This is a genomic window from Streptomyces sp. NPDC045678 (assembly GCF_056432085.1).
Map to the genome: position 1 here is coordinate 464,800 of NZ_JBWKJS010000004.1, position 57,671 is coordinate 522,470.

A 57,671-nucleotide genomic window follows, 5' to 3' on the forward strand; every position below is an offset into this window, starting at 1 on the left:
GCCGTCGTCCACCTCGCCGATGACCTCGATGGCGGGGTCCGAGCGCAGGATCAGGGACAGACCACGGCGTACGAGGGGCTGGTCGTCCGCGATGAGCACGGTGATCCGGCCGGCCTCGCCGCCCTGCTCGGGAGCGGGCTCGGGCGTGCTGGCAGAGGTCATCGGGTCGTCCCGTCCTTCTCGTTCTTCTGGTTCTTCGCGCTCTTCGCGTCGGCCATCTCGTCCGTCTCGTCCGTCTCATCCGTCTCGTGCTTTACGTGCTTCACGTGCTCGTCGTACGTGTCCGCGGGCAGCGGAACTTCCGCGGTCACCGCGAAGCCGCCCTCCGCACGGGTGCCGACGTGCAGGGAGCCGTCGTGCAGGGCGACGCGTTCCCGCATGCCGAGGAGACCGTATCCGCCGCCGGTTCGGTTCGTGCCCCGGTTCCCGCCGACGGCGCCGTCGTCGGTGACCTCGACGGTGACCCGGTCCGGGAGGTAGCCGATCCGCACCGTCGCGCGGGCGGGCCCCGCGTGCTTGCGGGTGTTGGTCAGCGCCTCCTGGACAATGCGGTAGAGCGTGAGGCCGACGGTCATCGGCAGCGGCCGGGGCCGCCCGGTGACGTGCAGTTCGACCGGCAGACCCGCCGCGACCGAGTCGGCGACGAGCCGCTCGATGTCGTTCACCCCGGGCTGCGGCTCCGACGGCGTCTCCTCCGGGCCCTCGGCGCTGCGCAGGACACCGAGGAGCTGCCGCATCTCGTGCAGGGCCGTGCGGCCCGACTCCTCCAGCGTCACCAGCGCCTCGCGGGCCGTCTCCGGATCGCGGTCCATGGTCGACCTGGCCCCGCCGGACATCAGGTACATGGTGGTGACGTGGTGGGCGACGATGTCGTGGAGCTCCCGCGCGATGCGGCGCCGCTCCTCGGTCACCGCCCGGTCGGCGAGCAGCTTCCGGTTGATGTCCAGCTGCCGCTTCCACTGCCGCACGGCCAGGGCTATGGCGACGAGGAGGCAGGGCGTGACCAGTACGTCGACGATGCCCATCGCCAAGGGCAGTTCGTTGTTCACGTACCGCACGATCTGCACGGGCGCGGTGGCGACGACGGAGAGGGCCACGGCCCGACGGTCGCTGTACCGCGCGACGGTGTAGAGGGCCACCGCGACCGCGCCGCCATAGCTGTTCGACGTCGGCTCGCCCGGGTCCACGACGAGGCTCAGGTTGACGGCCATCTGTACGGCGAGGACCGCGCCGAGCACGGGCAGCGGGCGATGGCGCCGGAAGAGCAGCGGGACCACGGCGACGCAGATCAGCAGGACGCCCACAACCGTGACGCGTGCGCTCGGGCCCTCCTCGCCGGGGGCGATATGGGCCAGTACGTCGAGCGTCACCGCGACGACGGCGACCACCACGTCGCCCGGCGTCGGCCGTGCGCTCTCCACGGGCGGTACCGGAGGGAAGAAGTCGCGTCCCATCCGGGCGCCTCCGCACATGAACTCATCGATCCGGCCGGTCCGGGTCGTCTCTTTTCCGCACCATTACATCCCGGTCCGGCGGGCGGCGGATCGGCGCGGGGGCGGTTCTTGTGCCCAGTACTCCGGTACTGGGTGCGGCGGAACGCCGGACCCGGGTCCCGGGTGCGTCCCCTTCCGACGGCCGACGTGCTCAAGAGGCCCCGCGTGATGACCTTTTGGCATGATCCGCAAGCTGACCTCCTTCTCCACCCGGCATCGATGGATGACGGTCGTCCTATGGACCGTTCTCGGGACGGCGCTCTCGTTCGTGGGCGGCGCCATGATGTACGACGTCACCGACTCCCAGGCCGGCGACTTCCTGCCCAAGAAGTACGACTCGGCCGTGGCGCTGCGCATCGCGGAGGAGGACTTCGGCAGCAAGCCCGACCCCAACGCGCTGACCGTGCTGGTCGCCAGGGACGACGGCGGGAAACTCACCTCCGCCGACCAGCGGCACATCGCCGGCGCGACGGCCGACCTGGGCCGGGAACGGGTCGTCGGACCGAAGCCCGAGCCTCTGATGAAGGACCACTCCCAGACGCCGCGGGTGTCGCCGGGTGCCGTCGCACCGGACAGGAGTTTCCGGCTCCTCACGGTGTCACTCGACGGAAATCCGAACGACCCCGGGTTGCAGGACGTCTACAAGGAATTCCGCGACCACGCGGAGGACGCATTCGCGAAGGCGGACCTGCGCGTCGGATTCACCGGCGGAATCGCCTCGGTCGTGGACAACGCGGACGCCGAGGAAACCACCGGGAAAGTCGTCTCCGGCCTGACGATGGGCCTCATCGTCCTCCTGAACGTGCTGGTGTTCCGCAGCGTGGCGGCCGCGATCGTGCCGCTGATCGCGGTGGCCCTGATCGGCGGTGTCGCCTCGGGGGCCGTGGTCGGCGCGGCGAAGCTCTTCGGCATCGACCTCGACGCGTCCACGCCCTCCCTGATCGGTGTCGTACTCCTGGGAATCGGCATCGACTATTTCCTTTTCCTGATGTTCCGGTTCCGGGAGCAGCTGCGGAACCGGCCCGAGCAGAACGCCCGGGACGCCGCGGCCGAGACGACCGGTCGGGTGGGCGGCGCGATCACGTCCGCGGCCCTCACCATCGTGGCGGCCTTCGCGACGCTGGGCCTCGCGAGCTTCGGCCAGTTCCGGGTCCTCGGGCCCGCGATCGCGATCTCCGTACTCGTGATGCTCCTCGCGAGCCTCACCCTCATGCCCGCTCTCCTCGCCCTGTTCGGACGCCGCATGTTCTGGCCCGCCCGCGCCTGGAAGAAGGAGCGCACCGACGGGATCGCCGCCCGACTGGGCCACGCGGTGAGCAGCCGCCCGCTGCGGTACGCCCTCGGCAGCCTGGTGCTGCTCGGCGCGCTCGGCGCCGGAGCGGTCGGCATCAAGATGAGCTACGACCAGCAGGGCCTGCACGAGACCGCCGCCGTGAGGACCGCCGAACAGATCTCCCGCAGCCTCCCCGCCGGAGTCTCCGACCCGCACAGCGTCTACGTACGGAGCACCAACGGCACCGCCATCGAGGCGAGTTCACTCAGCGGCATGACCCGGTCCCTCGCCAAGGCCGAGGGCGTCGGCGAAGTCGGCAGGCCGGTCCTGAGCAAGGACCGCACGGCCGCGCGGGTCGACCTCTTCCTGAGCGTCGAGTCCGACACGCAGAAGGCCCGCGACCTGGTCTCGGGGCCGGTCAGGGAGACGGCGGCGCGCACGGCCCCCGAGGGCACCAAGGCGTACGTCACGGGGACGGCGGCCGTCTTCGCCGACATCGCGACGGCCGTGGAGAAGGACCTGCGCCTGGTGTTCCCGGTCGCCGCCCTGCTGATCGCCGTCATCCTCTTCCTGCTGCTGCGCTCCCTGCTCGCGCCGATCGTCCTGATGATCGCCGTGGGGCTCGGGTTCGTGGCCACGCTCGGCGCGAGCACCCTGCTCTTCCAGCACGGGCTCGACCGGCCCGGCGTGTCGTTCACCCTGCCCCTCGTGCTGTTCCTCTTCGTCGTCGCCCTCGGCACCGATTACAACATCCTGATCACCGACCGGATCAGGGAGGAGATGGAGAAGCCGGTAACGGCCCGGCACGCGGTGGCCGAGGCGGTGCGGCACACCGCGCCCGCCATCGCCACGGCCGGAATCGTGCTCGCCGGGTCCTTCGCCAGCCTCGCCGCGAGCCCCGCCACGCAGGAGATCGGCTTCGCCACGGGCCTCGGCATCATCCTCTCCTCGCTCGTGCTCTCCCTCGTCCTGGTGCCCGCGCTGGCCGCGATCCTCGGCCGCGGACTGTGGTGGCCCCGCAGGTCACGCCGGACGCCCGAGCAGCAGCACCACCACTCCGTGCACCAGCAGCAGTACGCGACCACCTCGGCCCCTTTCGCACGGCAAGAACAGCAAGGACGCATATGAACACCGCACCCCGCACCACCCTGTCCGCCGTCGCCGCCACCCTCGCCCTGGCCGCCGCGGGCACGGCCTGCGCGTCGAGCGTGGCCGACTCCCCGACGACGAAGGCGACGACGAAGGCGACGACGACGGCGACGGTGACGACGACGCACGCGAAGGTGAAAACGAACGCGTCGTCCGACACCGCCGCGTACACCACCGCCCTGAAGGGACTCGACCGCTTCTATCAGCAGCGCCTCCACTGGGGCCCTTGCAAGGACCCCGAGCTGAACAGGACCGGCACGCGGTGCGCGAAGGTCACCGTTCCGCTCGACTACGCCGCGCCGAAGGGCCCCACCCTCTCCCTCACGGTCTCGCGCATGAAGGCCACCGGGTCGGACCGCGAGCGACGCGGCATCCTCCAGACCAACCCGGGCGGACCCGGCGGCCACGGGCTCGGGATGCCCGCACAGCTGCGGGCCAAGATGACTGCGCGCGTGGCGGCCGCGTACGACGTCATCGGGATGGACACCCGCGGCCTCGGCGAGAGTTCGGCGCTCGACTGCGGCCTCGACAGCCTCTCCTGGTTCCGCGGCGCGGGCTTCGACCGGGCGTCGTTCGACCGGGTGGCGGAGAAGTCGGCCGACGACGCGCGCAAGTGCGACAGGAAGTACGGCGACCGGCTGGCCCACTACTCGACCCGCAACATCGCGCGGGACGTGGACGTCGTACGCGGCGCGCTCGGCGAGCGCAGGACGTCCTGGTTCGGCCAGTCCTACGGCACCTACCTCGGCGCGGTCTACGCGCAGATGTTCCCCGACAAGGTGGACAGGCTCGTCCTCGACAGCGCCATGAACCCCCGCGACTACGGCCTCAAGATGTTCCAGGCCATGGGCCCGGCCAACGAGAAGGCCCTCGACGACCTGGCGCGCTGGGCCGCGGCGCGCGACGGCGAGTACCACCTGGGGAAGACGCCCGCCGCCGTGCGGGCCACCGTCGAGGGGCTGGTCCGCGGGGCGGCGCAGCGGCCGATCGAGGTCGGCGGCGACCGGCTCGACCACGAGACGCTGCCGTTCGTCCTCTACTTCCTCGGTACGGACGACGTCGACAACGCCGAGTACGCGCGCACGCTGCGGCTGCTCGTCGACGCCGCGGCGGGACGTCCCGCCGAGCCGTCGGAGCGGCTCTCGGGACTCCTCGCCGCCATGTTCCGCACGGGCCCGGACGAGACGGGGACGGGAAGGGACTACGCCTCCACCCTCGCCGTCCTGTGTGCGGACACCACCGCGCCGGGTCACGCCGAGTGGTACCGGAAGGCCATCGAGGAGGCCCGGCCGAAGCAGCCGGTGTTCGGGCCCTTCCACAACGCGCCGATGCCGTGCGGCTGGTGGAAGGCGAAGCCGAACGAGCCGAGCACCAGGATCTCCAGCGATCTGCCGGCCCTCCAGATCCAGGCCACGGGGGACACCCGCACCACGTACGAGCAGGGTCTCGGCATGCACAAGGCGATGCGCGGTTCCAGGCTGGTGACCGTCCCGGTGCGTACCCACGCCGTGTTCGTCGGCTACGCCAACGCCTGCGCCGACAAGGCGGTCAACGACTATCTGCTGACCGGCGAGCTGCCGTCCGAGGACTACACCTGCCCGCGCGGTCAGCAGCCGGCCCGCCGCTGAGTCAGACCGCGACCGACTCCTCCATCTCCTCCTCCTGCGCCTCGGCGGCGGCGGGGGTCGCCGCCGGCCGTCGGCTTCGCTCGCAGAGGGCTGCGACGCCGACGGTCAGCAGGCCGAGCACCAGCCAGCCGGCCAGCGTCCACACGTGCTGTCCAAGCCCGTGGCCGCCGAAGTACAGGTGGCTGCGGATGCCCTCGACGAAGCCCGCGCCGTTCCAGAACGCGTGCAGGGAGCCGAAGAAGCCGTTCTGCAGCTCGGGCCTGAACAAACCGCCGGACGTCGTGAAGTTGAGCATCACGAAGAGCACCATCATCGCCAGCGTCGTCCAGCGCTTCAGGAACGTGTGCAGTCCGATGCCGATGAAGAGGATCCCTGCCGCGTACAGCCAGGCCATCGCCCACACGCCCCACAGGCCCTGGTGCACCAGGTGGAAGATCGGGCCGGCGAGCGCCGCGCCGATCAGGCTCACGGCGAAGGAGACGCCCACGACGAGGCCCGCCCTGGCCCGCATCCGCAGACCGGCGCCCGCCGCGCCGAGCACGGCGACCGAGGCGTACGAGCCGATGCTCACGGCGACGAGCAGGAAGAAGAGGCCCTGGCCCGTGGGGTCGTCCTCGACGGGCGGCGCCACGTCGGTGACCTTCAGCGGCAGGCCCTGCCGCGCGGCGACGGGCGTGAAGAGCTTCTGGGCCGCCGTGGCGCTCATGTCGGATCCGGCGGTGGCCACGATCAGCTCGGGCGACTTCGCGTCGGGAACGTAGGCGCCCGCGATGTCGAGGGACTTGAGCGCGTCGACCGCCTGCTCGCGGTCGGCGAGCGTGCGCACGTCCAGAGCGTCGCCCGCCTTGTCCTTGATGTGCTGCGCCAGGACCTGGGTCTGCTGACCCGACCCGACGACGGCGACCGGCATGTCGTTCGGCTCGGGCGTCACGAACGCGCCCATGTACGCCAGGCCCATGCCGAGGCACATCAACAGCGGCGTGACGAGGTGGAGGAGTACGTGGCGCAGGGCGTCGCGCAGGCGGGGGGAGGGTTCCGCGGTGGCGGACATGGGAGGGCTCCGGGGGTTGGTCGGCGGCGTCGGCCGAGCAGGTAGTTGGTATATACAACTCTTTACGATGTTGTACTCTACAACCATTCGTGGAGAGGGAGAAATCGTGACCGATCGAGACGGGGACGAGCCCGGAGTCCGGGACGCGTCCATCGAGGTCATCCAGCGGGAGATGACCGCGTTCGCCCGGCGGGCGCGCGCCACCGCCGCACGCATGCACCCCGAGCTCTCGCTCGTGTCCTTCACCCTGCTCAGTCACCTCGAGCACCAGGGCGGCTGCCGCGCCACGGATCTGGCCGCGCATTACACGCTCGACAAGTCGACGATCAGCAGGCAGGTGGGGGCGCTGGAGAAGGCCGGGCTCGTCGAGCGGCGGCCCGACCCGGCCGATCAGCGGGTACACGTGCTGCACCTCACCGAGCAGGGCAACGAGGTGCTCGCGCAGGTCGGCGAGGCGCGGCGGGTCGCCTTCCGGGGGCGGCTCGCGGGGTGGAGCGAGGCGGACCTGGCGCAGTTCGCCGACTATCTGCTCCGTTACAACGAGGCGGCGGGTGGAGCGGAAGGGATTGCGTAGGAAGTAGGGAGGCGCGCGAGGAGAGCGGCCACAGGGTTGCACGAGACGTCTCGTCTCGTTTAGTGTTCCGGCATGACCTCATCCCGGCCCGCCCACATCGCCATGTTCTCCATCGCCGCCCACGGGCACGTCAACCCGAGCCTCGAAGTGATCCGTGAGCTGGTCGCGCGCGGCCACCGCGTCACGTACGCCGTTCCGCACGCCTTCGTGGAGAAGGTCGCCGAGACCGGCGCCGAGCCGCGGCCCTACACCACGACGCTGCCGTCCCCGGACGCCGACCCGGAGGCGTGGGGCACCGAGCTGATCGACAACATCGAACCGTTCCTCACCGACGCGATCACCGTCCTGCCCGAACTGGCGCGCGCCTACGAAGGCGATGAGCCCGACCTCGTCCTGCACGACATCACCTCCTATCCGGCCCGCGTCCTCGCCCGCCGCTGGGGCGTGCCCGAGATCTCGCTCTCGCCGAACCTCGTCGCCTGGGACGGTTACGAAGAGGAGGTCGCCGAGCCGATGTACGCGGAGCTGAAGGAGACCGAGCGCGGCAAGGCGTACTACGCGCGCTTCCACGCCTGGCTGGCGGAGAACGGCATCACGCAGCACCCCGACCCCTTCGTCGGGTGCCCGCCGCGCTCACTCGTACTGATCCCGAAGGCGCTGCAGCCGCACGCCGACCGGGTCGACGAGAGCGTGCACACGTTCGTCGGCGCCTGTCAGGGCGACCGGGCGGCGCAGGGGGAGTGGGAGCGGCCCGCCGGGGCCGAGAAGGTGCTGCTCGTCTCGCTCGGCTCGGCCTTCACCAAGCAGCCCGGCTTCTACCGCGCGTGCGCCGAGGCCTTCGGGGGCCTGCCCGGGTGGCACGTGGTGCTCCAGGTCGGCCGGCACGTCGACCCGGCCGAGCTCGGCGAGCTGCCCGGGAACGTGGAGGTGCACCCGTGGGTGCCGCAGCTCGCCATCCTCAAGAAGGCCGACGCGTTCATCACGCACGCCGGCGCGGGCGGCAGCCAGGAAGGGCTCGCCACCGCGACGCCGATGGTGGCCGTGCCGCAGGCCGTGGACCAGTTCGGCAACGCCGACATGCTCCAGGGGCTCGGCGTCGCCCGGCACCTCCCGATGGAGGAGGCCACCGCCGAGACGCTGCGTGAGGCCGTCCTCGCGCTGGTGGACGACCCCGAGGTGGCCCGTAGGCTCGAGGAGATCCAAGGGATGATGGCCGCGGAGGGCGGCACGAAACAGGCGGCGGACCTCATCGAGGCCGAACTGCCGAAGCGCTGAGGGGTTCGTAGCCGAAAGTTGCCTCTTGGGGCAGTTGAGGGCCTGCCCCGGGGGCATGCATAACGCTCCGTGACGCGATTGGGTAACGGAGCGGTCATTCGGTAACGCTCAGGTAACGCGCCATCATGCTGGAAGGGCCATTGACTCGTCCCGAAAGGTTGACTGTTACCCCCGGCCAAAGGTTGCACGCCTCAGATCTTGTTCCTTGACCGAACTCCTTCCTAGCGTGGGATGAACTTTCGCCGAACGCCAGGAAGTTGATCCCCCATGCGTCGAGACATACCGCCCCTCGCCGAGGTGCGCCGCATCACCGAGAAGAAGCGCGACGCGTGGTGGACCGTGTTGCTGGTCGATCCGGTCGCCACGCCGCTCGTGCGGTTCACCGCGATGCGGACGCGCGTCACGCCCAACCAGATCACCTGGGGGGCGTTCATCCTCGGCCTCGGCTCGGCGGCGTGCTTCGCGTTCGGCGACTGGAAGTGGCTCGCCCTCGGCGCGGTCATCTACCACTTCAGCTTCATCTTCGACTGCATGGACGGCAAGCTGGCCCGGCTCACCGGGCAGGGCTCCGTCTTCGGTGCCTGGCTGGACTTCGTCTTCGACCGCATCCGCGTGATGGTGTGCGGTGTGGCCCTGATGTGGGGCCAGTACGACCGCACCGGCGACACCTTCTACATCTGGCTCGCCCTCGGCGTCGTCGCGCTCGACACCCTGCGCTACATCAACTCGCTCGAGATCTTCAAGATCCGGCACACCATGCGCAAGCAGATCAAGGCGCGCGTGCGGGCCGCGCGGCGCGCGCAGAACGAGGCGGAGCTCGCCTTCATGGAGGACCTGCTGCGGGACAACCCCTCGGCGGACATCGAGCAGGACCTGCAGCGGGCCGCGGGCGAGGCCGTGGGCTATGCCCCGCAGCCGTCCGACGAGATCACCGACGCCGAGGCGGAGGTCGCGCCGAAGCCCAAGGCCCAGGTGATCGACCTCCACCAGGAGTTCCGGCAGAAGTTCCCCGCCTATCTGCGGGTGCGCTCCTTCCTGCTGCGCCACCGTATTCGCGCGCACCTGGTGAGCGGAATCGAATTCCAGATGGGCGTCTTCATGATCGGCCCGCTCTTCGACGCGGTGATGCCGGTGACGATCGTCTCCGGGGCGCTCCTTCTGGTCTTCGAACTCGCCATCATCTACAAGCTGCTCCTCTCCACGCGTGACTTCACGCGGACCATCGACTCCTTCGAGGAACAGAAAGTCGCCACCGCGGCTTAAGTCCCGTACGCGACACCGACGCCGGGCGGGCTGGACTCTCCAGCCCGCCCGGCGTTACGCATGGGGCGCAAAGTGCCTAGTGTTACCGCGAGTTGGGGTCATTGTGGACCGGGATGTCCGTTCCGCCACTACAGGGCCGGTTTGTTATTACGGAACCTTGTTGAACAAGTCACAGCTGTATGAAGGTATTGATCTGCGCGCGTCAATCGGACAGTGTTTCGTCCCAACACCCGGAGATCTTCCGGGCCGCAAGGGCTGTCGCAGCGAACTTGTTGTCACGGCAGCGCCTTGGGCGACAGCTGAATAAAACCCCCCACATCCCCCCACACAGCACTGAGGAGACCCCTCTTCATGGCAACTCACAAGCGTGCCCGCACGATGAAGCTCACCGCCGCGATAGCCACCGCCGCCACCGCGGTCGGTGTCACCGTCTTCGCGACCTCCTTCGCCGGCGCGGCCACCCCCGCCGAGGGCAAGGTGTACGGCCTCGACGCCAAGGGCGCCGTCGCCGGCAGCTACATCGTGATGCTCGACGAGAAGGTCGACAACGGTGCCAAGTCCGACCTCGCCAAGGAGTACGGCGGCGAGCTGAAGCGCAACTACTCCTCCGCGATCAACGGCTTCTCCGCCAAGGGCCTGACCGAGACCGAGGCCAAGCGCCTCGCCGCCGACCCGACCGTCGGCAAGGTCGTCCAGTCGAAGAAGTTCACCATCGACGCCACGCAGGACAACCCGCCGTCGTGGGGCCTGGACCGCATCGACCAGGCGGACACCGCCGCGGACAAGAAGTACACGTACCCCGACGCCGCCGGTGAGGGCGCCACCGCGTACGTCATCGACACCGGCGTCCGCGTCAGCCACAAGGACTTCGGCGGCCGCGCCACCTCCGGCTTCGACGCCGTCGACAACGACGACAACGCCGACGACGGCAACGGCCACGGCACGCACGTCGCCGGCACCATCGCCGGTGACGCCCACGGCGTCGCCAAGAAGGCGAAGATCGTCGCCGTCCGCGTCCTGGACGACCAGGGCTCCGGCACCACCGAGCAGGTCGTCGCGGGCATCGACTGGGTCACCAAGAACCACAAGGGCCCCTCGGTCGCCAACATGAGCCTCGGCGGCGGTGTGGATGAAGCGCTCGACGCGGCCGTCCAGAAGGCGATCGACTCCGGCGTCACCTTCGCGGTGGCCGCGGGCAACGAGTCGACCGACGCCTCCCAGGGCTCCCCGGCCCGCGTGAAGGACGCCATCACGGTCGCCTCCTCCACCAAGGACGACGAGCAGTCGGACTTCTCCAACTACGGCTCCGTCGTGGACATCTACGCCCCGGGCTCGGACATCACGTCCGCCTGGAACACCGGTGACGACGCCACCAACACGATCTCCGGTACGTCGATGGCCACCCCGCACGTCGTCGGCGCCGCCGCCGTCTACGTCGCCGCCCACCCGGACGCCAAGCCCGCGGACGTCGCCAAGGCGCTGACCGACGGCGCGACCCCGGACAAGATCTCCAACCCGAGCGAGGGCACGCCCAACAAGCTCCTGAAGGTCGTCGAGTAGTCTCGCCGCCCCACTGAGCCGCGGCCGTCGTGCCCACCCCCACGGGGCACGGCGGCCGCTTCGCCGTGCGTGTCCGGCATATCGTGTGCGCATGGCGATCAAGACCTACGCGGCGCTGCTGCGCGGCATCAACGTGAGCGGCCACAAGAAAGTGCCGATGGCGGAGCTGCGCATCCTCCTCGAAGGGCTCGGGCACGGCGGCGTGCGCACGTATCTGCAGAGCGGCAACGCGGTCTTCACCGCCGACGACGGCGACGACGACGCGCTGGCCGCGGACGTGCGCGCGGCGATCGAGGAGCACTTCGGCTTCGGCGTCGACGTCCTCGTCCGCGACCACGCCTACCTGAAGGCGGTGGCGGACGCCTGCCCGTTCCCCGCCGCCGGCCTCGAGCCGAAGCAACTGCACGTCACGTACTTCTCCGGCCCCGTCGACCCGGACCGCTTCGCCTCCGTCGAACAACCGGCGTACCTGCCGGAGGAGTTCAGGCTGGGCGACCGTGCCCTCTACCTGTACGCCCCCGACGGCCTCGGCCGCTCCAAACTCGCAGAGGTGCTGGCGCGGCCCCGCCTCACCAAGGGCCTCATCGCCACCTCCCGCAACTGGAACACCGTCACTCGCCTGGAGGAGATGACCCGTGCCTGACCGTACCCCCGCCGTCGAAGCCGCCATCGAGAGCGAACTGCGGCTCCTCGACCCCGATGTGCGCGTATCGCCCGAGCTGTTCGGGGCGCTCCTGCATCCGGAGTTCACCGAGTTCGGCGCCTCGGGCGCGTGCTGGGACCGTGCGTCGATCGTGCGGGTCCTCACGGCGTCCAAGGACCCCGGCACCGCCCCCGTCACGACCTCCCGCCTGCGGGGCGTCCAGCTCGCCGACGACCTGGTGCACCTGACCTTCGACACGGACAGCGGCGGCCGCCGCGCCCACCGTAGCTCCCTGTGGCGGCGCACGGAGAGCGGCTGGCAGCTCTGGTTCCACCAGGCCACGCCGTTCAGCGACGAAGTGGCCCGGCCGAACGGCACATAAGTGGCCCACGGGCAGGGGCCACTGACTGGCTAGTGTCGAGCCATGACGAAGCCCCACGCCCCGACCCGCGTCGACTTCCACTTCGACCCCGTCTGCCCGTTCGCCTGGATCACCTCGCGCTGGATCCTGGAGGTCGAACGCCACCGCGAACTCGACGTCCGCTTCCACGTCATGAGCCTCTACTTCCACAACGAGGGCAACGAACTCCCCGACTGGTACCGCGACCTGGTCGACCGCTCCCTCACCCTCACCCGGATCGCCGCGGCCGCCGCCGAACGGCACGGCGAGGAGGTCCTCCGCGACCTCTACACCGCCTTCGGCACGCGGGTCCACCAGGAGAAGAACGAGGACTTCGACGAGGTCGCCGCGCAGGCCCTCGCCGAGCTCGGACTCCCGGCGGGCCTCGCGGACGCGGCGCGCGACGCCTCGTACGACGAGGTGCTCCGCCGCAGCCACGACGCGGGCAAGGACCCGGAGGCCGACGGCTACGTCGGCACGCCCACGATCCACGTCGACGGCACCGTCTGGTTCGGACCCGTACTGCGCGCCGTGCCGCGCGGCGAGGAGGCCGCCCGGCTCTTCGACGGCTTCCGCGTCCTCGCCGGCCACCCGGACTTCTTCGAGATGAAGCGCACCCGCACCGGCGGCCTCGACTTCTCCTGAGGAGCCGCCGCCGTGAGCCTCAGCCGATGACGGGCGGCTCGGGGCGTCGGGAGACGAGGTGGAGGGTGACCCTGCCGTCCTCCTCGGGGATCTCGCGGACCCGTACGAAGCCGAGGCGGGCGAGAACGGACAGGGAAGGGGCGTTGGCCGCGTCGACCGTCGCGTGGACTTCGGCCAGGTCCAGCGTCTCGTGCCCGTACGCGGTGAGGAGCCGCGCCAGTTCCGTGCCGAGCCCGTGGCCCCAGGCGTCCCTCGCCAGGCCGTAGACGATCTCGGTGCCGTCGAGCCAGGTCTCCGGCGACGGCTTGACCTCGGCGTGGCCGACGTAGCGCCCCTCGTGCCGGACCGCCCAGACGGGGAAGCGTTCCTCGGCGTAGATGAGGGTGAGGATCCGGCCGAACAGGGCGCGGTCCTCCGCCTCGCTCTGCATGCCGTCCCCGAACCAGTGGCCCACGGCCTCGTCCTGGAAGAGCGCGACGAAGTCCGCCTCGTCGGTGGCGACGTAGGGGGAGAGCGAGAGGCGCTCGGAGCGCAGTTCGGGGGTCATCCGCGTGACGCTAAGGGCGCCGGTGCGGCGGGGCAAGCGAATTCAGGCCGCTCAGCCGGCCACCCGCGGCAGCCCGATCGGGTTCGGGAACGGCAGGACGTCCGAGTCCAGGATGCGGCGGACCGCCGGCTCCAGCGCGGAGAGGAGCGCGTCCGCCTCGCCCCTGGCCAGCGGGCGGAGCAGACGGGCCGCCAGCCGGTCCGTGTCCGCCTCTATCAACTCCCGCTTCGTCAGGCCCTGTTCGGTGACCCGGCCGGCCGTGTCGAGCAGCCCCAGAACGCGCGTGCGGTCCACGGAGGCCGCCCACTCCTCCTCCGTCCAGCCCCGGTCCTGACGGATGCCCGCCGCCTCCACCCGGTCCGTCGCCGCCGCGAGAACGAGGCTCTCGCGGGCGTCCAGGCCGTGGTCGGCGAGGACCGCGATATGCGCGTCGCCCCGGAACTCACGTACACACGTGACCAGTTGCCAGAGCTGCTCCACCGGGTCCGAGCGGTACGCCAGATCGCGGTTGGCGGCGAACAGCGGACGTGCGAGCGACGGCGCGTCCTCCACCATCGCCAGCAGCGGCTCGTTCACCTTGGCCGCCAACGCCTCTATGGAGGGCACCAGTTGGCGCAGCGCGGCGGCCGTGACGCGGGCGCGCTCCTCGACGACCCGGTCCGGCGACGCGTACTCCCACGCCGACGGCAGGGACCGCGCCACCATGTCCGGCGCGAAGACACCGAGCGCCGCCGTGGCTACCCCGGGGCCGACCCGCCCCATCGGCGCGGTACGGGCCGCGAAGTACCCCATCCAGAAGCCCTTGAGGCCCACGGCCCTGCCGAGGCCGCGGCAGCGTTCCTCGAAATAGACCACCGCGTGCAGGGGTTCGGTGCGCAGCCACAGCGTGCGGGATCGGCTCGGGGTCATGAACCCACAAGCTAGGCCAGAGCGGGAATCCGCGCCAGGGGAGCAACAGGGCACGTGCCGGGCGCATACGCCTCCTCGTAGCGCCGGACCAGCAGACGCGCCACTTCCGGAGCCGGACCGAGCACGTCGGCCAGCACATCGGCGTCGGCGGCGCCCCGCGCGATCCGGTCCGGCAGGAAGCCGGGAGCCAGGACGTAGGGCGCGACGGCCACCCGCCGCACCCCGGCCACGTCCCGCAGCGCACGCACGGCGTCCTCCGTACGCGGCAGAGAAGCGGAGGCGAACGCAGGCCGCACGGCGCACCAACCGGTACGCCGCCACTCCCGCGCGATATCAGCGATCACTGCGATCGCCTCCGGGTCGGACGACCCCGCCGAGGCCAGTACGACCCCGGTCGAGGACTTGTCGGCGGGGTCGAGCCCCGCCTCGTACAGCCGCCGCTCCAGAGCGGAGACGAGCAGCGGCGAAGGGCCGAGCACCGCCGCCTGCCGGATGCGCAGCGCGGCGGGCGCCTCCCGCAGCACCGCGGGGATGTCCGTCTTCGCGTGGAACGCGCGGGTCAGGAGCAGCGGCTGGGCCACCACGTCCCGCACGCCCTCCGCCGCGAGCCGCTCCAGGACGCCGGAGACGGTCGGGGTGTCGAAGTCGAGGAACCCCGTCTCCACCCGCAGACCGGGGCGCAGCGACCGCACCCGGCGCACCAGCGCGCGCACGGTCGCGGCGTGCCGCGGGTCACGGCTGCCGTGGGCGACGACGAGAAGGACGGGACGGTGCACGGTGGTTCAGCTCCTCCCGGCGAGGCCGCGGCTGCGCAGGACGCGTCGCTCCAGCGGGCTGAAGATCAGCAGGTCGATGGCGATGCCGACGATGAGGATGAGGAAGATGGCGAGGAAGACCATGGACATGGAGCTGGCGTTGCGGCCGTTCTCCAGGAGGACGCCGAGGCCGACGCCGAGGTCGGGCGAGGACGCGATGATCTCGGCGGCCATCAGCGAGCGCCAGGAGAACGCCCAGCCCTGCTTGAGGCCCGCGAGATAGCCGGGCAGCGCCGCGGGGAGCACGATGTGCCAGGTGTGCCGCAGGCCCGTCGCACCGAGGGTGCGGCCCGCGCGCAGGAACAGCGGCGGCACCTGGTCGACGCCCGACACCAGGCCGTTGGCGATGGACGGCACGGCGCCGAGCAGGATCACCGCGTACATCATCGAGTTGTCCAGGCCGAGCCAGATCACGGCCGGCGGCACCCACGCCACCGAGGGCAGCGACTGCAGACCGGACAGGATCGGGCCGATCGCCGCCCGCACGAACCGCACCCGCGCCACGATCAGACCGAGCGGCGTGCCGATCACCAGGGCGAACAGGAAGCCGAGGAGACCGCGCGAGACGGACGTCCAGATGTAGTCGAGCAGGTTGCCCTGGAGCCACGCCTCGCGCACCTCGTCCCACACCGCGGACGGCGGGGGCAGCTTCGTCGGGTCGTCGACGATGCCGAAGGAGACGAGCGCCTGCCACACCAGCAGCACCAGCAGCACCGCGGTCAACGGCGGCACCACCTTCTGCACCAGGACCTGGCGCACGGGCGTGCGGGTGGGGCCCGCGTGCGAGTCCAGCGCGTCCAGGCCCGCCTCCAGACCGGCGAGGTCCTGGCTGTCGCCGGACTCCTTGACCGGGCCGGTCGAAGTGTCAGTGCTGGCCATGGCGGCGGATCTCCCCACGCAGTTGTTCGGTGATCTCGACGGACAGTTCCGCCACGGCGGTGTCCTCGATGCGGCGCGGGTGCGGGATGTCGACCCGCCACTCGTGCGCCACCCGGCCGGGGCGCGACGAGAGGAGCACGACACGCTGGGCGAGGCGCACGGCCTCGCGCACGTTGTGCGTGACGAAGAGGACGGAGACGTTCGTCTCGCGCCAGATGCGGGTGAGCTCGTCGTGCAGGACGTCACGGGTGATCGCGTCGAGCGCCGCGAACGGCTCGTCCATCAGCAGGAGCCGGCTGTCCTGGGCGAGCGCGCGGGCCAGCGCGACCCGCTGGCGCATGCCGCCGGACAGCTCGTGCACCCGCTTGCCGTACGCGCCCTGCAGCCGCACGAGTTCGAGGAGCTCCTCGGCCCTCGGGCGGCGGTCCGCCTTCGGCACGCCGCGCAGCTTCAGGGCGAGTTCGATGTTCTTGCCCGCGGTCAGCCACGGGAACAGCGCGTGCTCCTGGAACATCAGGGCCGGGCGGCCGTCCGTCGTGATGGCGCCCGCGGACGGCTCGTCGAGCCCGGCCACCAGGTTGAGCAGCGTCGACTTGCCGCAGCCCGAGGCTCCCAGGAGGGTGACGAACTCGCCCGGTGCGACATCGAGCGTGATGTCGTCCAGGACCAGCTGGGGTCCGGCGGGGCCGCCGAACGACTTCGAGACGTGCTCGATCCGTGCGGCGTGCTCGGCCGTGGTGCGGGTGTTCTCCGCGGCCTTGGCGAGGGTCGTGGCCATGGTCGTCACCTCCTGGGAACGTCGTCTGGCGGGTTACTTGACGCCGAGTCCGGCGTCGTCGACCGGGGACTTGCCCTCGGACTTCAGGACCTTGTTCAGCGGAGCGAGGTCGTAGATGCCCTTGAGGTCGGGCTTCTCCAGGAGACCGGCCTTGACCGCGTGGTCAGCCTCGGCCTCGAGCGTCGCGGCCAGCGGGTCGTCGGTCGTCCGGATCGACTTCCACGCCGGGTCGAGGACCTCGGCGGGCAGCGGCTTCCCGGCGTCCGCCTTCAGCCGTGCGTTCGCCGCGGCCTTGGCCTTCTCCGGGTTCTTCGCGATCCACGCGTTGGTCTTCACGGCGCCGCGCAGCACGGCCTCGACGACCTTCGGGTGCTCCTTCAGGAACTCCTGCCGCACGATGATGTTGGTGATCACGAACTTCTTGTCCGGCCACAGGTCGGACTCGTCGAGCAGCACCTTGCCACCCTCGGCGACCAGCTTGGACGCGGTCGGCTCCGGCACCCACGCGCCGTCCAGGGAACCCGACTTGTAGGCGTCCGGGGTGACCTTGTTGTCACTGCGGATCACTGACACGTCGCCCTTGCCGCTCTGCGCGTCGACCTTCCAGCCCCGCTCGGCGATCCAGTTGAGGAACGCCACGTCCTGGGTGTTGCCGAGCTGCGGCGTCGCGATCTTCTTGCCCTTGACGTCGTCCAGGGACTTGATCTTCTTCGGGTTCACGACGAGCTTCACGCCGCCGGACGCCGAACCGCCGATGATGCGCAGGTTCTTGCCCTGCGACTTGGTGTAGCCGTTGATGGCGGGCGATGGGCCGATCCAGCCGATGTCGATCGATCCCGCGTTCAGTGCCTCGATCTCCGAGGGACCCGCGTTGAACTGCGCGTACTTGGCCTCGGTGCCGCCGAGCTCCTTCTGGAACAGGCCTTCCTGGTTGCCGACCAGGGCGGTGGCGTGGGTGAGGTTCGGGAAGTACCCGATCTTCACGCTGTCCAGGTCTTCGATCTTCTTTGCGCCCTCGGCGACCTTCGACTTGCCGTCCTCGTCGGAGGCCTCGGAGCCGTAGCCGCAGGCGCCGAGCGCCAGGGCGAGGAGGGGCAGCGCCGCGAGTGCGGCGAGTCGGGTACGTGGAGCAGGCACGGGAGGTGGTCCCCTCGTCGGCCCGGGCGCACGCCGTCAGGTCGTGGCCGGGAGATCGGTAGGTCTTCGTCTGCGTGGTGGCCGCGCACGGAGCGCGGGTGCTGCGGGTGCTGCCGGTGCTGCGGATACGGGGAGAACGGGGGCGCACGCGTGGTGCGCGCGCCCCGGTCCCGCCGGAGGCGTTACTCCGCACATCGCGCGACTCCGCCCTGCCCGCTGCCGAGGGCGCCGCTGCCGATGCGGCCGCCCTCCTTCGCGAACGTCGCGTATACGTCGACGTAGGTCATGTCAGAAGTCCCAGCCCTCATCGTCCGCGGCGTCGGCCCGCGCGGCCTCGTCGGCGGGCGTGGCGAACGCGTCGCCCGCCATGCCGGCCGCGAGCGTCGTGCCGTCCGAGGGGTCGATCAGCAGGAAGGACCCGGTGCGGCGCGACTCCGCGTACGAGTCGAGGGCGAGCGGTTCGGCGGTGCGGATCCTCACCCGGCCTATGTCGTTGGCGACGAGCCGGCCGGGCTCCGGGTGCTGGGAGAGGTCGTCGAGGGTGAGCCGCGACGGGATCTCCTTGACGATCGCCTTGACGGTGCGGGTGGTGTGCTTCAGCAGGACCCGCTGGCCGACGGAGAGCGCGGTGTCCGCGACGTGGCAGACCGTCGCCTCGACGTCCTGCGTGGTCGCGGGGGCGTCGCCGCTCGGCACGATCAGGTCGCCGCGCGAGATGTCGATGTCGTCCTCGAGGAGCAGCGTGACGGACTGCGGTGTCCACGCCACGTCCACCGGCTGCCCCAGCAGGTCGATCCCGGCGACCTTCGAGGTGCGGCCCGAGGGCAGCACCGTCACGGACTCGCCGACCCGGAAGGCACCGGCCGCGATCTGGCCCGCGTAGCCGCGGTAGTCGGGGTGCTCGGCGGTCTGCGGCCGGATCACGTACTGCACGGGCAGCCGCGCGTGGCAGGAGGCGAGGTCGTGGCTGACCGGGACCGTCTCCAGGTGCTCCAGGACGGTGGGGCCGCCGTACCAGTCCATGTTCGAGGACGGCTCCACGACGTTGTCACCGGCGAGCGCCGAGATGGGGATCGCGGTGATCTCCGGTACGCCCAGTTCGCCGGCGTACGCGGTGAACTCCTCGGCGATCTTCGCGAAGACCGTCTCGTCGTACGCGACGAGGTCCATCTTGTTGACCGCCAGGACGACGTGCGGGACGCGCAGCAGCGCGGCCACCGCTGCGTGCCTGCGGGTCTGCTCGATGACGCCGTTGCGGGCGTCGACGAGGACGACGGCGAGGTCGGCCGTGGAGGCGCCGGTGACCATGTTGCGGGTGTACTGCACGTGGCCGGGGGTGTCGGCGAGGATGAAGCGGCGCCGGGGGGTGGCGAAGTAGCGGTAGGCGACGTCGATGGTGATGCCCTGCTCCCGCTCGGCGCGCAGGCCGTCGGTGAGGAGGGCGAGGTCGGGGGCTCCGGCGCCGCGGCTGGCGGAGGCGCGCTCGACGGCCTCCAGCTGGTCGGTGAGGACCGACTTGGAGTCGTGGAGGAGGCGGCCCACCAGGGTGGACTTGCCGTCGTCGACGGAACCGGCGGTGGCGAACCGCAGCAGGGTGGTGGCCGACAACTGCTCGGTGGAGAGCGGCTTCACCGGCTCGGTGGTGCTGTTGCTCATGGTTAGAAGTACCCCTCGCGCTTGCGGTCTTCCATCGCGGCCTCGGACATCTTGTCGTCGGCGCGGGTCGCGCCGCGCTCGGTCAGCCGGGACGCGGCGATCTCCGTGATGACGGCGTCCAGCGTGGTGGCGTCGGAGTCCACCGCGCCGGTGCAGGACATGTCGCCGACCGTGCGGTAGCGCACGAGCCGCCGCTCGACCGTCTCGCCCTCCCTCGGCCCGCCCCACTCACCCGCCGTCAGCCACATCCCCGAGCGGCGGAACACCTCACGCTCATGGGCGAAGTAGATGCCGGGAAGCTCGATGTCCTCACGGGCGATGTACTGCCACACATCCAGCTCGGTCCAGTTCGACAGCGGGAACACACGCACGTGCTCACCCGGCGCGTGCCGACCGTTGTAGAGCTGCCACAACTCGGGGCGCTGACGGCGCGGGTCCCACTGCGAGAACTCATCCCGCAGCGAGAACACCCGCTCCTTCGCACGGGCCTTCTCCTCGTCACGGCGCCCGCCGCCGAAGACCGCGTCGAACCGCTCACTCTGGATCTTCTCCGTCAGCGGCAGCGTCTGGAGCGGATTGCGGGTGCCGTCAGGACGCTCCTTCAGCACACCCCGGTCGATGTACTCCTGCACCGAGGCGACATGCAGACGCAACCCGTGCTCAGCCACCACACGGTCGCGGTACTCCAGCACCTCGGGAAAGTTGTGTCCCGTGTCCACGTGCAGCAGCGCGAACGGTACCGGCGCCGGAGTGAACGCCTTCAGCGCCAGGTGCAGCATCAGGATGGAGTCCTTGCCGCCGGAGAACAGGATCACCGGGTTCTCGAACTCGCCCGCCACCTCGCGGAAGATGTGCACGGCCTCGGACTCGAGGGCGTCCAGGTGGCTGAGCGCGTACGGGCTGTCGGTGCCCTCGTCGGTCACTTTCGCGACGGTCGTCATGCGAGACCCCTTTCGCTGAGCAGCGCGTGAACCGCCGCCGCTGACTCCTGCACGGTCTGGTCCTGCGACTCGATGCGCAGATCGGGCGACTCCGGAGCCTCGTAGGGGTCGTCGACCCCGGTCAGTCCGGTGATCTCGCCCGCGGCCTGCTTCGCGTACAGGCCCTTCACATCGCGTACGGAGCAGACCTCGACCGGCGTCGCGACGTGCACCTCCAGGTACGGGGTGCCCCCGGCCTGGTGGCGCTTGCGCACCGCCTCGCGGCTGTCGGCGAACGGCGCGATGACGGGCACCAGGGCCAGCACACCGTTGCGCGCGAGCAGTTCGGCGACGAAGCCGATGCGCTGCACGTTGGTGTGCCGGTCCTCGCGGCTGAAGCCGAGGCCCGCCGAGAGGAACTCGCGGATCTCGTCGCCGTCGAGGACCTCCACGCGGCGGCCGTCGGCGCGCAGCCTGCCCGCCAGTTCGTACGCGATGGTGGTCTTTCCGGCGCTGGGCAGGCCGGTGAGCCAGACGGTGGCTCCGGTCGTCACGTGGTTCTCCAGGGTCTGTTGCTGCGTCTGCGTCTGCGTCTGAGTCTGCTGCGTCTGCGGCGCGGGCATCAGTGGATCCCGCACTCGGTCTTGGCGTTGCCGGCCCAGCGTCCCGCGCGCGCGTCCTCGCCCTCCAGGAGGCGGCGGGTGCAGGGGGCGCAGCCCACCGAGCCGTAGCCGTCCATCAGGAGCGGGTTGGTGAGGACGCCGTGCTCGGTGACGTACGCGTCGACGTCGTCCTGGGTCCAGCGGGCGATCGGCGAGATCTTGACCTTGCCGCGCTTCTCGTCCCAGCCGACGACCGGGGTGTTCGCGCGGCTCGGCGAGTCGTCGCGGCGCAGCCCGGTGGCCCACGCGACGTACCCGGCGAGGCCCTCCTCCAGGGGCTGGACCTTCCGCAGCTTGCAGCACAGGTCCGGGTTGCGGTCGTGGAGCTTCGCGCCGTACACCGAGTCCTGTTCGGCCACGGACTGACGGGGCGTCAAGGTGATGACGTTGACGTCCATGACGGCCTCGACGGCGTCGCGGGTGCCGATGGTCTCCGGGAAGTGGTAGCCGGTGTCCAGGAACACGACGTCGACGCCGGGCCTGGCACGCGAGGCGAGGTGGGCGACGACCGCGTCCTCCATCGAGGAGGTCACGCAGAAGCGTCCCCCGAAGGTGTCGGCGGCCCATTGGAGGATCTCCAGGGCGGAGGCGTCCTCCAGGTCGCGCCCCGCCTGCTCGGCGAGTGCCCTCAACTCGTCGTCGGTGCGCGCCTTCTGATCCTGAGCAGTCGTCATATCTGGTTCTCTCCACTGCTGGTGTGCTGAACGCCCCGGGCGAGCAGCCCGAGGAACTTCAGCTGAAAGGCCCGGTTGCAGGCTCCGCATTCCCACGCGCCGTGACCGGCCTCGTGGGGGCGCAGGTCCTCGTCGCCGCAGTAGGGGCAGTGGAACGGGGCGGCACGCTCGCTCACTTGAGGGCCTCCTCGGGGGCGCGGGCGGTCCACGTGGCGAAGCGCTCGCCGTCCTCGCGCTGCTCCTGGAAGCGCTTGAGGACCCGCTCGACGTAGTCGGGGAGCTCGGTGGCGGTGACCTTCAGGCCGCGGACCTTGCGGCCGAAGCCGGCGTCGAGCCCGAGGGCGCCGCCCAGGTGCACCTGGTAGCCCTCGACCTGGTTGCCCTCGTCGTCGAGCATGAGCTGGCCCTTGAGGCCGATGTCGGCGACCTGGATGCGGGCGCAGGCGTTCGGGCAGCCGTTGATGTTGATGGTGATCGGCTCGTCGAACTCCGGGATGCGGCGCTCCAGTTCGTCGATGAGCGAGGCGCCGCGCGCCTTGGTCTCGACGATGGCGAGCTTGCAGAACTCGATGCCGGTGCAGGCCATGGTGCCGCGCCGGAAAGGCGAGGCGTTGACCCGCAGGTCGAGCGCCTCGAGTGCGGAGACGAGCGGGTCGACCTGGTCCTGCTCGACGTCGAGCACGATCATCTTCTGCTCGGCGGTGGTGCGCAGCCGGCCCGAGCCGTGCGCCTCGGCGACCTCGGCGATCTTCGTGAGGGTGGTGCCGTCGACGCGGCCGACGCGCGGGGCGAAGCCGACGTAGAAGCGTCCGTCCTGCTGGCGGTGGACGCCGAGGTGGTCGCGCCAGGTGCCCGCGGGCTGCTCGGGGGCGGGTCCGTCGGCCAGCTTCCGCCGCAGGTACTCGTCCTCGAGGACCTGCCGGAACTTCTCCGGGCCCCAGTCGGCGACGAGGAACTTCAGGCGGGCGCGGTTGCGCAGGCGGCGGTAGCCGTAGTCGCGGAAGATGCCGATGACGCCGCCGAATACGTCCGGCACGTCGTCGAGCGGGACCCAGGTGCCGAGGCGCACGCCCAGCTTGGGGTTGGTGGAGAGGCCGCCGCCGACCCAGAGGTCGAAGCCGGGTCCGTGCTCGGGGTGGTTGACGCCGACGAAGGCGACGTCGTTGATCTCGTGGGCGACATCGAGCTGCGGCGACCCGGAGATCGCGGTCTTGAACTTGCGCGGCAGGTTGGAGAACTCGGGGTTGCCGATGAAGCGGCGCTGGATCTCGTCGATGGCGGGGGAGCCGTCGATGATCTCGTTCTCGGCGACGCCCGCCACGGGGGAGCCGAGGATGACGCGGGGCGTGTCACCGCACGCCTCGGTGGTCGAGAGGCCGACGGCTTCGAGACGGCGCCAGATCTCGGGCACGTCCTCGATGCGGATCCAGTGGTACTGGATGTTCTGGCGGTCGGTGAGGTCGGCGGTGCCGCGGGCGAACTCCTGGGACACCTCGCCGATCACGCGCAGCTGCTCGGTGGTCAGCCGTCCGCCGTCGACGCGGACGCGGAGCATGAAGTACTCGTCGTCCAGCTCCTCCGGCGCGAGGACCGCGGTCTTGCCGCCGTCGATCCCGGGCTTGCGCTGGGTGTAAAGACCCCACCAGCGCATACGGCCACGGAGATCGTTCGGGTCGATGGAGTCGAATCCACGCTTCGAGTAGATCGTCTCAATACGTGTCCGCACATTGAGACCGTCGTCGTCCTTCTTGAACTGCTCGTTCCCGTTGAGCGGCGTGAAGTGACCGACGGCCCACTGACCCTCGCCGCGGTGACGACTCACCTTGCGGCGGGGCGTTGCTGGGGCAGGCTTCTCTGGCGTGGCGGCCATGGCGGTACGTCCTTCGGGGCGGCGATTCAGAAGGGGTCGGCGCGTAGCGCCGTCGTTGAGGGGTGGCGGTCGGGCGACGGGAGGGAGGCTCTGACCTGCGGGTATGGCACACGTCCGCAGATGTTGGGCACATGCGGGGACGTGCGCGCGGCGCTGCGCAGGGAGGGGGTTCAGTGGATGGGGAGCGGCTGTGCTGAGTCGATCAGCAAGCCGGACACATGGCGCTGGACATGCGGCCGAGGTCGACGTGACGTCGACTCACCAAGGCGTTTCCAGTGCGATCCATGCCGGAAGCGTGTCACGGGACTTTCGGCCCAGTCCAGCATTATCCAAAATGCGGACACCCTTGTCCCGTATCGTGGACAAGGGTGTCGTCGGTCACAGCGGGCCGTGCAGACTCGGCGGAGGGTTCAGTCGCGGTCGGCCCCAGGCCACGGCCCCGGCGTCGGCACGTCCGCCTCCTCCTCGACCTTCGTGTCGAAGAGCCGGAAGCCGCGCCGCCGGTAGTTGTCCATGGCGTGCTCGCCGTCCTTGGAGCACGTGTGCAGCCAGACCCGCTCGGTCGGCGCGAGCCCCGGCCACCGCTCGGCCAGGTCCCAGGCGCGCGCGACGGCGTACGACAGGAGGTGGCCGCCGATGCGGCGCCCCCGGAAGGCGGGGAGCAGCCCGAAGTAGACGATCTCGACGACGCCCTCCGCCGCGTCCCCGTTCTCGCCGCGCGCCGCCAGCTCCACGTACCCGGCCGGCGTCCCCTGCTCGTACGCGACCCACGTCTCCACCCCCGGCCGGTCGAGCAGCTTCTGCCACTCCGCGTACGTGAGGGAGAGCCGGTCGGACCAGCGGATGTCGCCGCCGACGGACGCGTACAGGAACCGGCTGAACTCGGGCGAGGGAACCCCGGCGCGCACGATCCGGACGTCCCCGTCGGGCGCGGCGGCCGGGCGCAGGTCGCCCGGCGACGTCTGTTCGAGGGACCAGGTGGTGACAGTGATGCTCATGGGGCTCAGAGAATCATGCGCCGCATCCGGGGGTCCATGTCGGCCTCAAGGCCTCAAGGCTCCGTGAGCCGCCGCGCGGCGCGCACCGCGGGCGCCATCGAGTGGGGCAGGAGGTCCGCGGGGCGCTCCGGCATGATCACGTCGACGTCCACGTCCTCGTGGAAGCGGTAGGGGCGGTGGGCGAGCAGCCCGCCCAGATAGCGCCGCACGCGGGAGAGCTCGGCGCGCACCGTCACCGTGCGCGCCGGATCGCCGAACATGTCCTCGGCGAGCCCCGAAGCGGTGCGTCCCGTGCGGTACGTACAGAGGAGATAGAGGAGCTCGGCGTGGCGCGGGCTCAGCTCGTGCGTCCAGTCGTGGGCGCCGCCGAGCACCGACAGCGTCCACCGGCGCGGACTGCTCACGTCCAGGACGAGACGGGTGGCGGCGACCGGCCGCGGCACGTCACCCGGGTCCTCCGGGCGCAGCAGCCACCCGCCGGGCAGCGGCTCCACCAGACACGGGCCGAGCGACGGCAGCCAGGTGCGGCCCGCGCCGAAGGACTTGGGGAGCGTGAGGCGGTCCGCCGGGGGCATGCCCGTCACCGCGGCCGTCCAGCCGTGCACGTCCACCGCCAGCGCCCGCCCGTCGAGCCGCGCGAGCACCGGCGCCGCCACCGCGCGCAGCCGGTCCAGCGCCGTCACGTGCCGGTCTCGCAGCCGCGCCTCCCCGAGCTTGGCGACCGAGTCGACCAGGGCGAGCGTCGCGGGATGGACGGTCCGCAGCGGACCGCTGACGTCGACCACCCCGAGGAGCCTGCCGTCGCGCGGATCGGTCAGCGGGGCGCCCGTGCACGTCCACGCGTGGTGGGTCCGCACGAAGTGCTCGGCGGAGAAGACCTGCACGGGGCGCCGCACCACCAGCGGCGTCCCGATGCCGTTCGTCCCCACGACGTTCTCGCCCCAGTCCGCGCCCGGCTCGAACCCGAGCGAGTCCGCCTTGCGCAGCACCGCGGCGCTGCCCTCGCGCCACAGCACCCGCCCGTCCGCGTCGCTGACGACCATGATGTGCTGCGCCGCGTCCGCCACGGAGACCAGCGCGTCGCGCAGGACGGGCAGGATGTCCCGGAGCGGCGAGGCGCGGCGGCGCTCCTCCAACTCCTCCTCGCTCAGCAGCCGCGACCGGAAGTCACGGTCCGGATCGACCCCGCCGAGCATCATCCGCCCCCACGAGTCGCCGATCACCGGCCGCGGCAGCACGCTCGGCCGCTGCCCTGACAGCGTGGCGTCCCGCACCCCCTTCAGGACGCGTGCGGCGTGCGCGAGGTCCATGCCGGACAGGCGCGCGAGGTCGATCGTCGACGGGGCGTTCATGACCACTGGGTCCTTTCCGGCCAGACCAGTGCGTGCGGGAGCGCCCCTTCATCGTGCCTCCTGCGCGGCCTTCCCGGGTACGGGTTGCAACCTCCTGCAACCCTGGCCAAGGGTCGGGCGGGGCCCGAATCTGGACAGCAACGCCGCCCGTGCGGTGTTCACGCTCCTCACGGGGCCTGAGTGACGGGGGTGGTGCCGTGTCGGCGCAGCACCACCCCCGTACCAGCCAGGGGACTTCCGCCCTGGGCCCTGATCGGCCGGGCCGGCCCTAGACGCCCGGAGCGGCCCGCTCCACCACCGCCGCCAGGTCGAGACTGTGCGGCAGCGTGCCGAACGCCGCGCCCCAGTCCCCGCCGAGCCGTGAGGCGCAGAACGCGTCGGAGACCTCGGGCGGCGCGTACCGCACCAGCAGCGAACCCTGGAGCACCAGCGCCATCCGCTCCACGAGCCGTCGCCCGCGCCCCTCGATGCCCTCCAGGTCGGCCAGTTCGGTCAGCAGGTCCTTGATCGCGGCGTCCAGGCGGTGGTCCGCGCCGCGCGCCGTCCCGACCTCCTGGAGGAACGCGTTCAGGGCCCGCGGCTCGCGCTGCAGCGCCCGCAGCACGTCCAGCGCCTGGACGTTCCCCGACCCCTCCCAGATGGAGTTGAGCGGCGCCTCGCGCAGCAGCCGCGGCATGCCCGAATCCTCCACGTAGCCGTTGCCGCCCAGGCATTCGAGGGCCTCGCCGGCCAGCGGCGTGCAGCGCTTGGTCACCCAGTACTTCGCCGCGGGCACCGCGAGCCGCAGGAACGCCTGCTCCTGCTCGCCCCCGTCGTCGTAGGCCGCGGCGAGCCGCAGCGCCAGGGTCGTGGCCGCCTCCGACTCCAGCGCCAGATCCGCCAGTACGTTGCGCATGAGCGGCTTGTCGACGAGCTTGCCGCCGAACGCCTCCCGGTACGTGGCGTGGTGCACCGCCTGCGCGACGGCCTGCCGCATCAGCGCCGCGGACCCGATCACGCAGTCGAGGCGCGTCGCCGCCACCATCTCGATGATGGTGCGCACCCCGCGCCCCTCGTCCCCGACCCGCCGCGCCCACGTCCCGTCGAACTCGACCTCGCTCGACGCGTTGGACCTGTTGCCCAGCTTGTCCTTGAGCCGCTGGATGGCGAAGACGTTCCGCGAGCCGTCCTCGAGCACACGCGGCACGAGGAAGCACGTCAGGCCCGGCTCGGCCTGCGCGAGGACCAGGAACCCGTCCGACATGGGCGCGGAGCAGAACCACTTGTGGCCCGTGAGCGCGTAGGTCCCGTCCTCGGCGAGGGGCTGCGCGCGCGTGGTGTTGGCCCGTACGTCGCTGCCGCCCTGCTTCTCCGTCATGCCCATCCCGAAGACCGCGCCGGCCTTCTGGGACGCCGGGCGCAGCCCGTGGTCGTACACGGTCGAGGTGAGGCGCGGCTCCCACTCGGCGGCGAGCGCCGGGTCGGCGCGGAGCGCGGGCACCGCGGCGTGCGTCATCGAGACCGGGCAGCCGTGACCCCCCTCGACCTGCGTCCACACCACGAACCCGGCGGCCCGGCGCAGATGCCCGCCGGGCCGCGACCAGGCGGCCGTCAGGCCCGCGGAGACCGCCTTGCCGAGCAGCCGGTGCCACGCCGGATGGAACTCGACCTCGTCGATCCGGTGGCCGTACCGGTCATGCGTGTGCAGAACCGGAGGATTCGCGTTCGCCTGGTCTCCCCACTTCTGCGCCTGGGCGGATCCCGCGGCCCGGCCGAGCAACGAGAGCTCGTCGCGGGCGGAATCGAGGAGCGCCGGATCGAGGTGCCGCTCGACCCCTTCCACGAGGGCCCGGTCGGACGCGAATACGTCATATCCCACCAGGGGCGGAGCCTGGTTGGTCACTGTGTGGGTGCTGGCTGCCATGCCGCTACGGTAAGGAGGTGCACCAGGCAAAAGAAACACCCGGGCGGCCGTCGGGCCGCTGGAACCGGGCCCGCGCTCTCTACCGGAACGTCTCCATGCGCAGGACCGCCTGGCTGCTGCTCAAGGACACCGTCAACTCGTGCATCGAGTACCGCATCCTGGGGCTCGCGGCCGAGGCGGCCTTCTTCACGCTGCTCTCCGTCCCGCCGCTGCTGCTGAGCCTCATCGGCCTGCTCGCGTACGTGGACCGGTGGACGGGCGCGGACACGATCGCCAGCGTGCAGAACAACATCCTGGAGGCGTCCCGCACGGTCCTGTCCGACCGGGGCGTCCACCAGATCGCGGAACCGATACTGGACGACGTGATGCGGGTCAGCCGCCCCGACGTCATCTCCATCGGCTTCCTGTTCGCCCTGTGGTCCGGCTCGCGCGCCGTGAACGTCTTCATCGACACCATCACGGTGATGTACGGCCTCGACGGCGCGCGCGGCATCGTCAAGACCCGGATGCTCGCCTTCGGCCTGTTCATCGTGGCGCTGCTCATCGGGTCGGTGGCGCTGCCGCTGATGGTGGCGGGACCGGACGCGGTGGTGAAGCTGCTGCCGGGCTCGACGACGGTCGTCCAGATCCTCTACTGGCCGGTCGTCGTCATCCTCTCCGTGGTCTTCCTGACGACGCTGTATCACGTGTCAGTGCCGGTGCGTTCGCCGTGGGCGGAGGACATGCCGGGCGCGCTGGTCGCGCTCGCCATGTGGGTGCTCGGCAGCTTCCTGCTCCGCATCTACCTCACCAGCACGGTGGAGGGCCCCACGATCTACGGCTCGCTGGCGGCGCCCGTCGCCGTGCTGCTGTGGATCGGCGTCTCGGCGTTCGCGGTCCTGGTCGGCGCCGCGGTCAACGCGGCCATCGACCGGGTCTGGCCGTCCGTCGCGACGGCCGCCGCGCGCGCCGCCAACGACCGCATAAGGGAGGCGCAGGCCGCGGAGGTGGTGGCCCGTGCGGCCGCGGCACGGGAGGCGATGTCGGACCCGGACGACCCCGACGACCCCGAGATGCCGTCCGAGTTCCCCGAGCGCTGGTCGCGTTTCCTGCCGCCGGACGACGTGACGTCGCGCCTGCGGGCCCCCGCGAAGCAGCCGAAGCACGCGAAACGGAACGGGAACGGGACGGGGTCCGGGGACAACAGCCCCTCCGGCGATTGAGGAGCGGGGTCCGGGGCAGCGCTCCGGGACTCCCGCCCCGGAGGACGTGAGGTCAGCACTTCCAGGTGCCCGCCTCCGCCCGCTCCCTGGCGAAGTCGGCGAAGTCCCTCGGGTCCCGGTCCAGCACCTCCCGTACCCCCTCGGAGAGCTTCGCGTTGCGCCCGTCGAGGTTCGTCTCGAACAGCTCGACCAGGAACTCCACTTCCTCGGCGGGCACCCCGAACCCGGCGAGCGCCGCCCCGTAGTCGCGGGCGGACACCGGCACGTACGTCATCTCGCGCCCGGCCGCCGCCGCGACCTCCGCCACCGCCTGCCGGAACGACAGGAGCCGGGGCCCGGTGAGGTCCAGGGTGCGGCCCGCGAACCGGTCGCCGCCGGTCAGCGCGGCCACGACCACGTCCGCGACGTCCCGGGCGTCGATGAACGGTTCGAGCACCTCTCCGGCCGGGAACACCAGCTCTCCGCCCCGCATCCCGTCCAGCAGCGGCCCCTCGCTGAGGTTCTGCGCGAACCAACTGGCCCGCACCACGGTCCACTCGGCCCCCGAGTCCCGTACCGCCCGCTCGGTCGCGTGCGCCTGCTCCTCGCCCCGCGCCGAAAGCAGCGTCAGCCGCCGCACGCCCGCCGCCACCGCCTCGCGGGCGAACGCGCCGACCGTCTCGGCCGCGCCGGGCGCGCCCACGTCCGGCAGGTACGCGAGGTGCGCGGCGTCCGCACCCCGCAGGGCGTCCGCCCACGTCGACCGGTCCGCCCAGTCGAACCGCACCGCGCCGGACCGCGAGGCGGCCCGCACCGTGAGCCCGGCCGCCTCCGCGGACTCCACGACCCGGCGCCCCACACGCCCGGTCGCCCCCGTCACCAGAACCGTCACATCCGTCTTCGTCGTGCTCGCCGCGTTCGCTCTGTTCGTCGTCATGCCCACCAGTCAACTGCCGGGCCCGCCGGGGAACCATCGCCGAGGAGCTCACGGCCATACGCCTACGTCTACGCTTCCGCCATGGACGTACTCGCCGGACTGCTCGAGGGCCCGCGCGCCCGCGGAGCCTTCATGATCCGCGCGCTCTTCGACCCGCCCTGGTCCGTCCGCATCGCCGACGAGGCGCCCCTGTCCGTCATGGTCATGGCGCGCGGCGACGCCTGGATCACCCCGGCGGACGGCGGGCCCGCCCAGCGCATCCGCCCCGGCGACCTCGCGATCGCCCGCGGCCCGGACCACTACACGTGCGCCGGGGAACCCGCCACCCCGGCCTTCGCCGAGATCCTGCCGGGCCAGCGCTGTGTACCGCTCGACGGAGCCCCCGTGGCCCGCTACCGCGACCTCGGGCCGCGCGCCTGGGGCGAACGCCGCGACGGCTCCGTGGAGATGCTCATCGGCACGTACCAGATGCGGGGCGAGATCACCGGACGGCTCCTCGACGCGCTGCCGCCGCTGCTCGTCCTGCCCGGCGAGGTGTGGGAATGCCCGCTCACCCCGCTCGTCGCCGACGAGATCGGCAAGGAAGAGCCGGGCCAGGCCGTCGTCCTCGACCGGCTCCTCGACCTGCTCCTGATCGCCGCCCTGCGCGCCTGGTTCTCCCGCCCGGAGGCGGAGGCGCCCGCCTGGTACCGGGCGATGGGCGACCCGGTCGTCGGCCGCGCCCTGCGCCTGCTCCAGGACGACCCGGCCCACCCCTGGACCATCGCGGACCTCGCGGCGAAGACGGGCGTCTCGCGGGCCGCGCTGGCCCGGCGGTTCGCCGAGCTCGTGGGGGAGCCCCCGATGACGTACCTGACGAACTGGCGCCTGGCGCTCGCCGCGGACCTGCTGCGCGACACCGACCTGACGATCGGCTCGATAGCCCGCCGCATCGGCTACGGCAGCGCGTTCGCCCTGTCCGGCGCGTTCAAGCGGGTCTACGGGATGAGTCCGCAGGAGCACCGGGGGAGTGCGGCGTGATCGGGGATCCGAGTTCCCCGAGCGCCGGTCTCAGGATGATGTGACGGACAGCTGCTCGGCGATGGCGCCGAGCACCAAAGCCTGGTGCTTCAGCAGGTAGAAGTGGCCGCCGGTGAGGATGTCGAGCTCGAACGGGCCTTCCGTGTGCTCGGACCAGGCCCGGGCCTCCTCGGGGGTGACCATGGGATCGCTGTCGCCGATGAAGGCGTGGACGGGGCACCGCAGCCTCGGCCCCGGACGGTAGCGGTAGGTTTCCACGGCCCGGTAGTCGCCGCGGACGGCGGGAAGGGCCGCCCGCATCAGCTCCTCGTCGTTGACGACCAGCTCCGAGGTGCCGTCGAGGGACCTCAGCTCGGCCAACAGCTCATCGTCCGGCAGCAGATGGACCGTACCCCCTTCCCGCTGGTGGGACGGCGCGGGCCTGGCCGAGACGAAGAGTGCCTCCAGGGATACCCCCGCACTCTCGAACCGCCGGGCCAGTTCGAAGGCGAGGGTGGCGCCCATGCTGTGCCCGAAGAGCGCGACCGGCTCGTGAACACGCGCCCGCAGTACGGGGAACAGCTGGTCCGCGAGCTCGTCGAGATCCTCCGGGGGCTTCTCTGCGCGGCGGTCCTGCCGCCCCGGATACTGCACCGCGAGCACGTCGCACCCGGGCGCCAGCGCGGCGGCCACGGGGTGGTAGAACGTCGCGGAGCCACCGGCGTGCGGCAGACACACCAACTGGGGTGCCGTGGGACGCGCGGCGCGGTACTGCCTGATCCACACGTCACTTCGGGTGTCCGTACCGGTCATGAGCGCCGCTCTCCTTCCGCTTCGGTGGTACGAGGGGCCGCCGCGCCGGCCGTGACGCCTCCGTCGACCCCCAGGGTCTGCCCGGTGACGTAGGCGGCGAGGGGGCTGAGCAGCCAGGCGACCGCGTTGGCCACCTCCTCGCACCTGCCGAGGCGGCCCAGCGGGGCCCGGCGCGCTCGCAGCGCCAGGGCGCCGGCGTCGGCGTACAGGCTGCGCAGCATGGGGGTGTCGGTCGAACCCGGGCTGACCACGTTGACGCGGATGCCGTCGCCCGCGTATTGCAGGGCCACCGACTTGCTCAGGCCGATGACGGCGTGTTTGGTGGCCGAGTAGAGGGGGCTCTGGGCGTGGCCGATGTGCCCGGCCACCGACGCGCAGTTCACGATCGCGCCGCCGCCAGCCGTCAGCATGGCCTCGATCTGTCCGCGCATGCACGACCAGACGCCGCGCAGATTGGTGGCGATCACACGGTCGAAGTTGTCGGCGGTGTCCTCGTGCAGCGGCCCGAACGCGCCGAAGGTCCCGGCGTTGTTGAACGCCCCGTCCAGCCGCCCGAACCGGTCGACCGCCCGGCCCACGCACTCCGCCACCTGCTTGTCGTCGCCGACGTCGCAGGGCACCACCAAGTGGTGCGAGGAGGGTAGTCCGGCGGCTGTCTCCGTGAGGGCCGACGCGGTGCGGCCCACCAGGACGACGCGTGCTCCGTGCCCCACGAGGAGCCGGGCCGCGGCCCGGCCGATGCCGCTGCCCGCTCCGGTGACCATCACCACGCGGTCGGTGAGTTCCAGACTCATCGTTGTTCCAACGCTCCGTCCCTGCTTGTCGGATGTGCGGTTCGCCGTGTCAGATGTGCAGTCCGCCGTTGACGTCGACGACCGTGCCGGTGGTGTAACCGGCGTCGTCGCCGCAGAGATGGCAGACCATGCCCGCGGCCTCGGCGACGCTGCCGAAGCGGCCGGCGGGGATGTGGCTGACCCGGTCGGCGGTCCACTGCGCGGGCTTGTCCTCCCAGGCCCGGCGGATGCGTTCGGTGCCGATGACGCCGTGGGCGACCGCGTTCACCGTCACACCGTGCGGGGCCAGTTCGTAGGCGCACTGCTTGGTGAACCCGATGACACCCGCCTTGGCGGCGACGTAGGCGGCGTTGCTGAACCGGGTGTACGTGCGACCGGCCACGGACGCCAGGTTGACGACGCGGCCCCACCCCGCCGCGACCATCGCCGGGACGCACAGCCGGGTCACGGTGAACACGCTCGCCAGGTTGTGCGTGACGGCCTCCTGGAGGTCGGCCTCGGTCAGTTCGGTCACCGGGCGGGCCCGGGTGTCGCCGCCGACGCCGTTGACCAGGACGCCCGGCCGGTGCCGCGGGGCGAGCGAGTCGACCGCGGACGCGAGGGCGTGCGGATCGGTGACGTCGACGACCAGCGGGTCGCGGGCCAGCCCGTCGCCGAGTTCGCCCGCGACCCGGTGCACCGCGTCGGCGTCCTTGTCGAGCAGGACGACGCGCAGGCCCCGGGCGGCCAGGCCGCGGGCGACCTCCGCGCAGATGCCGCTGCCCGCTCCGGTGACCAGAGCCACATCGCGCTGTGCCGTCATGTGTTCCTCCGCCAGCCGCCGTCGGGCTCCCAGGTGGCCGCGCACCGGGTATGTCGCAGCAGTTCGTCGGTCGGTTCGACCCCGGTGCCCGGGCCGGCCAGCGGCCCGACCCGGTGCAGCGACCGGTCGACGGCGAACGCCGGCCGGGTCAGGGGGGTGGGAAACCACTCGTCGGCCCGGCCCGACTCGACCGTCCGCCACAGGTCCCACGTGGTGGCCAGGGTCCGCCCGGCCGCCCACAGCGGCCCCACCTCCGCCACGTGCACGCCGAGCTGGCAGCCGACGCCGAGTTCGTCCGCGCGCAGCGCCAGACGGGCCGCGGCGAGAAAGCCACCGCATTTCGACAGGCGTACGTTGATGTGGCTGGCGGCCCCGCTCGTGGCGGCGGTGTGCAGGTCGGCCGGTCCGGTGCAGGACTCGTCGAGCATGACGGGCAGCCCGGTGGCCTGCCGCAGCCGGACCAGTTCGGGCCAGGACCGCGGCGGGAGAGGCTCCTCCACCCACTCCACGCCGTCCAGTTCGCCCGCGGCCTTCTCCGCTTCCTCGACCGTCCAGGCGCCGTTGACGTCCAGGGAGACGCGGGTGCCGGCGGGGAGGCGGTCCCGGGCCGCGGCCAGCCGGTCCACCGCTCCGGCCGGGTCCGCCACCTTGATCTTCACGTGCCGCAGTTCCGCCAGCGCCCGCGGGGTGAGCGCGTCCAGGACGGACGCGACGTCGCGGGAGAGGTGGATCACGAGGCTGACGTGCGTCGGTCCGTTCCGCCGTACGCGGGCGGGCGGGTCCAGGACGCGCAGGACGTCGGCGAGCGGCCGGGAGAAGCGCCGGCACACGGCGTCGAGCAGCGCTGTCTCCACCGCGGCCGCCGCCGACGGCCCGTCGACGAGCTCGGTCGGCGGCAGCCGGTCGATCGAGGCGACGGCGCTGTCGAAGTCCCGCCAGTCGATCCGCTCGGCCAGCTTCCCGGGGTCGCAGGCCTGTACCGCCCGCACCGCGCCGTCCAGCGTCTCACCGGTGACGTAACCGCGGGGCGCCCCTTCTCCCCAACCGCGGGCGCCCGCCAGCTCGATCTCGACCAGCAGGGATTCCGCGCTGCGGCGGGAGCGCGTGGCGTGGTCGAACGCCGCGGCCATGGGCACGACGGCGGTGTGTAGCCGTACACGACGGATCATGTGTCCTCCTTCAGCCGTGTGGCCAGCCAGTCCCAGTACGCCGTCCGGGCCGCCGTGAACTCCACGTAGTGCCGGTCCGTGGCGAAGACCTCCTCGTGCACGGCGGACGTCAGACGGCGCAGCACCGCCCGCGCGGCCGGCAGGTCGATGATCGGGTCGTGCGCGGGGAGGGCCAGGTCGACGGGGAGCCGGGTACGGGGCGTCCCGGCGGCGTAGTGGTCCTCCAGGTGCACGAGCGTCGCCTGTGTGGCCGAGGTGACCTCCCGCAGCATCAGCGGGTCCGCGGCCAGGAACTCCCGGTAGCGCGGCAGGTCGGTGTAGTCGTCGTCGGCGAGCCCCACGGGCCGCGGCGCGCCGCCGGTGAGCGCGCGGCGCGCCGCGAGCGCGTCCGCCGTGTGGCGCGCCCGCTGCTGCCCCAGCGCGGGCGCGCACAGGACCAGTCTGCGGACGGGCAGTTCGCGGCTGCACCACAGCGCGGCCAGCACGCTGCCGCCCAGGCTCTGCCCCAGGGCGACCGGCCCGGCCCCGCCGGTCCGTGCCGCCACGGCGTCGACGGCGCGCGCGTAGTCGTCGAGGACGAGGCCGGCCGAGGGCAGGTGACCGCGGGGGCCCTCGCTGCGGCCCGAGCCCCTGCGGTCCAGGGCGTAGACGTCGATGCCGCGGGCGTTGAGCTCGGGCCCCGTCTCGTACAGCCAGCCCGCGTGGCTCTGGATGCCGTGGATGTAGAAGACGGCCGACGTGGCGCCGGGCGTGGTCCAGCGGTGCAGCGCGAGGCCGGTGCCGTCGGCGGCGGTCAGCATGCTGGTGGTGGGCATGGCCTGTCCCCTCAGTACCGGACGAGATTCACGTCGGGGTCCAGCCGGACGTCGACGAGCAGCGGGCCTTCGAGCGTCGGCAGCACATCGCCGACGGCGTCGAGTTCCTCCGCCTTGCGGACGGTGAGGGCGCGCGCGCCCATCGCCGTCGCGAGCCCGGCGAGGTCGGGCCAGGCGAACGCCGAGTACGCGGGGTCGTAGCCGTGGTTCCTGAGCTTGTAGTGCTCGGCTCCGTACGCCCCGTCGTTGAGTACGACCACGACGAGTGGCAGCCGGTGCCGTACCGCCGTCGTGAACTCCGACAGGTGCATCATGAAGCCGCCGTCCCCGACGGCGGCGACCACGGGCCTGCCGGTGCCGGCCGTCGCCGCGCCGATCGCCCCGGCGACACCGAGCCCGATCGAGCCGAAGCCGCCCATGACGGTGAAGTGCAGCGGGTCCGTCACGCGCAGATACGGCCAGACACCCACGTCGAAGCGGCCGATGTCGCTGACGACGGTGCGCTCGGCGGGCAGGATCCGGTCCAGCCGGATCATCGCCGTCCGGATGTCGACGGTGTCCGCTCCGCCGCGGTCGTCGACGTCGTCCTGCGGCGAGAACCCGGCCAGTTGTCCGGCGACGCGCTCGGCCCAGGCACGGTTGGCCGCGGTGACTCCGGCCTGTTCCAGCAGCGTGTTCATGGCCTCAGCCGTGCGGCGGGCGTCCCCGGCCACGGGTTCGTCGACGGGGGTGTACGAGCCGAACCGGGCGGGATCGGTGTCCACGTGCACGACTCTCCTGCCGCGGAACAGTTCGCCGTTGAGCGCGGTCCACATGTTCAGGCTCGCCCCGAACGCGATCACGCAGTCCGACTCGGCGATGACCCCGCTCGCCACGCTGTGCGCGAGCGAGCCGAAGACGCCGATGTCGCGGGGGTGACCGGCGAACATCTCCTTGCCGAGCACGGTGGTGGCCAGTGCCGCTCCGGTCCGGTCCGCCAGTTCCACCAGGGCCTGCCGTGCGCCGGCGGCGGCCGCACCGCGCCCGGCGAGTACCAGCGGCCGCTTGGCCGAGCCGATCAGCCCCAGCGCGCCGTCCAGCGCCTCGGGTTCCGGGGCCGCCAGGGGGCCGGGCGCCACCGGGAGGGCGATCGGCGCCTGGTCGCCCGCCTCCGCCTGCATGAAGTCGATCGGCACGTTGAGTACGACGGGTCGCCGCTCGGCCACGATGCGCTGGACGGCCCGGTTCAGGTCGGCGACGAGTGATGCCGGTCCGTGGACGCGTTCGTAGCCCGCGCCCGCCGCGGCCGTGACCGTCGCGATGTCGAAGTGGTGGAAGTGGGTGGGCACCGGCGGCGGATCACCTGTGATGAGGAGGACCTGGCTGTGGCTGCGGGCCGCTTCCACCAGTGGGGTCAGGGCGTTGGTGAACGCCGGCCCGTGCGTCACGGAGGCCACGCCGATGCCGCCGGACATGCGTGCGTGCCCGTCGGCCATGGCGACGGCGCCCGCCTCGTGGGCGACGGACACGAACCGTCCGCCCGCGTCGGCGAAGGCGGGCAGATAGAGCAAGTTGGCGTTGCCCATCAGACCGAAGACGGTATCGACGCCGTGTGCGGCCAGCGCGTCGGCAAGCGCGTGGAAAACCTTCATTGCTCTCCCTCGGTCGGGGCGGGCCCGCGCCAGGTGGGATCGTTCTGGTCGACGGGCGCGCGGGTGGGTGGCGGGTCCTCGCGGAGCAGGGAACGCAGGTGATGGCCGGTGATGAGCACGGTGGTGCCGGCGTGGTCCTGGGCGACGGCCATCCGCCGGGCGCGGACCTGGGGGTGCCGCACGGCGTGGGTCAGGTCGTGCAGCGGGGCCGCGGGCACGCCGGCCGCGGCCGCCGCGTCCAGTACGGCGGCGACGGGCACTTCGGCTCCTTCGGTGCCCGGTAGCGGCCCCTCCGCGTCGACGAGGACGGTGCCGTCCGCCGCCCGGACCAGTCGAGGGGCCGGGGCGGGTGCGGACGGGAACCAGTGGTCCTGGGTGAGCCAGACAGCGCTGTCGAACAGTGCGACGTCCGCGGTGCATCCGTGCCCGGTGCGCAGACGGACGTAGGTGGACACGACGGCGGCGGCAGCGGCCAGGTAGGCGCCGAGGACGTCGGCGCTGGACACCGGCGTGCGCAGCCCTTCGCCGGGGCCTCCGACGAGGTGCATGATGCCCGACTCGGCCTGGATCACGGTGTCGACGCTGCGGTCGGCGGCGGCCAGGCCGTGGCCGGTGACCGTGCAGTGCACGACGCCGTGCCGGGACACGACGTGCTGGGGGGCGAGGCCCTGCGCGGCGAGTGTGTCGGCCGCGAGGTTGGTGAGCACGATGTCGCACCCGGCGAGCAGCCGGTCGAACTCCGCCCGGTCCTCGGCGTCGGTGAGGTCGAGCCGGCAGGAGCGCTTGCCCGCGTTGTTGACGTAATACAGGTAGCCGACTCCACCCACCTGCTGGGCGAGCCGTCGGGACCCCTCGCCGTGCGGCGGCTCCACCTTCAGGACGTCGGCGCCGAGTTGGGCCAGCAGGCGGCCCGCGTGCGGTCCCGCAGTGTACGAGCCGATCTCCAGCAGGCGGACGCCTGCCAGCGGGGGAGCGCCGCGCGCGATCGGCTCCCAGAGGCGGCCCTGCCGAGGCATGGGGCCTTCGGTGACGGCGGGTATCAGAGAGTGCAGGGGGCTGCCCGGCGTACCGGACGGGCGGGCGACCAGGCCGCGCCGCCCGGCGGCGGCCCCGTCGCGGACCTCCTCGGGTGCCGCGACCTGGGCGCAAGGGATGCCGGCGGCCCGCAGGGCGGTCACCACGTCGGCGGCCGGCTGCCCGGCGGTCCACTTGCCGAGGATCTCGTCGAGTGCGTCGGCGTTGCGGACGCGGGCCGCGGTGTCGGCGAAGCGCGGGTCGTCGGGAAGGTCCCTCCGGCCCATGACCGCGGCCAGCCTGTGCCATATCGGCTCGCCCATCGTGCAGATGACGACGGGGGCGTCCTGGCACGCGTAGCTGTTCCAGGGGGCCGCCATGCCGTGCCGGTTGCCCGTGCGCCGCGGCGGGCGGCCGGTGAGCGCCACGCTCGGCAGCAGGGTGCCCGTCAGGGTGAACAGGCTGTCGAACTCGGCGATGTCCAGGTAGTCTCCGCCGCCTCCGCGCTCCCGGCCGACGAGCCCGGCCGCGACGGCGATCAGGCCGGACAGGGCGGCCGTACGCGAGGCAAGGCCCACCACGGAGAGGACCGGTGGGTCGCCTTCCGCGCCGGTCGCCGAGGTCAGACCGGCCAGCGCCTGGAGGGTCCGCTCGGTGGCCGGGGCGTCGCGCAGCGGTCCGGTGAGCCCGAAGGCGCTCAGCCGCACGGTGACCAACTCGGGGTGACGGTCGAGGAGTTCCCCGGCGCCCAGCCCCAGTTCGGCGAGCCGGTCGTCTCCCTCCGCGTCGCACACCAGCACATCGGCCGTCTGCAACAGGCGCGTTGCCTGGTCCCAACCGGCCGCCGAAGGTGCGGCGGAGAGCGTCCGGCGCTCGAACGGGGCCTCGGGGGAAGGGGATTGGCCGAGCGGTACGACACGGGCCCCCAGGTCCGCGAGCAGTCTTCCCAGCAGCGCGGCTGACGTGCCGCGGCCGGCCAGGAGCACGGCGATGCCCTCGAACGGCCCTGCCCTTGTCATGGAATTCCCCCTCGCACCGCCCACCGGGCCGGGTGTCGGTCGTCACCGCTGATTGGTCGTGGAAGTCGGCCGTGATCCGGCATGGATGTCGGCCGCGATGCGACCGCCAGGGAAATCGCGCCGACGCCGCCCGCATTCGCGAAGGCTCTGGTCGGCAGTCCCGATGCGCCATTAAAGCGCTCAAGATCCGTTCGGCGCCGACCGTATCACCGAGTCGGCGGAAAATCATCGCCCGGTCACGCTCGGGATGCGGCAACCCAGCCCGGCGCACAAGGGGTGAGGGAGTCGTTAACAGTCAAACTGAGATTTTGCAGAGCTCCATGTTTGCCCAGACGTTCTTTTGACAAGGGGCCACACAGGCAAGCCGGTTCAGTGGCAAATATCCGGATTGGTACCACGTAGATCCGTGATCCTGATCACACGACGCCTGGTTGACGGGTGAAATTTGGGGCTGGCACAGTGATCACGAGCTTCCATCCGCAAGGTGCTTGAATAACGGTTCCGAAATTTTCGGCAATTCAAAGGAGACTCACGGGGGATGTCTTTCTTCGCTTATCGCTGCCGGATGAAACAATGACGGGTAGCCCTATTCCGGCCCCGTTCCCACAGCCGTCCGAGCCCCTTGCGGGGCGATCCGAACGGCAAGCAGAGCAATCCGAACGGCAAAACGACCCCATCGTTCTCATCGGCGCGGGACACCGTGCCCCGATGGCGGAAGCCGTACGTGCCGCCATCGCCCGGACGGGCATCGACCCGGCCGTCCTGCGACACGCTCGGCCCACCGTCGTCACCGCGGCGAACCCGGGAGCCGCCGGCCGGCTCGCCGCCTCCCTGCGCCTGACCGGGGCCACGATCTCCCTCGACACCAGCGAGGCACCCGCACTGCTCGCCCTCCATCTCGCCGCCCAGGCCCTGCGCGCGGGAGACGCCACGTACGCGGTGGTGGGCGCCGAACTCCCCGAAGATTCCTGCGCGTTGATCCTGGCCAGGCAGTCCGCGGCAACCGCCGCGGGAGCCACGCCCCAGGCACTCGTCCGCGCCACGTCGGCGTACCGCGCCACCGCACCCGACGACCGCGCCACCGCACCTGACGATCGCGCCACCGCACCTGATGACCGCACCACCGCATCTGACGACCGCACCACCGCACCCGACGACCGTGGGGTTCCGGACCACGAAACGCCGCACGTCACCGGCCTCCTGCCGCACGACGTCACCCGGGCCCCGGCCGAGGGCTTCCCCGGCCTGCTGGCAGTCCTGCACGACGACACGCTCCCGCGACCCACAGCGGTCACCGAGCACGGCAGCGACGGCACCACCGCGCTCGTACTCCTCGACCATCCCCAGGACACCGCACCCGCGACTCCGCTGCCCTGGGTGGTCTCGGCCCCCCACACCCGCGCCCTCCGGGCCACGGCCGCGACCCTGGCCGTCCACCTCGACGCCGCACCGTCCGCACCCGCGGACGTCGCCCACACCCTGCTCACCGCCCGCCCCGACCGCCGACGCGCCGCCGTCATCGGAGCGGACCGGGCCACCCTCACCGACGGACTGCGCGCCCTCGCCACCGGCGCCGACGCACCCCACCTCGTCCACGGCACCGCCACCGGAACGCCGCGCCCCGTCTTCGTCTTCCCCGGCCAGGGCTCCCAGTGGCCCGGCATGGCGGCCGAACTCCTCGAAACCAGCGAGCCCTTCCACGACAGCGTGCACGCCTGCGCCGACGCACTCGCCGAGTTCGTCGACTGGTCGCTCCTCGACGTCCTGCGCCAGGCACCGGACGCACCGCCCCTGCGCCGGGTCGATGTCCTCCAGCCCACCCTGTGGGCGACGATGGTGTCCCTCGCCGCGGTCTGGCGCTCGCACGGAGTGGAACCCGCCGCCGTCGTCGGCCACTGTTACGGCGAGATCGCCGCCGCACAGGTCGCCGGCGCCCTCGACCTGCGTGACGCCGCTCGTCTGCTCGCCCACCGCAGCAGGGCCTGGCTCCGACTGGTCGGCAAGGGCACCGTGATCTCCGTCGCCACCTCGGGACAGGACATCATCCGGCGCATGACCGCCTGGCCCGACTCCGCCGAACTGGCCGCGATCAACGGCCCGCGTTCAGTGGCGCTCGCAGGCCCGCCCGACGTCCTGGACGACATCGTCGCCGACCTCAACGGCCAGGGCATCCACGCCAAACGCATCCCCGGCGTCGACACCGTCGGGCACTGCTCCCAGGTCGAGGTGCTCCGCGACCACCTGCTGGACGTACTGCGCCCGGTCTCGCCCCGCCCCGCCACCGTGCCCTTCCACTCCACCGTCGACGGAGCCGAACGCGACACCACGACGCTGGACACCGACTACTGGTACCTCAACACCCGCAGCCAGGTCCGCTTCCACCAGGCGGTGCGGAACCTGCTCGCCGCCGGACACCGCTCGTTCGTCGAGGTGAGCCCGCACCCGCTGCTCGGCGCCTCCATCGAGGACGCAGCGGCCGAGCTCGGCATCCACGACGTGGCCGTCGTGGGCACCCTGCGACGCGGCCAGGGCGGCTCCCGCCGGGTCCTCACCTCGGTGGCGGAGGCGTACGTCCACGGCATCGACGTCGACTTCACGCCGGCCCTCACCGGCACCACGCCCAGGCACGTCGACCTGCCGATCGTCCACGAACACGGCGCCGAGGATCACGGCACCGAGGCCCCCGGGACCGACGGCGGCGAGACATGGGCCGACCGCGTCAGGGCACTCCCGGACGAGCAGCGCACCGAAGCTCTGGTGGACCTCGTGTGCCGCACGGTCGCCACGGTGCTCGACGCGGACCCGACCGACGGGGCCGGCCCCGTCGGCGCCGTCGGCCCTGACATGGCGTTCAAGGAGATGGGCCTCGGCTCACTGAGCGCCGTCCGGCTGCGCAACCGCCTCCGCGACACCACCGGCGCCCACCTGCCGGCCACCATCGCCTACGACCATCCCACCCCGGCCGCGCTGGCCCGCCACCTGGCGACGACACTCTTCGACACGCCGCACACGACGGGCGCCGCCCCCGGCAGCCCGGCGCCCCGCCCCGGCCCCGAGCCGACCGACGCGGAGACCGCCCTGCTCACCGCGCTGGAACAGGCCGACGCGGCCCTGGAACGGCTGCGGACCCCACACGACCGCCCACCCCGGCAGGAGACCGACCGGCGGATCGAGGAGCTGCTGAAGTCCCTGACCGACAGGGCCAGGCGGATGCGGCACGCCGGGCAGGCCGACGACCTCGACGCATCGGCCACCGACCGGTTCGCCGCAGCCACCGACGACGAGATGTTCGCGCTCCTGGAGGAACGTTTCGGCATCTCCTGAGCCGAGACGGCCTCTAGCCCCCTTGGCACCCCGCACCCCCCACGCCGAAACGTTTCTTCACCCCCCGGGCATCCGTACGCGCCCCTGCCACGCCGTTCCCGCACGACCCCGAACCTCGCGCATCTGCGGGCCAGTCCGCTGTCCCCACAGTCCCCGAAGGCGGCAACCCATGGCACATGAAGACAAGCTGCGCCACCTCCTGAAGCGTGTCAGTGCTGAACTCGACGACACCCGGCGCCGGGTGCATGAGTTGGAGGAGGGCGAGCGCGAGCCGATCGCGATCGTGGGGATGAGTTGCCGGCTGCCCGGTGGGGTGGGCAGTCCGGAGGAGTTCTGGTCGTTGCTGGAGGCCGGGGCGGACGCCGTCTCGGAGTTCCCGCAGGACCGGGGCTGGGATGTGGAGCGGCTGTACGACCCCGACCCGGACGCCCCCGGGCGGTCCTACGTCCGCGAGGGCGGGTTCCTCGACGATGCGGGGCAGTTCGACGCGGCCTTCTTCGGCATCTCCCCGCGTGAGGCACTCGCGATGGATCCGCAGCAGCGGCTGCTGCTGGAGTGTTCGTGGGAGGCGATCGAAAGGTCGCGGATCGACCCGAAGTCCCTGCACGGCAGCCGTACCGGTGTCTTCGCCGGCTCCAACTGGCAGGACTACAACACCCTGTTGCTGAACGCCGAAGAGCGGTCCCAGAGCTATCTGGCCACCGGCGCCTCCGGCAGTGTCCTGTCCGGTCGCATCTCCTACGCGCTGGGCCTGGAGGGCCCCGCGATCACCGTGAACACGGCGTGCTCGTCCTCCCTGGTCGCCCTTCACCTGGCGGCCCGTGCCCTGCGGGCGGGGGAGTGCGACCTCGCCCTGGCCGGCGCCGTCACAGTCATGTCCACACCGCAGCTTCCGGTCGCCTTCTCGCGCCAGCGCGGACTCGCCCTCGACGGCCGCTCGAAGGCCTTCGCGGCTTCGGCCGACGGCATGGGCTTCGGCGAGGGTGTGGGCGTACTGGTCCTTGAGCGGTTGTCGGTGGCGCGGCGTCATGGGCGTCGGGTGTTGGCGGTGGTGCGGGGTTCGGCGGTGAATCAGGACGGTGCGTCGAACGGTCTGACGGCGCCGAATGGTCCGTCGCAGCAGCGGGTGATTCGGGCGGCGTTGGCGAGTGCGGGGTTGGGGTCGGCTGATGTGGATGTGGTGGAGGCGCACGGTACGGGGACGCGGTTGGGTGATCCGATCGAGGCGCAGGCGTTGTTGGCGACGTATGGGCAGGGTCGGGATGCCGGGCGTCCGTTGTGGTTGGGGTCGGTGAAGTCGAACATCGGTCATGCGCAGGCTGCCGCGGGTGTGGCGAGCGTGATCAAGATGGTGCAGGCGATGGGGGCGGGTGTGCTGCCTCGGACGCTGCATGTGGATGAGCCGTCGGGTGAGGTGGACTGGGACTCGGGTGCGGTGCGGTTGCTGACCGAGGAGCGGGAGTGGCCGTCGGGGACGGGGCGTGTGCGGCGGGCGGGTGTGTCGTCGTTCGGGATCTCCGGGACGAATGCGCACGTGATTCTTGAGGAGCCGCCGGCGGGGCTGGTGGAGGAGGTTTCCCGGCCGGAGGCTGCGTGCGTTGACGTGGTGCCGTGGGTGTTGTCTGCGCGGTCGGCTGAGGCGTTGCGGGCGCAGGCCGCTCAACTCGCGTCGTCTGTAGGTGGGTTGTCGCCGGTGGATGTGGGGTGGTCGTTGGCGTCGACGCGTGCGGCGTTCGAGCACCGGGCTGTGGTCGTGGGCCGGGAGCGGGAGGAACTGCTCGCTGGTCTGTCCGCCGTGGCCGAGGGGCGCCCGGCGTCGAACGTGGTGGCCGGGTCCGTCGGTTCCGGTCGGCCCGCCTTTGTTTTCGCTGGTCAGGGGAGTCAGCGGTTGGGGATGGGCCGGGGGTTGTATGAGCGGTTCCCGGTGTTCGCCGAGGTTTTCGACGAGGTGTGTGAGCGGGTTTCTCCGGGTTTGCGGGGGGTGGTGTTCGGTTCGGATGCGGGTGAGTTGAACCGGACGGGGTGGGCGCAGGCGGGGTTGTTCGCGTTGGAGGTGGCGCTGTTTCGGTTGTTGGAGTCGTGGGGTGTGCGGCCGGGGTATCTGGTCGGTCATTCGATTGGTGAGTTGTCGGCGGCGTGTGTGGCGGGGTTGTGGTCGCTGGAGGATGCGTGTCATGTCGTGGCCGCGCGGGCCCGGTTGATGCAGGGGTTGCCGTCCGGTGGGGCGATGGCCGCTGTCCAGGCCTCGGTGGAGGATCTCAGCGGTTTCCTCGGTCACGATGTCGTGGTCGCGTCGGTGAACGCGCCGGGGCAGGTCGTGATTTCCGGGCCTGAGGCGGGTGTGGAGCGGGTGAGGGCTGCCTGTGGGGTGCGTTCGCGTCGTCTGGCGGTCTCGCATGCGTTCCATTCGCCGTTGGTGGAGCCGGTGTTGGGGGAGTTCCGTAGGGTTTTGGAGTCGGTGGAGTACCGCACTCCGTCGTTGCCGGTGGTCTCCAACGTGACGGGTAGCTGGGTGGATCCTGTGGAGTGGGGGACGCCGGAGTACTGGGTGCGTCAGGTCCGTGAGCCGGTGCGTTTCGCCGATGGTGTCGCCGCGTTGCTCGAGGCGGGTGTGGGGACGTTCGTCGAGCTGGGGCCTGCCGGATCGCTGACCTCGATGGTCACCCATTGCGCGGAGAGCGCGGACGTTTCGGTGACCGCTGTGCCCACCCTGCGCCCCGACCACGACGAGTCGCGGACCGTGCTGAGTGCTGCGGCATCCCTGTATACCGAGGGCCACCCGGTCGACTGGTCCCCGCTCTTCCCGCAGGCCCGCACCGTCGACCTGCCCACCTACCCCTTCCAGCACCAGCACTACTGGCTCGACGTACCTCCCCTGTTCACCGCTTCCTCACCGGCCCAGGACGACGGCTGGCGGTACCGCGTCGACTGGCGGCGGCTCGGCACGAGTGATTCCGGAGCCCGGCTCTCCGGCCGCTGGCTGCTGCTGGTGCCCGAGACGGACGGGACGGTGCCGTGGATGGAGGAGGCCGAGAAGATGCTGGCCGAGCGGGGGTGTGAGGTCGTCGCCGTGCCGATCGCGGCGGCAGGGGACCGGGCCGCGATGGCCGAGACCGTGCGTGCGAGCACCGGGGACGGCCGGATCGAGGGTGTGCTCAGCCTGCTGGCGCTCGACGGGCTCCCGCATCCCGACGCGCCGGCGGTGCCGACGGGGTTGGTCGCCACGGCGCACGCCGTACAGGTCTGCGACGAGCTCGGCATCGGTCCGCTGTGGGTCGCCACGCGGCGGGCGGTCACCGTCGACGGGTCGGACGGGTCGGACGGGTCGGACGGGTCGGACGGGTCGGACGGGTCGGACGGGGCCGATGGGGCCGAAGGGTCGAACGGGGCCGATGGGTCTGATGGGGTCGATGGGTCCGACGGGCCCGCCGATGCCGCGCAGGCCGCCGTCTGGGGGCTCGGCCGGGTCGCCGCGCTGGAGAAGCCCCAACTGTGGGGCGGTCTCGTCGACCTGCCCGCACGTACGGACGAACGCATGCGGGACCTGGTCGCCCGGGCCCTCACCGCGCCGGATGGCGAGGACCAGCTGGCCGTGCGGGCCGACGGCGTCGCCGTACGTCGCCTGGTGCGCTCCGCCGTACCGGCCGGGACCCACGACTGGCAGCCGAGCGGCACCGTGCTGGTCACCGGTGGCACCGGAGGCGTCGGAGCCAACGTGGCACGGTGGCTCGTCACCCAGGACATCCAGCACCTGTTGCTGGTCAGCCGGCGCGGCCCGGACGCCCCCGGAGCCGCCGAGCTGCTGGCCGAACTCAACGCCTCCGGGACCCCCGTGACCATCGAGGCCTGCGACGTCACCGACGCGGAGGCGGTGCGGCGGCTGGTCGGCGCAGTACCGGCCGAGCGGCCGCTGAGCACCGTCGTCCACGCCGCGGGCGTACTGGACGACTGCCTGATCGACGCCCTGACCCCGCAGCGCCTCGCCGCCGCACTGGAGGTCAAGGCACAGGGCGCGCTGAACCTCCACGAGGCGGCCGGGGACGCCCACTTGGTGCTCTTCTCCTCCCTGGCCGGAACCACCGGAACCAAGGGGCAGGGCAACTACGCCGCCGCCAACGCCTACCTCGACGCCCTGGCCGAACGACGGCGTGCCGACGGACTGCCCGCCACTTCGGTCGCCTGGGGCGCCTGGCAGGGCGCGGGCATGGTGGCCGATGCCGCCGTCGCCCACCGCACGCGCCGCTACGGCCTGCCGCTCATGGGCCCGGACCGCGCCATCGCCACCCTGCGGCAGGTCATGGCCGAGCCGGTGGCCACACAGGTGGTGGCGGACGTCGACTGGCAGCGGTTCGTCGCCGACTTCACCGCGGTGCGCCCCAGCCGGCTCCTCGCCGACCTGCCCGAGGCGCGCTCTCTCGGCGAGCAGCGACAAGACGGTCAGGATGAGCTGGGCGGACACGGCGGACACGGCGGACACGGCGGACGCGGCGGACGCGGCGGACGCGGCGCACAGGACGTCGATCTGGCGAGTGAGCTGGCGGCCCTGCCCGAAGCCGACCGCCGCCGGGCCGTTCTGGACCTCGTGCAGGAACTCGTCCTCGGCGTGCTGGGCCATGAGACGCGGGCGGCGATCGGCCCGGACAGCTCCTTCCACGCCATCGGCTTCGACTCGCTGACCGCCGTCGAACTGCGCAACCTGCTGGCCGTACGCGTCGGATTGAAACTTCCCGCGACCCTCGTCTACGACCACCCGACCCTGGCTTCGCTCGCCGACCACCTGCACGAGCACCTGTCCGTCGACGACGGCCAGGTGACGGACACCGTGGACGGCCTGCTCGCCGAACTCGACGCGTTCGCGGCGAAGCTCGCCGCCGCCGCGCTGGACCCGGACGCGCGTGCCGGCATCGGACGCAGACTCAAGGACATGCAGGCCGCCTGCGAACCCAGGCCGGAGTCCTCGCGCGACCTGAAGTCCGCCTCACGCACCGAAGTACTCGACTTCCTCACCAACGAACTCGGCATCTCCCGCTAGCCAGTTGACCGACCACGACGGCCGGCGCACCTGACTGCGCGGTTCGTCCACGCCGACCTCCGACCTTGCCTGACGCACCGGGAGCGGACTACCACATGCCCAACGACGAAGAGCTCCTCGACTACCTGAAGCAGACCGCCGCGAACCTCCAGGAGGCGCGGCGCCGGGTGCATGAGTTGGAGGAGGGCGAGCGCGAGCCGATCGCGATCGTGGGGATGAGTTGCCGGCTGCCCGGTGGGGTGGGCAGTCCGGAGGAGTTCTGGTCGTTGCTGGAGGCCGGGGCGGACGCCGTCTCGGAGTTCCCGCAGGACCGGGGCTGGGATGTGGAGCGGCTGTACGACCCCGACCCGGACGCCCCCGGGCGGTCCTACGTCCGCGAGGGCGGGTTCCTCGACGGGGCAGGGCAGTTCGACCCGGGCTTCTTCGGCATCTCCCCGCGTGAGGCCGTCGTCATGGATCCGCAGCAGCGGCTGCTGCTGGAGTGTTCGTGGGAGGCGATCGAAAGGTCGCGGATCGACCCGAAGGCTCTGCACGGCAGCCGTGCGGGCGTCTTCGTGGGCTCGAACGGCCAGGACTACGGAACGCTTCTGCTGCGCGCCGACGACCGCTCCCACGCCTATCTCGCCACCGGCGCCTCCGCGAGTGTGCTCTCCGGCCGCATCTCCTACACCCTGGGCCTGGAGGGCCCCGCGGTCACGATCAGCACCGCGTGCTCGTCCTCCCTGGTCGCCCTTCACCTGGCGGCCCGCGCGCTGCGGGCGGGGGAGTGCGACCTGGCGCTCGCGGGCGGCGTGACGGTCATGCCGACGACCCGCCTGTTCGAGGTCTTCTCCCGGCAGCGAGGCCTGGCGGGGGACGGGCGCTGCAAGGCCTTCGCGGCCGGGGCCGACGGCACCGGCTGGGGCGAGGGTGTGGGCGTATTGGTGCTTGAGCGGTTGTCGGTGGCGCGGCGCAACGGGCATCGGGTGCTGGCGGTGGTGCGGGGTTCGGCGGTGAATCAGGACGGTGCGTCGAACGGTCTGACGGCGCCGAACGGTCCGTCGCAGCAGCGGGTGATCCGCGCCGCGTTGGCCAACGCACGCCTGGCGCCGGACGACGTGGACGCCGTGGAAGCACACGGTACGGGGACGTCACTGGGTGATCCGATCGAGGCGCAGGCGCTGTTGGCGACGTATGGGCAGGGCCGGGATGCCGAGCGTCCGTTGTGGCTGGGGTCGGTGAAGTCGAACATCGGTCACGCGCAGGCCGCCGCCGGCGTGGCCGGTGTCATCAAGATGGTCAAGGCGATGCAGGCGGGTGTGCTGCCTCGGACGCTGCATGTGGACGAGCCGTCGGCGGAGGTGGACTGGGACTCGGGTGCGGTGCGGTTGCTGACCGAGGAGCGGGAGTGGCCGTCGGAGGGCGGTCGTCTGCGGCGGGCGGGTGTGTCCTCGTTCGGGATCTCCGGCACCAACGCTCACGTGATCATCGAGGAGGCGCCGGCGGAAGAGGCGGTGCCGCAGTCGGACACGTGCGGTGTGGTGCCGTGGGTGCTCTCCGCGCGGACGGCAGAGGCGCTGCAAGCGCAGGCGGTGCAACTGGGCGCGTCTGTCCGTGGGTTGGGCCCGGCTGATGTGGGGTGGTCGTTGGTTTCGACGCGTGCGGTGTTCGAGCATCGGGCTGTGGTCGTGGGCCGGGAGCGGGATGACTTCGTCCAGGGGCTGGAGGAGGTCGCGCAGGGCCGGGGGGTTCGGGGTGTCGCCTCTTCCGCGCCGGGTGGTCTGGCGTATGTCTTCGCTGGTCAGGGGAGTCAGCGGTTGGGGATGGGCCGGGGGTTGTATGAGCGGTTCCCGGTGTTCGCCGAGGTTTTCGACGAGGTGTGTGAGCGGATCGGCTCGGGTTTGCGGGGGGTGGTGTTCGGTTCGGATGCGGGTGAGTTGAACCGGACGGGGTGGGCGCAGGCGGGGTTGTTCGCGTTGGAGGTGGCGCTGTTTCGGTTGTTGGAGTCGTGGGGTGTGCGGCCGGGGTATCTGGTCGGTCATTCCATTGGTGAGTTGTCGGCGGCGTGTGTGGCGGGGTTGTGGTCGCTGGAGGATGCGTGTCATGTCGTGGCCGCGCGGGCCCGGTTGATGCAGGGGTTGCCGTCCGGTGGGGCGATGGCCGCTGTCCAGGCCTCGGTGGAGGATCTGGCCGGTCTGCTGGGTGATGACGTGGTGGTCGCGTCGGTGAACGCGCCCGGGCAGGTCGTGATCTCCGGGCCTGAGGCGGGTGTGGAGCGGGTGAGGGCTGCCTGCGGGGTGCGTTCGCGTCGTCTGGCGGTCTCGCATGCGTTCCATTCGCCGTTGGTGGAGCCGGTGTTGGGGGAGTTCCGTAGGGTTTTGGAGTCGGTGGAGTACCGCACTCCGTCGTTGCCGGTGGTCTCCAATGTCACGGGTAGCTGGGTGGATCCTGTGGAGTGGGGGACGCCGGAGTACTGGGTGCGTCAGGTCCGTGAGCCGGTGCGTTTCGCCGATGGTGTCGATGCTCTTTTGCAGCGGGGTGTGAGGACGTTCGTCGAGCTGGGGCCTGCCGGATCGCTGACCTCGATGGTCACCCATTGCGCGGAGAGCGCGGACGTTTCGGTGACCGCTGTGCCCACCCTGCGTCCCGACCACGACGATGTCCGCACGGCCCTGACCGCGGCCGCCACCTTGTACGTGCAGGGCCACCCGGTCGACTGGGCCCCGCTGTTCCCGCAGGCCCGCACCGTCGACCTGCCCACCTACCCCTTCCAGCACCAGCACTACTGGATGCAGAACACCGGCGGTGTCACCGAGCCCGCGGAACTGGGGCTCGGCGATGCCCGGCATCCGCTGCTCGGCTCCGTCGTCACCGTGGCCGGGGACGACAAGGTCGTCTTCGCCGGGCGGCTCGCCCTGCACACCCATCCCTGGCTGGCCGACCACACGGTGCTCGGCGCGGTGCTGCTGCCGGGCACGGCCTTCCTCGAACTGGCGGTGCGCGCCGGTCAGGAGGTGGGCTGCCCGGTCGTACAGGACCTGACGTTGCATCAGCCGCTGGTCGTGCCCGAACGGGGCGCGGTGCAGGTGCAGATGGCCGTGGGAGCTCCGGAGGCCGACGGGCGGCGTACGGTCCGGGTGTACTCCCGCCCCGACGACGACGCGGAGCACGACTGGGTGCTGCACGCCGATGGCCTGCTGACGTCGGCAGACCCGGCGGAGGCCGTCGTGACGGCCGGTGCCTGGCCGCCGCCTGAGGCACAGGCCGTGGACCTCGACGGCTTCTACGCCGAACTCGCCGAGCACGGCTACCACTACGGCCCTCTGTTCCAGGGCGTCCGGGCCGCTTGGCGGCTGGGGGACGACGTTCTCGCCGAGGTGGTGCTGCCCGAGGCGGCCGGCGCCGACGCCGCCCGGTACGGCATGCATCCGGCCCTGCTCGACGCCGTCCTGCACGCGGCACGGCTGGGCGCCTTCCGTGAGCGGCCGGAGGAGAAGTACCTGCCGTTCGCCTGGGAGGGCGTGACCCTGCGTACCGGCGGGGCGTCCGCCGTACGCGTCCGCATCTCCCGGGCGGGCACCGACGCCATTCGGCTGGACGTCACCGACACCGTCGGCAGGCCGGTGCTCACCGCCGAATCACTCACCCTGCGCCCGGTCTCCGCCGGTCAGCTCACGGCCGTCCCGCGCGACTCGCTGTTCCGGGTCGACTGGGTTTCCGTGCCCGCCGCCGACGGTTCCGGCCCGCGGCCGGTCCTTGCCGCCACCGTGGAGGAGGCCCTCGCGGCGGACGCCGACATGGTGGTCGTGCCCTGTCTCGACAGCGAGGGTCCGCATCAGGCGACGTACGACGCACTGGAACTGTTGCAGCGCTGGCTGGCCGCCGACACCGGCACCACCACGCTCGCCCTCCTCACCCATCGTGCCGTGGCGGTCGGCGACGACGTCCACGACCTCGACCACGCACCACTGTGGGGCCTGGTCCGCACCGCGCAGACCGAACACCCCGACCGCTTCCGTCTTGTCGACTCCGACGACCCCGAACCGTCGCCGGAAACCCTGGCCGCAGCGCTCGCCACCGGGGAACCCCAGGTCGCGATCCGTGACGGAGCGGTCCTGGCCCCGCGGCTGACCGCGGTCTCCGCACCGCAGGCCCCGGCCGAGTGGGACCCCGACGGAACCGTCCTCATCACCGGCGGATCGGGCGCCCTGGCAGGGCTGGTGGCCGAACACCTCGTCGAACGTCACGGGGTACGCCGACTCGTCCTCGCGAGCCGCAGCGGCAGGCCCGCCCCGGGCGCCGAGCTGCTCGACGCCGACGTCACGGCCGTGTCCTGCGACGTCTCCGACCGGGACGCCGTGGCCGCGCTGCTCGCCTCCGTACCGGGCGACCACCCGCTCACCGCAGTCGTGCACACCGCCGGCGTGCTGGACGACGGCGTCCTGGCCGCCCTCACGCCCGAGCGCATCGACACGTCGTTCGCGGCGAAGGTCGACGGCGCCCGTCACCTCCACGAACTCACTTCCCACCTGGACCTGACCGCGTTCGTGCTGTTCTCCTCCGCGTCGGCGGTGCTGGGCGCGGCCGGACAGGGCAACTACGCCGCTGCCAACGCCTACCTCGACGCGCTCGCCGTCCACCGGCGCAGGAACGGCCTGCCCGCCGTCTCCCTCGCATGGGGGCTGTGGGCCGAGCACGGCGGCATGGCCCGTGGACTCGGCGACGCCGAGTTGACGCGGATCTCCCGTATCGGTGTCACCGCACTGAGCGCGGAGGAGGGCATGCGGCTGTTCGACGCCGGCTGCGCCGGACACCAGCCGCAGCTCGTGCCGATGCGGGTGGACGCGGCGGCGCTGCGCGCCCGGCGCGACCACCTCCCCGCACCGATGCGGAGCCTCGTTCCGCAGCGGCCGTCGGCGGCCCGTACACAGCCGGCCGCCTCGCTGCGGGACACGCTCGCCGGACTGACCGCTCCCGAACGCAAGCGCACGGTGCTCAACCTGGTGCGCAACGCGGTCGCCGACACACTGGGCCACAACGCCGCCGACGGCGTACCGCCCGACCAGAGCCTCGACGCGGCCGGGTTCGACTCGCTCACCGCGGTCGAGTTCCGCAACCGGCTCTCCGCCGCCATCGACCTGCGGCTTCCCGCCACCCTCACCTACGACCATCCCACCCCGGCCGCCATCGCCGAGCACGTCCTGACCCGCCTCGCCCCGGTGGAGGAGACCGCCGCCCCTGCCGTCGCCACCGCCCCGGCCGCGTCGCCGTCCGAGGACGACCCGGTCGTCATCGTGGGCATGGCCGGCCGCTTCCCCGGCGGCATACGCACCCCCGAAGATCTGTGGGACCTCGTCCACTCCGGCACGGACGCCATCTCGGAGTGGCCCACCGACCGCGGATGGGACGTGGAGAACCTCTACGACCCGGACCCCGACGCCGTCGGCAAGTCGTACGTACGACACGGCGGATTCCTGCACGAGGCGAGCGAGTTCGACGCGGGCTTCTTCGGAATCTCACCGCGCGAGGCCCTGTCCATGGACCCCCAGCAGCGGCTGCTCCTGGAGTGCTCGTGGGAGGCACTGGAACGGGCGGGCATCGACCCGGCCGTGCTCCGGGGCAGCCGGGCGGGCGTGTACGCCGGAGTGATGTACCACGAGTACGCCTCCCGCCTGGGCGCCGCGCCCGCGGGCTTCGAGGGCACCCTCGGCACCGGAAGCTCGGGCAGCATCGCCTCCGGACGCATCTCCTACACGTTCGACTTCACCGGGCCCGCGGTCACCGTCGACACCGCGTGCTCCACATCCCTCGTCGGCCTGCACCTGGCGGCGCAGGCTCTGCGGACCGGTGAATGCGACCTGGCCCTCGCCGGCGGCGTCACCGTCATGCACACCCCGCGCCCCTTCGTCGAGTTCTCCCGCCAGCGCGGCCTGGCCGCCGACGGCCGGAGCAAGGCCTTCGCCGCCTCCGCCGACGGCGTCGCCTGGGCCGAAGGCGCCGGAATTCTCGTCCTTGAGCGGTTGTCGGTGGCGCGGCGTCATGGGCGTCGGGTGTTGGCGGTGGTGCGGGGTTCGGCGGTGAATCAGGACGGTGCGTCGAACGGTCTGACGGCGCCGAACGGTCCGTCGCAGCAGCGGGTGATTCGGGCGGCGTTGGCGAGTGCGGGGTTGGGGTCGGCTGATGTGGATGTGGTGGAGGCGCACGGTACGGGGACGCGGTTGGGTGATCCGATCGAGGCGCAGGCGTTGTTGGCGACGTATGGGCAGGGGCGGGATGCCGGGCGTCCGTTGTGGTTGGGGTCGGTGAAGTCGAACATCGGTCATGCGCAGGCTGCCGCGGGTGTGGCGAGTGTGATCAAGATGGTGCAGGCGATGGGGGCGGGTGTGCTGCCTCGGACGCTGCATGTGGATGAGCCGTCGGCGGAGGTGGACTGGGGCTCGGGTGCGGTGCGGTTGTTGACCGAGGAGCGGGAGTGGCCGTCGGGGACGGGGCGTGTGCGGCGGGCGGGTGTGTCGTCGTTCGGGATCTCCGGGACGAATGCGCACGTGATTCTTGAGGAGGCGCCGGCGGGGCTGGTGGAGGAGGTTTCCCGGCCGGAGGCTCCTTCGGCTGTGGGTGTGGTGCCGTGGGTTCTTTCGGCGCGGTCGGCTGAGGCGTTGCGGGCGCAGGCTACTCAACTCGCTTCGTGTGTTGGTGGGTTGTCGCCGGTGGATGTGGGGTGGTCGTTGGCGTCGACGCGTGCGGCGTTTGAGCACCGGGCTGTGGTTGTGGGTCGGGATTCTGTGGAGTTGGTGTCGCAGTTGTCGTCGGTGTCGGGGGTTGAGGTGGTGCCCGATGCCGGTGGTGGTGTGGTGCTGGTGTTTGCCGGTCAGGGCTGTCAGTGGGTTGGTATGGGGCGGGAGTTGCTGGGCTCCTTGCCGGTGTTTGCGGAGTCGATGCGGGAGTGTGCTGAGGCTCTTGCGCCGTATGTGGACTTCTCTGTGCTGGATGTTCTGGGTTCGGTGGAGGAGTTGGGGCGGGTTGAGGTGGTGCAGCCTGCGTTGTGGGCGGTGATGGTGTCGCTGGCGCGGGTGTGGCGGTCGTGGGGTGTGCCGGTTGCTGCGGTGGTGGGTCATTCGCAGGGTGAGATTGCTGCGGCGACGGTTGCGGGTGGGTTGAGTGTGGGTGATGCGGCGCGGGTGGTGGCGTTGCGGAGCCGTTTGATCGCGGAGCGGTTGTCCGGGCTCGGTGGCATGGTGTCTGTCGCGCTGCCCCGCGACCAGGTCACCGCCTTGGTCGCGGATGTGCCGGGTGTGTCGGTGGCGGCGGTGAATGGTTCTTCTTCGACGGTGGTCTCGGGTGAGATCGCCGGTCTGGAGGAGGTGTTGGCCGGGTGTGTGGCTTCGGGTGTTCGGGCGCGTCGTATTGATGTGGATTACGCCTCGCATTCGGTGCAGGTGGAGTTGATCCGTGAGGAGTTGTTGAAGGTCCTGGATGGGATTGCTCCGCGTTCCGGTGAGATTCCGTTCGTGTCCACCGTGACGGGCGAGCGGATAGATACGGTCGAGCTGGGTGCGGAGTACTGGTACCGGAACCTGCGCCAGACCGTGGAGTTCCAGACCGGAGTGCAGACGCTTCTTGCTCAGGGGTATCGGGCGTTTTTGGAGTCCAGTCCGCATCCGGTGCTGACGGTCGGTATCGAGGAGACCGTTCACGAGAGTGGCGTTCAGGCTGTGGTTCTGGGCAGTCTGCGGCGTGACGAGGGTGGGCTCACCCGGCTCGTGACGTCTGCCGGGGAGGCCTGGGCGCGGGGTGTGCCGGTCGACTGGGCGGGGATGCTGGCCGGCGGCCGGCGGGTCGACCTCCCCACCTACCCCTTCCAGCACCAGCCCTACTGGCTCGAGGGACCGCGCGACCCCGCCGGGGACGTGACCGCCGTCGGGCTGACCGAGGCCGGGCACGCGCTCGTGCCGGCCGCGATCGACCTGCCGGACGGCCAGCGGGTCTGGACGGGACGGCTGTCGCTGTCCTCGTACCCGTGGCTGGCCGATCACCAGGTGCTCGGGCAGGTACTACTGCCCGGCGTGGCGTGGGTCGAACTCGCCCTGCACGCGGGCCACCAGGCCGGATTCGGCACCGTCGAGGAGCTCACCCTCCAGACGCCGCTCGTGCTGGGCGAGTCCGACAGCGTGCAGGTCAGGGTCGTCGTAGCGGAGACGGAAGAGCACGCCACGCGTACCGTGTCGATGCACTCGCGCCGTGACGACGGCGACTGGGTCACCCACGCCGAGGGGATCCTCGGCACGGCAGGACCGTCGCCGGAACCGCTGACGGAATGGCCGCCGACCGGTGCCGCACCCCTCGACGTCGACGGGTTCTACGACGAGCTCGCCACGGGCGGCTACCACTACGGGAACGAGTTCCGCGGCCTGCGACGAGCCTGGCGTGCCGGTGAGGACCTCGTTGCCGAGATCGCCCTGCCGGAGGGCGCCGACGCCGATGGATACGGCCTTCACCCCGGGCTCTTCGACGCGGCCGTGCACAGCGTGGCCTGCGCCCGGACGAGCGTGGGCAAGGACGATGACGGCCCCCGGCTGCCGTTCGCCTTCTCGGACGTCCGGCTGTTCGCCACCGGGGCGACCTCGCTGCGGGTCCGGATCGATCCGCGGAACTCCGCGTGGCAGGCGTGGGACGAGTCCGGGCTGCCGGTCCTCACCATCGGGCGGCTCGCCAGCCGGCCCGTCGACGCCGGCCAGTTCGCCGTACGGCGGGCGGGGCACCTCTTCCGGGTCGAAACGCGGCAGGAGGCGTCCACCGGGCCGGCCCCGGCCTCCTGGGCGGTCGTCGGAGCGGACCCGGCCGGACTTGCCGCGGGGCTGGAGGCCACGGGCGCGCAGGTGACGACGGCCACCGACCTGGCCGGCATCGCCCCGACACCCGAAGCCGTCCTGTTCACGCTTCCCGGCACGGAGGACGCGGGAGCCCCCGAGGATGTGCCGGCCGCCGTCCGGGCGGCGACCGCTCACGTGCTGGGCGTGGTGCAGGACTGGATCACCGACGAACGTTTCGGCGACGCCCGGCTGGTCGTCGTGAGCCGCGAAGCGGAGGACGGGGACCTCCTCCACGGAACGGTGCGCGGCCTCCTGCGCGCCGCACAGGCCGAGCACCCCGACCGCATCACCCTCGTCGACCTCGACGCTCATCCCGCCTCACTCGCGGCCCTTCCCGGATACGCACTCGGCCCGGAACCGGAGGTCGTCGTGCGTGCCGGAGAAGGCAGGGCCCCTCGCCTTGCCCGGGCGCAGGCCCCCGCCGGTGCGGGCTCACCGGGCACCGGCACCGTCCTGATCACCGGAGGCACGGGCACCCTCGGCGGTCTGCTCGCCCGGCACCTGGTGGAGACGCACGGAGTCACCCGGCTGCTGCTGGTCAGCCGGCGGGGACCGGCCGCCGACGGCGCGGACCGGCTGCGCGCCGAACTCACCGAGCGAGGCGCGCACGTCGACATCGTGGCGGCCGACATCGCCGACCGCGCGAGTGTGGCCGCGCTCCTCGCCGCGGTCGACACCGGCCATCCGCTGTCGGCCGTCGTGCACGCCGCCGGAGCGCTGGACGACGGCGTGCTCGGCACGCGGTCCGCCGACTGGCTCGACCCGGTCCTGCGGCCCAAGGCGGACGCCGCCTGGCACCTGCACGAACTCACCGCCGGAATGCCGCTGACCGCCTTCGTCCTGTTCTCCTCGGCCGCCTCGGTGCTCGGCGCGGCGGGGCAGGCCAACTACGCCGCGGCGAACGGCTTCCTGGACGCACTGGCCGCCCACCGCACCGCCCAGGGGCTGCCCGGCATCTCACTGGCCTGGGGCCTGTGGGAGCACCGCAGCGAACTGACCCGGCGGGTGGGATCCCCCTCCCGCAGCATCGCGGCCGTCGGCGCTCTGTCCACCCAGGAGGCCCTGGCCGCCTTCGACGCGGCCCTGGCCGCCGGGGAGCCACTGGCGGTGCCGATCCGGCTGGAGCCGACGTCCACCGAGGACGTCCCGCCGATGCTGCGCGGTCTGGTACGCGTACGCCGTCGGGCCGTCACCGGCGCGGAGCCCGCAGGGGCCGCGGGCGAAGGGCAGGAGGCCCG

General features: G+C 71.7%; 41 protein-coding genes (2 of these 41 only partly in view). 14 read left to right on the top strand and 27 right to left on the bottom strand.

The genetic code is table 11. The features are described from left to right. Nucleotides 1-162 carry the 5' end (the start) of a response regulator gene (locus tag AC07DO_RS16655; RefSeq protein WP_479060254.1) on the bottom strand. It extends 564 nt beyond the left edge of the window, so only the first 162 of its 726 coding nucleotides appear in the window; it begins with the start codon at nt 160-162; its stop codon lies beyond the left edge, outside the window. Beyond that, nucleotides 159-1,454: a sensor histidine kinase gene (locus AC07DO_RS16660; RefSeq protein ID WP_479060256.1), complete on the bottom strand. Its 1,296-nt coding sequence runs from the start codon at nt 1,452-1,454 to the stop codon at nt 159-161. The genes AC07DO_RS16655 and AC07DO_RS16660 overlap by 4 nt, the downstream gene beginning before the upstream one ends. A gap of 220 nt (nt 1,455-1,674) precedes the next feature. Between AC07DO_RS16660 and AC07DO_RS16665 the strand changes: the two genes are divergently transcribed. Beyond that, nucleotides 1,675-3,894, top strand: a complete 2,220-nt coding sequence (locus tag AC07DO_RS16665; RefSeq protein ID WP_479060258.1) for an MMPL family transporter — start codon at nt 1,675-1,677, stop codon at nt 3,892-3,894. Next, nucleotides 3,891-5,543, top strand: a complete 1,653-nt coding sequence (locus tag AC07DO_RS16670) for an alpha/beta hydrolase (RefSeq protein ID WP_479060260.1) — start codon at nt 3,891-3,893, stop codon at nt 5,541-5,543. Before AC07DO_RS16665 ends, AC07DO_RS16670 begins: the two co-directional genes overlap by 4 nt. Before the next feature lies 1 nt (nt 5,544). On the opposite strand, the gene AC07DO_RS16675 is transcribed toward AC07DO_RS16670, so the two are convergent. Beyond that, the gene (locus AC07DO_RS16675; RefSeq protein WP_479060262.1) at nt 5,545-6,594 is read right to left on the bottom strand and encodes an ABC-2 transporter permease; all 1,050 of its coding nucleotides are present in this window, start codon (nt 6,592-6,594) and stop codon (nt 5,545-5,547) included. A 172-nt stretch (nt 6,595-6,766) separates the two neighbouring features. On the opposite strand from AC07DO_RS16675, the gene AC07DO_RS16680 reads away from it, so the two are divergent. The 7 genes from AC07DO_RS16680 (at nt 6,767) to AC07DO_RS16710 (ending at nt 12,954) form a co-directional block, all read left to right on the top strand. Then, a complete protein-coding gene (locus AC07DO_RS16680; protein ID WP_479060717.1) occupies nt 6,767-7,168 on the top strand; it encodes a MarR family winged helix-turn-helix transcriptional regulator in 402 nt (133 codons plus the stop codon). A gap of 72 nt (nt 7,169-7,240) precedes the next feature. Further along, nucleotides 7,241-8,443 carry a macrolide-inactivating glycosyltransferase gene (gene mgt, locus AC07DO_RS16685; protein WP_479060264.1) on the top strand — a complete coding sequence of 401 codons (1,203 nt, stop codon included), beginning with the start codon at nt 7,241-7,243 and terminating at the stop codon, nt 8,441-8,443. A 267-nt stretch (nt 8,444-8,710) separates the two neighbouring features. Next, a complete protein-coding gene (locus AC07DO_RS16690; protein ID WP_479060266.1) occupies nt 8,711-9,706 on the top strand; it encodes a CDP-alcohol phosphatidyltransferase family protein in 996 nt (331 codons plus the stop codon). Nucleotides 9,707-10,057: 351 nt separating this feature from the next. Beyond that, nucleotides 10,058-11,266, top strand: a complete 1,209-nt coding sequence (locus AC07DO_RS16695) for a S8 family peptidase (RefSeq protein WP_479060268.1) — start codon at nt 10,058-10,060, stop codon at nt 11,264-11,266. Nucleotides 11,267-11,357: 91 nt separating this feature from the next. After that, complete coding sequence (locus AC07DO_RS16700; protein WP_479060270.1) at nt 11,358-11,909, top strand: DUF1697 domain-containing protein; 552 nt, start codon at nt 11,358-11,360, stop codon at nt 11,907-11,909. Then, nucleotides 11,902-12,291: a nuclear transport factor 2 family protein gene (locus AC07DO_RS16705; RefSeq protein ID WP_479060272.1), complete on the top strand. Its 390-nt coding sequence runs from the start codon at nt 11,902-11,904 to the stop codon at nt 12,289-12,291. The genes AC07DO_RS16700 and AC07DO_RS16705 overlap by 8 nt, the downstream gene beginning before the upstream one ends. Before the next feature lie 42 nt (nt 12,292-12,333). Beyond that, the gene (locus AC07DO_RS16710) at nt 12,334-12,954 is read left to right on the top strand and encodes a mycothiol-dependent nitroreductase Rv2466c family protein (protein ID WP_479060274.1); all 621 of its coding nucleotides are present in this window, start codon (nt 12,334-12,336) and stop codon (nt 12,952-12,954) included. 19 nt (nt 12,955-12,973) lie between these two features. Here the strand turns inward: AC07DO_RS16710 and AC07DO_RS16715 are convergent, their stop codons facing one another. From AC07DO_RS16715 to AC07DO_RS16790, 16 genes are all read right to left on the bottom strand, one after another. Continuing rightward, nucleotides 12,974-13,501, bottom strand: coding sequence for a GNAT family N-acetyltransferase (locus AC07DO_RS16715; protein WP_479060276.1), 528 nt, complete (start codon nt 13,499-13,501; stop codon nt 12,974-12,976). Nucleotides 13,502-13,552: 51 nt separating this feature from the next. After that, the gene (locus AC07DO_RS16720) at nt 13,553-14,410 is read right to left on the bottom strand and encodes an SCO6745 family protein (RefSeq protein ID WP_479060278.1); all 858 of its coding nucleotides are present in this window, start codon (nt 14,408-14,410) and stop codon (nt 13,553-13,555) included. A gap of 11 nt (nt 14,411-14,421) precedes the next feature. Next, nucleotides 14,422-15,186, bottom strand: a complete 765-nt coding sequence (locus tag AC07DO_RS16725) for a sirohydrochlorin chelatase (RefSeq protein WP_479060280.1) — start codon at nt 15,184-15,186, stop codon at nt 14,422-14,424. A 6-nt stretch (nt 15,187-15,192) separates the two neighbouring features. Next, nucleotides 15,193-16,104 carry an ABC transporter permease gene (locus AC07DO_RS16730; protein ID WP_479060282.1) on the bottom strand — a complete coding sequence of 304 codons (912 nt, stop codon included), beginning with the start codon at nt 16,102-16,104 and terminating at the stop codon, nt 15,193-15,195. Continuing rightward, a complete protein-coding gene (locus tag AC07DO_RS16735; RefSeq protein WP_479060284.1) occupies nt 16,091-16,882 on the bottom strand; it encodes an ABC transporter ATP-binding protein in 792 nt (263 codons plus the stop codon). The genes AC07DO_RS16730 and AC07DO_RS16735 overlap by 14 nt, the downstream gene beginning before the upstream one ends. A 33-nt stretch (nt 16,883-16,915) precedes the next feature. Continuing rightward, on the bottom strand, nt 16,916-18,019 hold the full coding sequence (locus AC07DO_RS16740) for an aliphatic sulfonate ABC transporter substrate-binding protein (protein ID WP_479060285.1): 1,104 nt from the start codon (nt 18,017-18,019) through the stop codon (nt 16,916-16,918). A 288-nt stretch (nt 18,020-18,307) separates the two neighbouring features. Then, complete coding sequence (locus AC07DO_RS16745) at nt 18,308-19,675, bottom strand: sulfate adenylyltransferase subunit 1 (RefSeq protein WP_479060287.1); 1,368 nt, start codon at nt 19,673-19,675, stop codon at nt 18,308-18,310. A 2-nt stretch (nt 19,676-19,677) separates the two neighbouring features. Then, the gene (gene cysD, locus AC07DO_RS16750) at nt 19,678-20,616 is read right to left on the bottom strand and encodes a sulfate adenylyltransferase subunit CysD (protein ID WP_479060289.1); all 939 of its coding nucleotides are present in this window, start codon (nt 20,614-20,616) and stop codon (nt 19,678-19,680) included. Further along, nucleotides 20,613-21,218, bottom strand: a complete 606-nt coding sequence (gene cysC / locus AC07DO_RS16755; protein WP_479060291.1) for an adenylyl-sulfate kinase — start codon at nt 21,216-21,218, stop codon at nt 20,613-20,615. The genes cysD and cysC overlap by 4 nt, the downstream gene beginning before the upstream one ends. Beyond that, complete coding sequence (locus AC07DO_RS16760) at nt 21,218-21,931, bottom strand: phosphoadenylyl-sulfate reductase (protein WP_479060293.1); 714 nt, start codon at nt 21,929-21,931, stop codon at nt 21,218-21,220. Before AC07DO_RS16760 ends, cysC begins: the two co-directional genes overlap by 1 nt. Further along, nucleotides 21,928-22,107, bottom strand: a complete 180-nt coding sequence (locus AC07DO_RS16765; protein WP_150186830.1) for a hypothetical protein — start codon at nt 22,105-22,107, stop codon at nt 21,928-21,930. Before AC07DO_RS16765 ends, AC07DO_RS16760 begins: the two co-directional genes overlap by 4 nt. After that, nucleotides 22,104-23,801: a nitrite/sulfite reductase gene (locus tag AC07DO_RS16770; protein WP_479060295.1), complete on the bottom strand. Its 1,698-nt coding sequence runs from the start codon at nt 23,799-23,801 to the stop codon at nt 22,104-22,106. The genes AC07DO_RS16765 and AC07DO_RS16770 overlap by 4 nt, the downstream gene beginning before the upstream one ends. Before the next feature lie 202 nt (nt 23,802-24,003). Beyond that, nucleotides 24,004-24,087, bottom strand: a complete 84-nt coding sequence (locus AC07DO_RS16775) for a putative leader peptide (RefSeq protein ID WP_317850486.1) — start codon at nt 24,085-24,087, stop codon at nt 24,004-24,006. A 124-nt stretch (nt 24,088-24,211) separates the two neighbouring features. Then, the gene (locus AC07DO_RS16780; RefSeq protein ID WP_479060297.1) at nt 24,212-24,799 is read right to left on the bottom strand and encodes a GNAT family N-acetyltransferase; all 588 of its coding nucleotides are present in this window, start codon (nt 24,797-24,799) and stop codon (nt 24,212-24,214) included. Between the two features lie 53 nt (nt 24,800-24,852). Further along, nucleotides 24,853-26,151, bottom strand: a complete 1,299-nt coding sequence (locus tag AC07DO_RS16785; protein WP_479060299.1) for a GAF domain-containing protein — start codon at nt 26,149-26,151, stop codon at nt 24,853-24,855. A 268-nt stretch (nt 26,152-26,419) separates the two neighbouring features. After that, nucleotides 26,420-28,054, bottom strand: coding sequence for an acyl-CoA dehydrogenase family protein (locus AC07DO_RS16790; protein ID WP_479060301.1), 1,635 nt, complete (start codon nt 28,052-28,054; stop codon nt 26,420-26,422). A gap of 17 nt (nt 28,055-28,071) precedes the next feature. Here AC07DO_RS16790 and AC07DO_RS16795 point away from each other — a divergent pair, with 17 nt between their 5' ends. Beyond that, nucleotides 28,072-29,256, top strand: coding sequence for a YihY/virulence factor BrkB family protein (locus AC07DO_RS16795; protein WP_479060303.1), 1,185 nt, complete (start codon nt 28,072-28,074; stop codon nt 29,254-29,256). 52 nt (nt 29,257-29,308) lie between these two features. Here AC07DO_RS16795 and AC07DO_RS16800 read toward each other — a convergent pair whose 3' ends face one another. Further along, nucleotides 29,309-30,172, bottom strand: coding sequence for an SDR family oxidoreductase (locus tag AC07DO_RS16800; RefSeq protein WP_479060305.1), 864 nt, complete (start codon nt 30,170-30,172; stop codon nt 29,309-29,311). Between the two features lie 81 nt (nt 30,173-30,253). Here AC07DO_RS16800 and AC07DO_RS16805 point away from each other — a divergent pair, with 81 nt between their 5' ends. After that, a complete protein-coding gene (locus tag AC07DO_RS16805) occupies nt 30,254-31,192 on the top strand; it encodes an AraC family transcriptional regulator (protein WP_479060308.1) in 939 nt (312 codons plus the stop codon). A 30-nt stretch (nt 31,193-31,222) separates the two neighbouring features. On the opposite strand, the gene AC07DO_RS16810 is transcribed toward AC07DO_RS16805, so the two are convergent. Genes AC07DO_RS16810 through AC07DO_RS16840 form a run of 7 tightly spaced genes read right to left on the bottom strand, consistent with a single transcriptional unit; the run spans nt 31,223 to nt 39,228 of the window. Continuing rightward, nucleotides 31,223-31,984: a thioesterase II family protein gene (locus tag AC07DO_RS16810; RefSeq protein WP_479060310.1), complete on the bottom strand. Its 762-nt coding sequence runs from the start codon at nt 31,982-31,984 to the stop codon at nt 31,223-31,225. Next, nucleotides 31,981-32,778 carry an SDR family NAD(P)-dependent oxidoreductase gene (locus AC07DO_RS16815; RefSeq protein WP_479060312.1) on the bottom strand — a complete coding sequence of 266 codons (798 nt, stop codon included), beginning with the start codon at nt 32,776-32,778 and terminating at the stop codon, nt 31,981-31,983. The genes AC07DO_RS16810 and AC07DO_RS16815 overlap by 4 nt, the downstream gene beginning before the upstream one ends. 49 nt (nt 32,779-32,827) lie before the next feature. Next, entirely contained in the window at nt 32,828-33,580 is a 753-nt protein-coding gene (locus tag AC07DO_RS16820) for an SDR family oxidoreductase (RefSeq protein ID WP_479060314.1), read from the bottom strand. Then, nucleotides 33,577-34,749, bottom strand: a complete 1,173-nt coding sequence (locus AC07DO_RS16825) for an enolase C-terminal domain-like protein (protein ID WP_479060316.1) — start codon at nt 34,747-34,749, stop codon at nt 33,577-33,579. The genes AC07DO_RS16820 and AC07DO_RS16825 overlap by 4 nt, the downstream gene beginning before the upstream one ends. After that, on the bottom strand, nt 34,746-35,564 hold the full coding sequence (locus AC07DO_RS16830; protein WP_479060318.1) for an alpha/beta fold hydrolase: 819 nt from the start codon (nt 35,562-35,564) through the stop codon (nt 34,746-34,748). Before AC07DO_RS16830 ends, AC07DO_RS16825 begins: the two co-directional genes overlap by 4 nt. Before the next feature lie 11 nt (nt 35,565-35,575). After that, on the bottom strand, nt 35,576-37,195 hold the full coding sequence (locus AC07DO_RS16835) for a thiamine pyrophosphate-binding protein (RefSeq protein ID WP_479060320.1): 1,620 nt from the start codon (nt 37,193-37,195) through the stop codon (nt 35,576-35,578). Then, nucleotides 37,192-39,228: a CoA transferase gene (locus AC07DO_RS16840; protein ID WP_479060322.1), complete on the bottom strand. Its 2,037-nt coding sequence runs from the start codon at nt 39,226-39,228 to the stop codon at nt 37,192-37,194. The genes AC07DO_RS16835 and AC07DO_RS16840 overlap by 4 nt, the downstream gene beginning before the upstream one ends. 573 nt (nt 39,229-39,801) lie before the next feature. On the opposite strand from AC07DO_RS16840, the gene AC07DO_RS16845 reads away from it, so the two are divergent. From AC07DO_RS16845 to AC07DO_RS16855, 3 genes are all read left to right on the top strand, one after another. Continuing rightward, a complete protein-coding gene (locus AC07DO_RS16845; protein ID WP_479060324.1) occupies nt 39,802-42,552 on the top strand; it encodes an acyltransferase domain-containing protein in 2,751 nt (916 codons plus the stop codon). 169 nt (nt 42,553-42,721) lie between these two features. Then, the gene (locus AC07DO_RS16850) at nt 42,722-47,584 is read left to right on the top strand and encodes a type I polyketide synthase (RefSeq protein ID WP_479060326.1); all 4,863 of its coding nucleotides are present in this window, start codon (nt 42,722-42,724) and stop codon (nt 47,582-47,584) included. A 95-nt stretch (nt 47,585-47,679) separates the two neighbouring features. Further along, nucleotides 47,680-57,671: the 5' portion of an SDR family NAD(P)-dependent oxidoreductase gene (locus tag AC07DO_RS16855; RefSeq protein ID WP_479060328.1), read on the top strand. 574 nt of this gene lie beyond the right edge of the window; only the first 9,992 of its 10,566 coding nucleotides appear in the window; it begins with the start codon at nt 47,680-47,682; its stop codon lies beyond the right edge, outside the window.

Bases quoted from the DNA above. Each gene is read 5' to 3' on its own strand.
- AC07DO_RS16660 (WP_479060256.1), bottom strand. From the start codon at position 1,454: ATGGGACGCGACTTCTTCCCTCCGGTACCGCCCGTGGAGAGCGCACGG.
- AC07DO_RS16665 (WP_479060258.1), top strand. From the start codon at position 1,675: ATGATCCGCAAGCTGACCTCCTTCTCCACCCGGCATCGATGGATGACG.
- AC07DO_RS16670 (WP_479060260.1), top strand. From the start codon at position 3,891: ATGAACACCGCACCCCGCACCACCCTGTCCGCCGTCGCCGCCACCCTC.
- AC07DO_RS16675 (WP_479060262.1), bottom strand. From the start codon at position 6,594: ATGTCCGCCACCGCGGAACCCTCCCCCCGCCTGCGCGACGCCCTGCGC.
- AC07DO_RS16680 (WP_479060717.1), top strand. From the start codon at position 6,767: ATGACCGCGTTCGCCCGGCGGGCGCGCGCCACCGCCGCACGCATGCAC.
- mgt (WP_479060264.1), top strand. From the start codon at position 7,241: ATGACCTCATCCCGGCCCGCCCACATCGCCATGTTCTCCATCGCCGCC.
- AC07DO_RS16690 (WP_479060266.1), top strand. From the start codon at position 8,711: ATGCGTCGAGACATACCGCCCCTCGCCGAGGTGCGCCGCATCACCGAG.
- AC07DO_RS16695 (WP_479060268.1), top strand. From the start codon at position 10,058: ATGGCAACTCACAAGCGTGCCCGCACGATGAAGCTCACCGCCGCGATA.
- AC07DO_RS16700 (WP_479060270.1), top strand. From the start codon at position 11,358: ATGGCGATCAAGACCTACGCGGCGCTGCTGCGCGGCATCAACGTGAGC.
- AC07DO_RS16710 (WP_479060274.1), top strand. From the start codon at position 12,334: ATGACGAAGCCCCACGCCCCGACCCGCGTCGACTTCCACTTCGACCCC.
- AC07DO_RS16715 (WP_479060276.1), bottom strand. From the start codon at position 13,501: ATGACCCCCGAACTGCGCTCCGAGCGCCTCTCGCTCTCCCCCTACGTC.
- AC07DO_RS16720 (WP_479060278.1), bottom strand. From the start codon at position 14,410: ATGACCCCGAGCCGATCCCGCACGCTGTGGCTGCGCACCGAACCCCTG.
- AC07DO_RS16730 (WP_479060282.1), bottom strand. From the start codon at position 16,104: ATGGCCAGCACTGACACTTCGACCGGCCCGGTCAAGGAGTCCGGCGAC.
- AC07DO_RS16735 (WP_479060284.1), bottom strand. From the start codon at position 16,882: ATGGCCACGACCCTCGCCAAGGCCGCGGAGAACACCCGCACCACGGCC.
- AC07DO_RS16745 (WP_479060287.1), bottom strand. From the start codon at position 19,675: ATGAGCAACAGCACCACCGAGCCGGTGAAGCCGCTCTCCACCGAGCAG.
- cysD (WP_479060289.1), bottom strand. From the start codon at position 20,616: ATGACGACCGTCGCGAAAGTGACCGACGAGGGCACCGACAGCCCGTAC.
- cysC (WP_479060291.1), bottom strand. From the start codon at position 21,218: ATGCCCGCGCCGCAGACGCAGCAGACTCAGACGCAGACGCAGACGCAG.
- AC07DO_RS16760 (WP_479060293.1), bottom strand. From the start codon at position 21,931: ATGACGACTGCTCAGGATCAGAAGGCGCGCACCGACGACGAGTTGAGG.
- AC07DO_RS16770 (WP_479060295.1), bottom strand. From the start codon at position 23,801: ATGGCCGCCACGCCAGAGAAGCCTGCCCCAGCAACGCCCCGCCGCAAG.
- AC07DO_RS16775 (WP_317850486.1), bottom strand. From the start codon at position 24,087: ATGGATCGCACTGGAAACGCCTTGGTGAGTCGACGTCACGTCGACCTC.
- AC07DO_RS16780 (WP_479060297.1), bottom strand. From the start codon at position 24,799: ATGAGCATCACTGTCACCACCTGGTCCCTCGAACAGACGTCGCCGGGC.
- AC07DO_RS16785 (WP_479060299.1), bottom strand. From the start codon at position 26,151: ATGAACGCCCCGTCGACGATCGACCTCGCGCGCCTGTCCGGCATGGAC.
- AC07DO_RS16790 (WP_479060301.1), bottom strand. From the start codon at position 28,054: ATGGCAGCCAGCACCCACACAGTGACCAACCAGGCTCCGCCCCTGGTG.
- AC07DO_RS16800 (WP_479060305.1), bottom strand. From the start codon at position 30,172: ATGACGACGAACAGAGCGAACGCGGCGAGCACGACGAAGACGGATGTG.
- AC07DO_RS16805 (WP_479060308.1), top strand. From the start codon at position 30,254: ATGGACGTACTCGCCGGACTGCTCGAGGGCCCGCGCGCCCGCGGAGCC.
- AC07DO_RS16810 (WP_479060310.1), bottom strand. From the start codon at position 31,984: ATGACCGGTACGGACACCCGAAGTGACGTGTGGATCAGGCAGTACCGC.
- AC07DO_RS16815 (WP_479060312.1), bottom strand. From the start codon at position 32,778: ATGAGTCTGGAACTCACCGACCGCGTGGTGATGGTCACCGGAGCGGGC.
- AC07DO_RS16820 (WP_479060314.1), bottom strand. From the start codon at position 33,580: ATGACGGCACAGCGCGATGTGGCTCTGGTCACCGGAGCGGGCAGCGGC.
- AC07DO_RS16825 (WP_479060316.1), bottom strand. From the start codon at position 34,749: ATGATCCGTCGTGTACGGCTACACACCGCCGTCGTGCCCATGGCCGCG.
- AC07DO_RS16830 (WP_479060318.1), bottom strand. From the start codon at position 35,564: ATGCCCACCACCAGCATGCTGACCGCCGCCGACGGCACCGGCCTCGCG.
- AC07DO_RS16835 (WP_479060320.1), bottom strand. From the start codon at position 37,195: ATGAAGGTTTTCCACGCGCTTGCCGACGCGCTGGCCGCACACGGCGTC.
- AC07DO_RS16840 (WP_479060322.1), bottom strand. From the start codon at position 39,228: ATGACAAGGGCAGGGCCGTTCGAGGGCATCGCCGTGCTCCTGGCCGGC.
- AC07DO_RS16845 (WP_479060324.1), top strand. From the start codon at position 39,802: ATGACGGGTAGCCCTATTCCGGCCCCGTTCCCACAGCCGTCCGAGCCC.
- AC07DO_RS16850 (WP_479060326.1), top strand. From the start codon at position 42,722: ATGGCACATGAAGACAAGCTGCGCCACCTCCTGAAGCGTGTCAGTGCT.